Origin of the sequence: Phocaeicola coprocola DSM 17136 (assembly GCF_000154845.1) — a bacterium.
Lineage (GTDB): Bacteria > Bacteroidota > Bacteroidia > Bacteroidales > Bacteroidaceae > Phocaeicola > Phocaeicola coprocola.
On sequence record NZ_DS981485.1, the window covers coordinates 1 to 57,671 of the forward strand.

Here is a 57,671-nt window from a genome sequence, read left to right on the forward strand (position 1 = left end):
CAGGTACGTTACCGGAAGGAGGTTATTGCTGCCGGTACCGTTACCATCGGTCTATATCATCATCACCTTTCTGCCAGAACCGTCGTACTCGGACTTCTCCATTGCAGACTGTCAATGTTACGGTTGTTCAGCAGCCTTCTTGCTCTGAGGTACGGCCGAAACGGTGTTTCCTGCTGTCCTCAAGTTGAAGCCTGAGATTGGATATCTCATTTGCAAGCATCATGTTCACCTCGTCTTTTGTCTCAAGCTGCTTTCTCATAAGTTCCATTTCCTTTCGATTATTCTCGACTGTTGTGGACAACTCATTGATTGTATCAACCAGAGCCTTGGAGTTCTCTTTGTTTGATTCTTCAATAGCCTTAAGCCTCGCAATCAGTTCGTTTACCTGTTTGCGAAGCCCCGCCTTTTCCTCATTCGCCAGACCCAGTTGGCAGCAAAGTAACTCGTATGCCCTTTCATCAATCATGATATAAAGGTACGAAAAATCAGGCAGTTACGCAAACTTTTTATCGTTTATTCTTATATTATTTTTATTGATAATCAATGTATTAATATTAATCTTTCGGACTGACGTACATCTTGTCAACTACTATACTTTCCGTAAGATAGGCCATGTCCGACCATTGTATCCGGTAGCATTTGGAGACTTCATCAAACACAGGTTTCTTGAATCTCCCCATGACAGGACGTTTCTCGTAAAGCACATAAAATCCGCGTTCATAATGAAGTATTTTCACAACTTTTCGGTTCCTGGACATGAACATATATACATTGGATGCATCGCTCGGGTCAAGTGACATCTCTTCCCTTATACTCTCACACAGGCGGAAGATTCCTTTCCGCAAATCCACATTACCGTTGAACAGGTAATAGTTCAGGTTAGCGCTAAGTCCAAGCATATCATCCTATCATTTTATTAAGCAACAGACTCAAATCAAGAACTGTGGTATTTCTTAGGAACAATGTGGCACCTGATGTCAATTGCAGTTTTACCCACTTAATCGGAGATTCACCTTCAGGTTGTTTCACCTCCAACTTTACGGTTGGACTGTTGCAAGGCTTGCCGGTTATCCGGACTTTGGCAACCTTGGGCTGCTCAACCTGGACTGTCTTGCCTAACTTTTCGCTCCATAGCTGATGACGCTGCCAGTTCATGAACTTGTCGTAATTTACTCCATAATCCGCACAGAACTCACGAAGATCCTTGGTCTCACTGCATAACTGATAGAGGTCATATACCTCCTGGTAGTTTACTTTTTCTTTTGCCATAATCATTGTTGTTTAAGGGTTACGGCGCAAAGGTAGGTTTAGGGAACATGCGTGTCAAGGCGGAAAATAGAATGGTTACTTTATGTTCAGTTTTTATACCCGAGGGATGTCATTTATAGACATGGCTTATCTAAAGAAAAGTAATTTGCAAAACGGTTTTTTATCATATCGCAGAAAAAAGACCAACCAACAGCTAGTAATCAAATGGGAAAAGCCCATGCAAGAAATCATAGATAAATACGATACCATAGGTTCTTCTTATCTATTGCCGATCATTCTCGACGCAAAAACGGATGAACGGAAACAATACAAGAATGCAGCCCAGCTGGTGAATTCAAAACTAAAGAAATTGGGAAAACAAATCGGCCTTCCTATTCCGCTGACGAGTTATGTGGCACGTCACGCCTGGGCTTCTATCGCCAGAAGCAAAAACATTCCGTTGGCTACCATCAGCGAAGCTATGGGACATGATTCAGAAAGCACTACACGGATTTATCTTGCATCGTTAGACACCTCCGTAGTGGATAAAGCGAACAGTATTATTTTAAATACACTTTAATTCACATTATAAAACAGTTTACGCCATAGGTTTCAGCATACGTGCCCAATCGGCCCGCTGTTATTCTATGGCAATTATTATTTTTATTTATCTGACAAAAAATAAGTTGGAATTATGTTATACAAATTGAAGTTTTCTTTCTGAGAGAAAGATTTGTAAATGCAAAAGTACAAAAGATAACACAAAAAACACTAAAAATCAGAAGAAAAATATTAGTCATACCATAAAAAATAAGAGGTATGATTAGAAAAAACTGATTATTTGTTGAGCAAATTGATTATACCAATCTTATAAATATTTGATATACATCAAAATACCAATCACCCCATTTCTCTCAGAAAGAGAAACACCGAAAATAGGAGAAATTTCCTATACGAATGCCATAGGAATATAATGAACAAGTATATACCCTATACTTTCAGTTGTATGACAAGATGGATTCAGAAAGGAAAAAGCCCCGTGAAAGTACAAAATTCTTGCTTGAAAAAGATTGAATAAATGACGGTTTTCTCCATAAGAGAAATGTTTTGAATATGCAAAAATACATAAATTATTGAACATAATAGCATAAAACAAAGAAAAACCTTAATAGCCACCTCGTTAAATGTCGTGGTTACATAACAAATGTTGAGTAAACTAGATTGTATTTACAGCGAATAATCCCTGTAAATCAATTATATATGTTAAATATTTATGTCCTCTATTTCTCTTATGGAGAAAAATAGGAATGCGGCAAGATAAAAGACGGCATGAATGGTTGATATGACAGCCAAAAAAGACATAAATTACTATAATACAGACCAATACATAAGTTGGGATGAACTATGGGTATATCTTGACCTGCCGTAATAACTAAAAAACACACGACGAATGAGTACTCCCATAACCACAAGGGAAGATCTAACTAGAATCCAATGGTTCGCCATGAGCGCTTATAAAAACGAGAAAAAGGCGGAAGAGATGCTCAAAGGCAAGGATGGTCTAGAGTATTTCATACCGAAACACTATGCCGTAAGGGTCTATCACGGAGTGAAATCCAAAAGGCTTGTACCAGTCATCCCGAATCTCGTCTTCGTGCATGCTTCCCGAAAACAGATCACGGATTTCAAAAAAAAATATAATTTCTTACAATTCATGATGTGGGAGAAAAGCACGGGACTGAAATATATCGTGGTGCCGGATAAGCAAATGGAGAGCTTTATCAAGATTGCCTCGCAGTATGAAGAAAACACTATTTATTATAAACCGGAAGAGATTGACATACGGAAAGGTACCCACATATGTATTTACGGTGGCAAGTTCAATGGAGTAAAGGGCGTATTCATGCGGGTGAAAGGAAAACGTCGCCGCCGGGTGGTTGTGATGCTTGAAGGGATTATGGGTATATCGGTAGAAGTTCATCCCGATTTGATTGAAGTCATCAATGATTCCGATTGTGACAAATTTTGAGAGATGACACAAAAAGGAGATGATGAAGTTCCCCTTCCTCGTGGCCTTACACAAATAAAATAATATTTGAATATATGTATTTTTGGATTGTAAATTGTTCACTGGCATTTTTGCTTTGTGTTCTCTGTGCGGGTATCGTCATTCCCCAGATTCTGCTAATCGCTTTCCGTAAGAAATTGTTCGACTTTCCCGATGAGCGGAAGGTACATCATTGTGCGGTGCCCCGATTGGGTGGTATCGCATTCAAGCCGGTAGTGTTTTTCACCATAGCCCTGTTGCTAGGAATCAATATGGTGCTGGGACATTCGGAGATATTGTCCGAAATCGGGAACGACGTGTGCTCTTTGGCTTTTGCTTTCTGCTCCATCATGGTACTATATCTGGTTGGCATGGCCGATGACCTGATCGGTATCCGTTATCGTGCCAAGTTTGTCATCCAGATTCTGTGCGGCGTGATGCTTATTGCCGGTGGGGTATATATCAACAACCTATACGGTGTTCTGGGCATCCATGCGGTGCCGTTATGGTTAGGATATCCCCTGACCATCCTGATCGTGGTCTTCATCATCAATGCCATCAACCTGATTGACGGCATTGACGGGCTGGCTTCCGGGCTATGCAGTATCGCCTGCCTATTTTATGGACTGACTTTCTTTATGCTCCATCAGTATGTTTATGCCATGCTGGCGTTTGCCACATTGGGAGTGTTGGTACCATTCTTCTATTACAATGTTTTCGGGAACGCCAAACACGGAAGGAAGATCTTCATGGGCGACACAGGCAGTTTGACCATCGGCATGATGCTCTGTTTCCTCAGTCTCAAACTGACCATGTGCGGACTAGACGATAATACAGGAAATGTACATCCGATGGTGCTGGCCTTCTCACCCTTGCTGGTTCCATGCTGTGACGTGGTCAGGGTTTACCTGCATCGGGTACGCAACGGAAAGAACCCGTTCCTGCCGGACAAGAACCATATCCACCATAAGCTGCTTGCTCTCGGAATAAAGCAGCGCAATACCATGATCATCATTGTTTCCGTGTCAACTATATTCATACTGCTCAATATTCTTCTGTCCCTTTATCTCAATGTGAACTGGATCGTTTTGGGTGATATATTGATATGGACTCTCGCCAACATCAGGCTGACAAAATCTATCGCACAACTTCAATCGGAACAGAAAACCAACAAATAAAAATCAATAAATATGAAAATCAGATACATTTTATCCTTATTAACCGTGGCCTTTCTATTGGGATCATGTGCCACACCGAAAGTCGCTTATTTCACGGACCTGAAACGGGGTACCGCAGAGCAAGTCTTGAACCCGCTGGAAATCCGGATACGTCCAGAAGACAAGATTTCCATACAGGTCAACAGCAAAGACCCCTTATTAATGAACCTTTTCAACCTTCCGATCATATCCCGACAGATTGGTACGACATCAGGTACATCCAATAGTCAGGGAATATCAGGATATACAATAAATAAGGATGGGGATATTGATTTTCCTGTGCTGGGACATATCCATGTGGCAGGAATGACACGCGCGGAGATCGCCTCGTATATAAAAGAGGAATTGGTTTCAAAGAATCTCGTGAAAGACCCCGTTGTTACAGTGGAGTTTATGAACCTGACCGTTTCAGTGTTGGGCGAGGTTGCCACCCCCGGACGTTTCAATATCGAAAAGGACAAGCTGACACTTTTGGAGGCCTTAAGCATGGCCGGGGACCTTACCGTCTATGGGAAACGGGAAAACGTGCTGGTACAACGGGAGGAAAACGGGAAAAAAACCCTGTATCAGGTCAACCTGAATTCGGGATATGACCTTTATGCCTCTCCTGTGTATTATTTGCAGCAGAACGATATCGTTTATGTGGAACCCAACTCAATGAAAGCACGGCAGGCGACCGTCAACGGCAATAACGTCCGCTCAGCCTCTTTCTGGATGTCATTGGCCTCGTTGCTGACGACCATTACCGTGTTGATTGTAAAATAATATAGAATCAGATATGATGACCGTAAATCAAAAGAATATAAAACCGGGGCAGCAGGATGATTTCCTGCGAATACAGGACCTGTTATACCTGTGCCTCGCAAGATGGAAGTGGTTCGTCTTGTCTTTAGCGGTAACGATCGGTGCCGCTACTGCCTATCTGTTACGCACTCCTGCCGTATATACACGTACCGCTTCGGTATTGATCAAAGAGGATTCCAAAGGCAAGTCGGTCTCCTCGGATTTGGAATCCTTCTCGGAGTTCGGGCTGTTTCAATCCGGTACAAATGTGAATAACGAACTCATCACCTTTCGATCACCGTCTTTAATGACCGAAGTGGTTAAACGGTTGCGTCTGGATATGAATTACTTCGTTCGGGGAAAATTCCACCGTCAGGTAGCCTATGGACTGACATTACCGGTGGATGTAACGATAAATGACTTGCCTGAGAATGAATCAGCCGGTTTTACGTTGGAAATACAGCCGGACGGTACGTTATACCTATCCGACTTTATACGTAACGGGACAGATCTTGAAGAAAAGGACGTAAAGGGAAGCTTGCTCGACTCCATCACTACGCCATTGGGAAAAATCATTATCCATACAACACCCAATTACGTGAAAGGCGAGGCATATACATTATATGTAGGCAAATCCAGTCTGTATAACGCCGTCAACTCCTGCTCGTCCAATCTGTCCGTTTCATTGAACAGCGAGAAAGCGTCAGTCATAGACTTGTCATTCAAGGATAACTCCACACAGCGGGCAGAAGATGTATTGAGCATGTTGATTTCCGTTTATAACGAGAATTGGGTGAAGGACAAAAACCAGATCGCTGTCAGCACCTCAATGTTCATCAACGAGCGTCTGGGCGTAATCGAACGGGAACTGGGAAATGTGGACGAGGATATCTCCTCTTACAAGTCAGAACATCTGTTGCCCGACGTGCAGGCGGCATCGAGTATGTATATGGCTCAAAGCAGTGCGGCCAACGCGCAGATCCTGTCCCTGAACAACCAGCTTTATATGACCCGTTACATCCGGAACTATTTAGCCAACGATGCCAACCGTACCCAACTGCTTCCGGCCAACTCCGGCATTGAAAGCGCCAATATTGAATCGCAGATTGCCGAATACAACAAGCAACTGTTGCAGCGCAACAGTCTGGTTGCGAACAGCAGCACGGAAAATCCGCTGGTCGTGGATATGGATCAGGCTCTGGCATCCATGCGTGGGGCGATAATCAGATCTATCGACAATCAGATAGTGACCTTGAATTCGCAGATAAAAAGTTTGCGGCAGACGGAGCAACAGACGACATCACGTATAGCGGCCAACCCAACACAGGCCAAGTACCTGCTTTCGGTGGAGCGCCAACAGAAGGTAAAGGAAGCTCTTTACCTATTCCTGTTGCAAAAGCGTGAAGAGAACGAACTCTCACAGGCGTTCACGGCTTATAATACCCGCATTGTTACCCCGCCACACGGCAGCATGTTGCCGACATCCCCTGTGCATAAAAATATCTTTATGGTCGCATTCGCTCTGGGGCTGCTCATTCCGATAGTCATTATCTTCATGCGCGAGAATATGAATACCCGTGTACGGGGAAGGAAAGACCTGGAAAACCTGACTATACCGTTCATCGGTGAAATTCCGCTGTTCACAAGAAAGAAAAAAGGGATATTAGGAAAGAAACCGCAGGAAGTCAAGGCCGTTATCGTCAAGGAGGGCAACCGTGACATCATCAACGAGGCATTCCGCGTATTGCGTACCAACCTGGAATTTATGACCGGCAAGGACAAGACTTCGAATGTCATCATCATGACCTCATTCAATCCGGGCAGCGGCAAATCGTTTCTGACCATGAACATCGCCGTGAGCCTTGCCATCAAAGGAAAAAAAGTGCTGGTAATCGACGGAGACCTGCGCCACGCCTCTGCATCATCCTATATCGACTCTCCTGACAAGGGATTGAGCGACTATCTGGGAGGTCGTATCGATAATCTGGATGAGATCATCGTACCCGATCCGAAACATAAATCTATGGATATACTACCCGTGGGAACGATTCCTCCTAACCCAACGGAATTATTGTTCGACGAGCGGTTAAAGCAGACAATCGATACTGTAAGGGAGCAATATGACTATGTGCTGATCGACTGTCCGCCCGTTGAACTGGTGGCCGACACGCAAATTATTGAGAAACTGGCCGACCGTACCGTTTTCGTAGTTCGTGCAGGATTACTTGAACGGAGTATGCTTGCTGAATTGGAGAAAATCTACGAGGAGAAAAAATACAAGAACATGTCCCTGATCTTGAACGGGACCGAGGGAAGTGGCGGTCGCTATGGATACCGTTATGGCTATCGATATGGTTATCACTACGGTTACGGCTCAGGATACCACTAAGGTTCCGACGGAAAACAGGGTGGGGATAAATGGATGATTATTAATTAAAAAAAATAAAATGTTTTATATAAAAATACTCGTATCATTGTGTGGCCATTCAGGAAACGTATATCGCTGAAAGATAGCGGTATATTCAAGAATTTTACCGACTGTCACTCGCACATTCTGCCGGGTGTGGACGACGGTGTGCAGACGATGGAAGAAGCATTGGAAATACTGCGCCTGTATGAAGAGTTGGGCATAAAATCCGTATGGCTTACACCGCATATCATGGAAGATATGCCCAACACCACACTGCACCTCCGGGAGCGTTACGCTGAACTTCAAGCCACCTATAGCGGTCCGATAAAACTGCATCTGGCCTCAGAGAACATGCTTGACAACCTCTTCGAGGAACGGTTGGAAAAGAACGATCTGCTGCCCTTGGGTGAAAGCGGTGACCATCTACTGGTGGAAACCTCCTACTTTAACCCTCCGATGGGATTGAACAACATTCTGCTCCGCATCAAGGCTAAAGGCTATTATCCCATTCTTGCCCATCCGGAACGGTATGTTTATATGGGTGAGTCGGATTATCAACAATTAAAAGACATGGGAGTGAAGTTTCAGTTCAATCTTCCGTCAATAGCGGGTATGTATGGCAACCGGATTAAGAAAAAAGCCATGCTGCTATTAAAAGAAAAGGCTATTACTCATATAGGAACGGACATTCACAATTACAATATATTTCAAAAGTTCATTTGTACGAGTATTACAAAAAATATACAAAACTGTTTAATTGATAGTCAGACTGTTATAGTTTAAATAGATTATAATTATCGGTTATTAAGACCTGTAGATTCTGTTTAACTTTTTCTCTCTAGGTGGATTTGCATAAAATACATACAAAAAAATCCAACAGGCTGGAATTCAATGGAAATTGTAACAATCGACTTGGAGCAGATACACACAATCTCTCTTTTATCCAAACCAGTCTTAAAATAAATCATTACACCCCTATCAAGCAATAGGCTTGCAACTTCAACATAAAACAACAATCCATATGTCATTAACAAAAGTTTTAGTTACTGGTGGAGCGGGATTCATCGGCTCCAATTTATGTGAGTATTTATTGGCTCACGACTATGATGTAATCTGTTTGGATAATTTTTCCACAGGTAAACCTGAAAACATTTTTCCATTTCTACAACGATATCCGAATAAGTTTAAACTTATCGTAGGAGATATACGGAATCTGAACGATTGTAAGAAAGCTGTAGAAAATGTAGATTACGTTATGCATGAAGGAGCATTAGGCTCAGTTCCACGTTCTATCAAAGATCCTATAACTACAAATGAAACTAATATATCGGGATTCTTAAATATGCTGACAGCCGCTCGCGATGCCAATGTAAAGCGTTTTATATATGCAGCAAGTTCTTCTACATATGGAGACAGTCAGTCTCTTCCCAAAGTAGAAGATGTGATTGGTAAACCGCTTTCGCCTTATGCCATAACAAAGTATGTAAACGAGCTTTACGCCGATGTGTTTGCCAAAACCTATGGAATGGAATGTATCGGCTTACGATATTTCAATGTTTTCGGTCGTCGTCAAGATCCATTCGGGGCATATGCTGCGGTGATTCCTTTGTTCGTTAAGAAATTCATGGCTCATGAGAGTCCTGTCATTAACGGAGATGGTGAATATAGCCGCGATTTTACTTATATAGACAATGTGATTCAAATGAACATGCTGGCTATGACCACGACAAATCCGAATGCAACCAACCAAGTATACAATACTGCTTTCGGAGAACGCACCACATTAAACCAGTTGGTCGGTTACTTGAAAGAATTTTTGAGTGAATTTGACCCCGAAATTGCCAACGTGAAAATAATTCATGGTCCCAACCGCTTGGGGGATATTCCCCATTCCTTGGCATGTATTGATAAAGCAAAATCCCTTTTAGGTTACAATCCTCAATACAGTATGCGTGACGGTTTGAAAGAGGCTGTCAAATGGTATTGGAAGAATATTTAAAGTAATAATAACAGATGAAATTATGAATGAAACTAAAATTTGCGTAATTGGTCTTGGTTACGTAGGGCTCCCTTTGGCTCGTCTTTTCTCGACAAAGTATAAAACGATAGGTTTTGACATGAACCAAGCTCGTGTGACTGCTTTGATGGCAGGTCATGATGCGACACTCGAAGTGTCAGATGAACTACTCCAATCTGCCCTTGCCAATGGTTTTAAGTGTACTGCCAATATAGAGGAAATCCGTGATTACAATTTTTATGTAGTTGCCGTTCCCACTCCGGTAGACAAAAACAACAATCCGGATTTGACTCCGCTTTACGGTGCCAGCACAACTGTTGGTAAGGTAATCTCCAAAGGGGATATTGTGGTGTATGAATCTACTGTTTATCCAGGTGTTACAGAAGACGAATGTATCCCGGTTGTGGAAAAAGTGTCCGGATTGAAATTTAATGAAGATTTCTTTGCTGGCTATAGCCCTGAACGTATAAATCCGGGAGATAAACTTCATACAGTAGAAAAAATCAAAAAGGTTACTTCCGGTTCTACGCCTGAAATAGGTAAGAAAGTAAATGAGGTATATGCTTCTGTAATTACCGCCGGTACACATCTCGCTCCTACGATGAAAGTAGCGGAAGCAGCCAAAGTAATAGAAAACTCACAGCGTGATATCAATATCGCATTTGTGAATGAGCTATCCAAGATATTTACTAAAATGGGCATTGATACACAGGATGTACTGGAAGCAGCTTCTACCAAATGGAATTTCCTGCCATTTAAGCCTGGGCTGGTTGGAGGCCATTGCATTGGAGTTGATCCGTATTATTTGGCTCAATGTGCACAACGTCACGGTTATAATCCTGAGATAATCTTAGCCGGTCGCCGAATGAACGACGGTATGGGGGAATATGTGGCCAACCAAGTTGCGAAATTGATGCTGAAGAAAGGAATACAGGTGCTCAACTCTCATATCCTCATATTAGGGTTTACTTTTAAAGAAAACTGTCCTGATGTGCGGAACACAAAGGTTATAGATATTTACAATGCTTTGCGAGAGTATAACGTACATATCACCGTATATGATCCTTGGGCCAATCCTGATATAGTTATGCGAGAATATGGAATCTCGGTAACGAACCAACATCCTTTGGATAAGAAATTCGATGCGGCAATTATAGCTGTAGCACACGAACAGTTTATAGGCTTTGATGTAAAAACGTTACTAAATGCTCAACACGTCATATTCGATGTTAAAGCTATCTTTGAAAAAAACGTTGTAGATGGTAGACTCTAATCGGATTGTCTCCTTTGACATATTGAAAGGGGGAGGAATTTTATTGGTCATCCTTGGTCATATACAAATCCCTTACATGTTGAAAACCGTTATTTACAGTTTTCACATGCCCCTTTTTTTTTTTGTGTCAGGCTGTTTCTTTCGTCCAATCAGTTTGAGAGAGTTTTTTGCAAAAAAGACCAGACAATTACTGATTCCTTGGGCCTTTTTTGCCTTTTTGTTGTTCGCATATTTGTTCGTTTTGAAACTTAACGAAACTCATAATTGGGCAAAAGCGATCTCGCTCCCTGTAACGAGTATGTTTGATGGTTTTCTCGGTGATGAAAACTCTTTTATTTTATTTCATGTAATTTGGTTTTTAATTTGTTTGTTCGAGGTTTCATTCGTTTATTTATTGATACATAAAATCACCCCTACAATAAAGCATTAACAATCAGCGCATTATGTATATTATTATATGGAGTAGGATATTGGTTAAATGCTAATAACATTGATTTGCCATATTTTATTGACACAACAATGTCTACCTTGATTTATTACCATCTTGGTTTTTGCTTCATGCGGAACAAATGGTACGGCATGAAGGTTTCACCGATATACTCATTATTCTTGCTTATTATCGCCATTGTTTTCATCGTTCTATTTCCCTCTTACGTTGACTTAAAATCAAACAATTTTCCATTGCATCTATTGTTGCTTTCAATGGTTTTTATTATGAATTTTTATTGGTTTATCAATTCATATTTTAATTCGAGAAAGCTGAAACTTATTCCATTGGATAAAATATTGATTTGGTGTGGAATTAACAGTTTGGCATTATTGGGGCTACATATATTATTTGTAGATACATTCTGGATCGTGCGCAATAAGTTACATCTTGTAAACTACAGTTGGACCATATTGGAATTTGCACTCATTGTTGCAATATGCTATTTTGCGACAACCTTAATAAAAAGATACATTCCGTCTGTATTAGGAAGATCATAAGCTTGCTATGAATAAGACATCGTCCGTAAATAATAAAAAAATATTCAAGAATACAGTGGCACTTTATGCACGTATGTTGCTGTCCATGATTGTATCACTATATACATCACGGATCGTGTTAAATGCACTTGGTGTAGATGATTATGGCATTTATGGACTTGTCGGCGGTATTGTTGTCCTATTTAGCTTTTTGAATGTAACGATGAGTGGAGCGACTTCACGCTTTCTTACAGTCGAACTTGCCAAAAATGACCCTCGACAACTCCAACAAACATTCAATACAGCCTTTATATTACATATAGGAATTGCAATTATAGTCTTGTTTTTGGCTGAAACGGTCGGACTTTGGCTGTTATTCGAAAAATTGAACATTCCAGATGAGAGAATGAGTGCAGCTGTTTGGGTGTATCAATTTTCAATAATTTCCTCAATGGTCAGCATCACTCAAGTTCCATACAATGCGACTCTTATTTCGCACGAAAAAATGGACGTGTATGCTATTGTGGAAATTGTTGGATCACTGTTGAAGTTGCTGATCGCTACACTTCTACTTATTACAGTATGTGATAAGCTCATTTTATATGGAGGACTTATGCTCTTATCTTCATTCTTGATTGCAATGACATATCGCATTTATTGCATTAGGCATTATGACGAATGCCGGATTAATTGGGAATGGAATAAGGTTATCGGCCGTTCTCTGTTTAGCTTTTCAGGATGGAATCTTTATTCCAATATTTGCTTTACTACTCGTCAACAGGGAACAAATATGTTGCTTAATATATTTGGCAGTACAGCTGTTAATGCCGCAGCCGGATTGGCAACAACTGTGCAACTGATGATTGAACAAGTATCAACCAATTTGGTAATGGCTTCGAGGCCGCAAATTATAAAGCAATACGCATTGACCGATTTCAATGCCATGATACAATTACTAAAGCAAACTACTTGTTTGGCAAATGTGTTATATCTGTTGGTTGCTATTCCTTTTATCTCTGAAATACATTATGTAATGAATTTATGGCTCGTGGAAGTTCCTCCATATACAATTGAATTCTGTATTTTATTGATAGTCTCAAGCTTCATATCATTGAATAATAATATTATATATATTGGAATACAAGCTGTCGGACGTTTGAAATTTTATTCATTTATGGCGGGGACAGTATCATTATCAGTCATTCCGATACTTTGGTTATTGTTTAGTAAAGGTATCGGCTTGACTTGGGCTTTTGGATTGCCTATAGTGAGCACATTATTGATTTATATCGTTTGCTCATATACACTCCATCATTATGTTGAAGATTTCAAACCGATACGTTTTTTCTTCACAACGATGGTAGTGAATCTTTTCATAAGTATTCCTTCTTTTACCGCAATCCTACTCATACAACATATCTTGGTTGAGTCCTTTACAAGAGTGATTATCGTGGCTCTTAGTTCTTCAATAATATTGGTTGTTCTGTCCTATTATGTGCTATTAGACAAAGAAAATAAGAAAAAAGTAAAAGCATTGATTTTAAACAAATTAAAACGATGAATAAAAACATACTTATAATTACTCCTTTTTTTCCGCCACAGACTCATGCTGCGGTATTTAGGGCATTTAAACTTGTAAAATATCTTAAACGTACAGGTTGGAATCCGATAGTACTGACGGTTAATCGTAATTATCTATATTTAGAAGATCCTGATTTGTTGGACGAAGTCCAAGACGTGCCTATTTATCAAGCCAATTATATAGAACCGACATTGCGCGGCCTTAGAATGTTGCTTGGAGGAGAAGATACTTCACTCAAAGCCATTACAGCCAAAGCAAAAACTATTGGTGCACAGTCAAAAAGCACGGATACAGTCACCTCTAACAAGCAATCTTTATTCGGTAAGTTTTATAAATATATACTAGACCGATGGATTCAAGTTCCCGACCGCTTTAGATTCTGGGAAAGAAGTGCCGTGAGGATGGGACGAAAAATAATTAAAGAACATGATATATCTATCATATATACCACTTGCCTGCCTTTTACCTCAAATAGAATCGGTATGCGACTTAAACATCTAACCGGAGTAAAATGGGTTGCTGATTTCAGGGATCCTACCACATACGCTAAGCGAATGTATTCTGATTATTTTCCTGTTTTTGCCAAGCAAAAGAAAATTGAACAAGATACTTTTAAATACGCTGATGCTATTACTGGTCTGTCGGGAGCATACCTGAATATATTTAATGATTTATATGAGGGACGATACTCAAATAAATCATATTTTATTCCAACTGGAGTAGATGATGATTATTTGCCTTCTTTTCAAAATAGAGAAAAAGAGAATTATATAATATTCGTGGGTGAATACCTCCATGAATATAAAGATAATTTCTTGAAAATATTTGCCGAAGCTGTCAATTCTAAGGAATTAAAAGGCAAGGGTTGCACCCTTAAAATTGTGGGTAATAAGAATATCAATCAAAAACAAACGGAAGAATTTGTCAATGATTTGGGAATCTGTAACAACGTGGAATATATCAATCATGTACCGCAGCGTAAATTGTATGAATTGATAGTTAATGCAAAAGCAGCAGTACTTATTCCCGGACACACGGCTTTATGGTGGACTAATTTCGCAAAAATGGTCGATTATATCGCATTACAAGTGCCTGTATTAGCAATGGTGCCCATGACTAGCGAAGCACGAACCGAATTGATAAAAGCAGGCATAGGTATTTTTATAGATACTCCTCAGCAAGGTGTTACTGTCATCAAACAAGTATTTAGCGAAAAATTTCCAATGACGGCAAACAAAGAATATTGCCGCCGTTACTTGGCATCGCAACAAACAAAATCTTTCATTGATATTTTCCAAAAAATACAATAGAGATGCATATAGCGTTTTTAACTACAGAATATCCGATATTGGGTATGAAATGTGGCGGAATCGGAATTTTTATCAAACATTTGTCTCATCTTATCGTTAAGAGTGAGACTGGTGTGAAGGTATCAGTTGTGTATTGGGGCAATAAGTTTACAGAAACTGTGTGGGACGATGGTATATCTGTGATACCTATAAACCAGCCTCATAAGTCTCCATTTTCTTCTTTTATCAATAGAAGGTATCTAAATAAAAAGTTAAATCTATTAGTGGCAAAGATTGGCATCGACCTCGTTGAATCTATCGACTGGGAGGGACCTTTGGCTTTTTGTAGTTTATCTGTACCAGTAGTTACAAGATTACATGGTTCAAATGTGTATTTCGATCATTTGTCTGGAAACAAAACTCCATGGAACGTACGGCTTATGGAATATAATGCTTTGCGTAATTCTGATGCCTATATAGGAGTTAGCCGACAGGCTCTCGACCTGACGGATAAATTATTCAGTCTGTCTTCGAATAAGAGAAAATGTGTAATATATAATCCTGTGGATATAAACATGCCCCCTCTTTCATCTAGTGACATGAACAAAAATACAATAACGATACTTTATTGGGGGACAATTGTTGAGAAAAAGGGGGTACTTGATTTGCCTCTTATTTTCAACAGGATATGCGAGCAAAACGACAATGTCAAACTCATTCTCATCGGACAGGATGCAGTAGTGAATGGTTCTTCGACATGGGAAAAATGCAAATCTCTCTTTTCAAAGCAATCGATCGGTTGTGTATCGTATTTAGGTCGCTTACCTTATGACAAGACTATGTCATACGCTAACAGTGCCGATATTTGCATATTTCCAAGCCATGCAGAAACTTTCGGTTTGGTCTTACTGGAGGCAATGTTACTGCGGAAGGCAATTGTTTGTTCCGATATCGATTGTTTTCAAGAGATTATAGGAGACAGTAACTGTGTTTGCAAATGCAGGGTGAAACGTATCGATGAATTTGCAGAGGCTTTGCAACGGCTAATCTCGAATCCCATTTATAGGTGTGAACAAGCCGACAGGGCTTATCTAAATGCAACTGCTAGATTCAACACCAACGAGATAGTGGCACAAAACATCGAATTTTACAATCGAGTTATAAGAGATAGCTCCAAACATCATGTAGAAGAATCCTAACTCAACTGCTTTATTAGAAAATTTAAACGGACTTTTTATTTATAAAATCACATATTCATACGAAGGGGAGTTAAGGCTTTTTTTGTATTGCCATCTTGAAGAAAGTCAAACATTTCAGTACAACTACGTAAAATATAGAAATGCTTCATTATAGTGAAATTTCTGATAGAGTATAATTCCTAAACGAAGTGATTAATTTCTTAACTCTTGATTCATATTATTCATAAACGCCTTATGCAAAAAGGGATAAGCATTATTTTGCCCACACTTAATCGGGCTGATTATCTGGCAAGTACAGTTGATTGCTTAATAGAGCAAGATTTTGGGGAGCCGTATGAAATAATTATTGTAGACCAATCGGCAGCCATTGACAGTACTATGTATAGTCGTGCAAAAGATAGTGATACATTGATTAAGTACTATCATGTGACTGAATTTAGAGGGCTACCTGAAGCTCGTAATTTCGGTGTGCAACACACACAATACGCCTACATCCTATTTCTAGATGATGATATCGAGTGTGACTGCAACCTGCTCAAAGAGCATTACAAGTTCTTGTCACAACCTGATATCGCAGTAGTGGCAGGGGGAATTACAGAAAAATATAAGAATAATCCCAAATCGAAAAATGTAGGCAAGTTCCATTTCTATACGGCAACTCCAGAACGGGGATTCCACATTAATCATAAAGAATATGTAGATCATGGCGGAGGTGGAAATTATAGCATAAAAAAAGACATATTTTTAGAAGTTGGTGGTGTTGATGAATATTTGAATTATGGAGCTGCTCTATATGAAGAAACCGAAATATGTTTACGAGTAAAGGAACTTGGATACAAAGTTTTTTTTAATTATGATGCTCATGTATGGCACTTGGCTGCTGATACAGGCGGTTGCAGGGTTCTGGATATCAATCGCTATATTGCTTCATTAGTACATAACCGGGCTTTATTGATTAGCCGTCATCTCAAATGGTATCATAGGCCGACTGCTTACATCTATTTGTTGCGTCTTGTTGCATCATACGCTTTTACTTACCGCAATCCCGGACTGTTTAGACTTTTTGCAAAAACTTATAAAGAAGGTTATAAAAAAGGAAAACTAACTCCTAAATATACTCATTATGCAAACATCTAACAAACACATTTTTATTGTAACCTATGATTATCCACCAAGTAATGGTGGTATTGCAAGGCTTTGTTTTGAACTGAAAAAATATTTAGAGAAAAAAGGACTGAATGTTACAGTCATTTGTCCCCAAAGTACTTCTACCGATGCAGAGGAGGATAATAATGTGGTGAGATTGCATGGAAGAAGAGGAATATTGGAGTTGCGTACATTGAAGTATTTACGCAAAAAAACTGTTCCCGGTGATATTGTAATTACCGGGAATTATCATCCAGAGGGAATGCTGTCTCTATTGTCAAACAGAGAAACCTATATATTGGCACATGGAGCCGAATATCTTGCCGGAAAGAGTTTTTTCCGACGCTGTATTTGGCCTACTTATCGACGTTTTATACTAAGAAACGCCTCTTGCGTGATTGCTAACAGTCATTATACAGAGACATTAGTAAAACATTGTTCTCCAAATGCTAAAACAATCGCTATTCCGTTAGCGGTTGATGCAATTCATTTTCGCCCTACTTGTGAAAAATATAAGGATGGCTTGCTACACCTCTGTTCTATTTCTCGATTGGAAAAATTTAAAGGACATGATTTTATTATCCGGACGATAGCTTCTTTACCGGCAAAGTATAAGCAACAAGTGCGATTGCATCTCGGAGGTAAAGGAAAATATAAGAGTGCACTTGAGCGGATGGTTACCGATTTAGGATTGTCAGATATTGTATCATTTGAAGGTTTCATTGATGATAATAAACTTTGCGATTTCTATTCAGCCTCGCATATATTCATTCTCTGTACACGTGAAGAAGCGGATAATAGGAATGTAGAAGGATACGGGCTTGTTTTTGCCGAAGCGCAAGCTTGTGGAACCGCCGTTATAGGTACTCGTACAGGTGGCATTCCCGATGCTGTCGAGGAGAATAATGGCGGTTGGTTGATACATCAGGACGCCCACGAAGAATTGGAGAATTTACTCATTAAGTTAATCGACGATAAATCTCTTGCTATAAATGAAGGTCGTAATGCACGTCGGCGCATAGAAGCTAAAATTACGTGGGAACATTATGTGGACCAAATTTGTGATGTCATTTTATGAGTATTAGTCTATATATAGCCTTATATTACAACTTGTTGCTGCTATTAGTTGTTTACATCGCTATTCAACCGGTCAGGGCAGAAACAGTAAGACAGCCTTATATCAACAACCAGATATTTAGCCTTGCTTTACTCTTGATTGTATATGTTCATGTAACTTTCCGACCGACCGATTATCACTACTTTGGAGATACTTCAGCTTATGCCATGGCTTTCCAAAAGAAAGCCTTCTATGGTACGGTTGCTATAAGAGATAGAGATATTGGTTTTGAGTATCTTACCTATTGGCTTTCACAACTCGTCAATTTAAAAGGGTATTGGTTTGTTCTTTGCTCATTATATATATTGCCTGTTTTCTTTGCTTTAAAGAAACGATTCAAACAACAATATGCTGTAGCACTAGTGTTGTTCGTTTGTTCTTTGAGTTTTTGGGGATACGGAGTAAATGGACTGCGTAACGGAATAGCTACATCGTTAGTTATCTTCTCTTTTCTTGTTCCAAACAACGATATTAAACGAATTCCTGTTTGGATTATAGCATGTCTTTTCCATCAATCCGTCATGTTGCCAATTGGCTGTTTCTTGCTGACCCGACTTTCAAATAATCCCAAACACTACTTATACTTATGGGGAACGTTTTTCCTGCTTATGCTTGTTGCACGTGATTCTTTCTCCACTTTGTTGACAAACATTCCTTGGTTTGAACAGGATAAAAGGATGTCTGAATATTTGAATATGTCTTATAAAGGCATGGAGCAAATGTTCTCTAATATTGGATTTCGCTGGGACTTCATTATTTATAGTTTGATACCCATTATCGCAGGAGTGAAATATATCTATACATATTGCTACGAAGACAAATTGTTTATCCGTTTATTTAATACTTATATAGCAAGTAATGCGTTCTGGCTATTGACCATTCATGTACCGTATAATAACAGATTTGCTTATCTATCTTGGTTTCTTTATCCTATAGTATTGATATATCCCTTGCTAAAAGATAACTTAATAAATAACCAGGGAGAACGAATAAAATGGATTATTCTATGTTATTATATGTTCACTTATGTAATGTGGATAAAATAAAATACAAAACAAATAGAAAAAGATTTTTATGAAAGATTTAGTTACTGTATTTACACCGGTATATAATAGGAAGAATTTAATTGGAAATCTATATCAGAGTTTGTTGTCTCAAACCTATAAAAATTTTGAATGGATTATTGTTGACGATGGGAGCACTGATGATATTGATGAAATTATAAAATCTTATCAAAATGAAGATCGTATATTAATTCGTTTCATCAAACAAGAGAATGGTGGAAAACATAGAGCAATCAACAATGGCGTATTACATGCAAAAGGAGAATTATTTTATATTGTAGATAGTGATGACTATTTAACAAAAGACTCTATAGAACGAATAGTTTTTCATTATCAATATATAAAGAATAATGATAAATTTGCTGGAGTTTGTGGTATGAAATGCTTTCCAGATGGTTCTCGTATAGGGAAAGAGGTTACATGGAAAATTTTAAAAGATTCTTGGATTAACTATTGGATTATAAAAAATATAAAAGGGGATGTTGCGTTTGTTTTTAAAACATCAGTCCTGAGAAATTATTTATTTGACGATATACCCGGAGAAAAATTTTGTGCAGAAAGTTTGGTTCTAAACCGTATTGGAAAAAATTACCTTATGTTATTTTTTAATGAAAAAATATACATCGCAGAGTATTTATCAGACGGTTTATCTGTTTCATCAATCAAAAACAGAATGAATTCACCTAATTATGCCATGAGAATTTATTCAGAAATGGCATCACTAGATATTCCATATTTAAAAAAAATAAAAGCTCATATAAATTACTGGCGTTTTGCTCCTTGCTCTAAATTGAAAATGAAAAATAAAATAAAACAAATAGGAATTTCTAGTTATATTATTTTTATGCCTATTGGCTATTTGTTTCATATGAAAGATAAAAAAAACAATTATATAGATATTAGACATGTCGGATCTAAGCGGTAGAACTTTATTTAAACGGATTAAACCATTAATTAAGGTATTCGTTATAGTAGATTCATATCTTCCTAGGAAACTTAATAATTTTTTATTTGTAAGTTTAAGAGGTATTGGAGGAAAAGTTGGTATTGTGATTAGATACATATTGGTGAAAAATCTAGCAAAAAAATGCGGTGATAATGTTGTAATTAAAGAAAATGTATATATATCTAACATAGAGAAACTAGAACTGGGAGATAATATCAGTATTCATCCGATGTGTTATTTTGAATGTAGCGGAGGATTGATGATCGGAAATAATGTGTCTATTGCCCATTCAAGTTCAATACTAACAAGTACTCACACTTATTCTGATTTTAATTTACCTATTAAATATAATGAAATCCTAAAAAAAACGGTAGTTATCCATGATGATGTATGGATTGGTTGTGGAGTGAGGATTTTATGTGGAGTTCACATTGATACAAGATGTATAATAGGCGCAAATAGTTTGGTTAATAAAAGTGTTGACTCATTCTCTATTTATGGGGGAGTTCCTGCAAAAAAAATAAAATCTTTTCAATGAAAAAAAAGAAATTATTCAAAATAACAAATTCAGCTTATTTTCAAGTCCGGCAACTTCAAGGTCAATTGAATTATTTTTCCGCATATTTCGATGTCATTGCCGTTGCCCCTAAAGGAGAAGGTTGGGAGGAATTACAGAAGCAACAGGCACGTTGTATTCCGGTAAAAATGTCAAGAGCCATAAATCCGATTTTCGATTTAATAACTCTTTTCCAATTGGTAAAACTTTTTATCAAAGAGAAGCCGACTATTGTTCACTCGCACACCCCCAAAGCTGGTCTTTTGGGTATGTTAGCAGCATGGATAGCACGTGTGCCGATCCGTATGCACACGGTAACAGGCTTCCCATTGACGACGGCTACGGGCATAAAAAAACAAATTCTTCGTTTTACGGAACGGTTAACTTACGCTTGTGCCACAAATGTATATCCCAATTCACAAAAGATGTGTGATATTATTTGTTCAATGGGGATCGGCAATCCTAAAAAAATGCTTGTTATCGGTAATGGTGGTTCAAATGGAATTGATACGGCATTCTATTCGCGAAATGCTACACAAGATATTAAGATTTCAACTTTCGATTTCACGTTTGGTTTTGTAGGTCGTATATTTTATGAGAAAGGAATCAATGAATTAGTAGCTTCTTTTATTCGATTACAGAAAGATTATCCTAACATAGGATTACGTTTAATCGGCTTTATGGAAGAAAACCTTTATCCGGTTGATGATTGGGTAAAACAAGAGATTAGCACAAATTCTCACATTGAGTTTGTCGGCTTTCAACAAGATGTTCGTCCCTATCTAATGGGGTGTGAGGCTTTTGTTTTTCCCTCCTATCGTGAAGGTTTCCCTAATGTTGTCATGCAAGCTGGGGCCTTGGAATTACCACAAATCGTTACAGATATCAATGGTTGTAATGAAATAATTGTTCAAAACAAAAATGGAATAATTGTTCCACCACAAGACGAACACGCATTGTATAAAGCCATGAAATATTTTTTGGATAATCCTAATGAGGTAAAAAGAATGGCAAAGAATGCAAGGGCAATGATTACATCACGTTACGAACGCAATAAATTTTGGAAATTGATGCTTGAAGAATACTATCGGCAAATTAAAAATCGAATTAAATAACATCTATGCAAATCATACTGTTATCCGGCGGTTCTGGTAAACGCCTATGGCCGCTTTCCAATAATACACGGTCAAAACAATTTATCAAACTGTTGACTGCGCCCGATGGCTCGAAAGAGTCGATGGTGCAGCGGGTGGTACGGCAATTACGAGAAACCGGCATCTGTGATTCGATTACTGTGGCAACAAGCCAGTCACAACGGGATATCATCATCAACCAGCTTGGAGAAGAGATTCCTGTAGTTACGGAACCGGAGCGTCGCGATACATTCCCGGCTATCGCTCTCGCAAGCTCGTATTTGGCCTACAAACGAAAATGTTCCACCGATGAGATTATAATCGTCATGCCTTGCGACCCTTATACCGAAACAGGTTATTTTGAAACGATTCGCAGGATAGCGGATGCAGTGAAAAACAATGTAGCCGAACTAGTATTGATGGGAATTAACCCCACATATCCGTCAGCAAAATACGGATATGTAGTGCCAGTCAATGATGTACAGAACAAAGGAATATTTCAAGTATCACGCTTTACGGAAAAGCCAGATATGATAACTGCCGAGAAACTTATTTCAGAGGGTGCTTTCTGGAACGGAGGCGTATTCGCTTTTCGGTTGGGGTATATGACAGATATTGTAACCCGACACATCAAAACCGACACTTTTTCAGAAATTCGTTCTCGCTATGGGGAATTTCCGAAAATCAGTTTTGACTACGAAGTCGCTGAAAAAGCGCAGTCGGTAGCCGTCGTACCTTTTGCCGGAGAGTGGAAAGACCTTGGTACATGGAATACGTTGACTGATGAACTATCGGAACACACCATGGGCAATGTTGTCATGGATGAAGAATCCGAAAATACCCACGTCATCAACGAACTTGGACTGCCAATCATGTGCATTGGCACACGGAATCTAGTTATCGCAGCATCAAATGATGGAATCCTAATTTCGGACAAAGATAAAAGCGAGAACATCAAAACTTACGCTGACTGCCTACAACATCGGCCAATGTTCGAAGAACGTCGCTGGGGTGAATACAAAGTTGTCGATACCGCCGAGTTTTCCGACGGTTACAAATCACTTACCAAGCAACTGAAAATCAAATCCGGTAAGAGTATCAGCTATCAGGTACACCGCCATCGCGATGAAGTCTGGACGTTTATCGACGGCGAGGGAGAACTGGTACTCGATGATATCAGGTCGGTTATCAGCAGAGGCGATACGATTACAATCAAGAAAGGTGTTAAACATGCAGTCAGGGCTATCTCTGAATTGACGTTCATCGAGGTGCAGTCCGGAAATCTACTTGCAGAAGAAGACATTGAACAATTTGACTATAAATGGTAAAATCCTTCGTTAAAACCTCTGACAAAAGAATGAAGTTGGTTTACAAGAAAGTTATCGAACCTCAATTAGGCAACCTGATATCCATATTGAAAAAGAAATGATAATCTATAGCATTGATTATTATCAACAAGATCAAGATTGTACTCAATGTGGAAAACATTCGGAATGTATTTGCCGGTAAAATGATAAAATATCACTATCCATATGTAAGTAAGTATATATACCGGACACAGGATCTTGCGAAAGTAGCTTCGTTTTCAGATTCTAAACCGCAGAAACAGCATTACGCAAAAATTAATGGGTTGGAAAAACTTATTATAAATACTGGTAATGAACCTTTTCATTGATTTTTCTAATGAAAAAGACCATCCTTCAATACATGACCGATATCTATCAGGAAGATATTCCCAAACATATCCTTCAAGAAAACAAGATACGCCTGAATTCTTTTTTCCTGGAACAGGAATCCGTACAGAAGAAAGGGACTCAGTTTATATTCAGATATGCATTCTACTCCGTTGAGAAACCCCGAAAGATCACGAAGCAGCATCTATTGAAAGAATATGCAGGGGTGCCTTTGGAAAAAAGGAGCGTACAACCGGAACAAATACCCGATATGAAGCAATATAGTGATATAATACTGTATGGAGATGCCAGCTCTCCTGAAGCACAGCAACAGCTGGCGGAATACCTCCAACAACATAATTCATTAAAAGTCCAGTTGTCTTTTTTTGACAAGAGAAATGATTCCACTAGCAAGGATGAACAAGCCATCGCATATGCGGAACTACAGAAGGCGCTATTTTTTTGCCAAAGAAAAAAGATACCTCTCCTGTTCGTTTCCTTAAAAGGGATGATAGACGACATCCGTTTTCTCAATCTGCTGGAGGAGAGCCATGTCGATTTCAGATGTATCGATTTTCCATGGTTCTGCAAGGAGAATCTGCCTCTGATAAAGGCAGTTGTGCTATATGAAAAGTTGGAAATAAGAATAAATGTATAAGATATCAAGCTTACAGATTGGACTTCAATGTTGCAGCATTGAGGTTTATGAGAAACAATTCTAAATATATTTCTGTTTGGCGAAATCTTATTCTAAAAGGAACTCTAAATAAAAGAATCCACCTTCAGATATCTTTCTTCACTTATCCTCAAAGTATATAATCCAAACATAAATATCAGACCTATTTTCCCTATAACTGAGTAATAAAAAGATTATTCCCCAACACCGTAAACAAAGAAATAACAGAAGCACTTTAAAATGGTGTATCTAACTCACTTTTTTAAGGATAATATCCCTGTTACAGTTATCTGTAGCAGGTGATCCTTTCAAATTGGGCATTAGATGCACCCTTTTCCTTATTCCAACAAATGCGCCTCTTGTAACCTCACCAATTCCCAATACATCTTCAAAAACATCTCCAGATACACCTTCAGACTCGGGAAATAGACGAAAGACTTCCAGCAAAAGAAAGGCACATGAATGGCCGTTCATTCGGAACCTCCATTTCTGGATAGCGTTTCTTTGTCCATCCAAAATAATCTCTATCGGGACAGAACAATAAACAAAAGCATAAATATCAGGCAAAATTGTCCCGATAAAAGAATTATAACATGACTATTGAAGATGAAATCCTCCAATACCTGCACTATCATCCTCTATCAAACAGGGTTGAGATAACGCTTGGGATAACCAATCCTCCCAGTGGCAGGATTGTAAAAAGACTACTGGCCGATGCCGTAACCAAAGGAATGATAGAAGTACTCTAACAATAGTAGTGCCACTATTTTATAAGCAGCACTGCAATTGTTCCTTACCCCAGCAAATGCACCTCCTGTAACCTCACCAACCCCAAATACATCTTCAAGAACACCTCCTGATACACCTTCAGATCCGGGAAATAGACGAAAGACTTCCGGGCAAAAGAGAGGCACGTGAATGGCCGTTCATTCGGAACCTCCATTTCCGGATAGCGTTTCTTCGCCTGGTCAACCGCCATCTTGTTCAGTGAAGCCACGAAGTTAGCCTGGCGTATCGGATTCCATTTCGGGGTTTCAAGAATCACCATCCCATCTTTCCGCTCAGGAATAACCAAATATTCATCCTGCACGTTACGGACGTAATAGCACACAAAAGACAAGGCCTCATAGACATTATCCCCTACATGAATACCGATAACCCGTTCTTCAACCGGTGTACCGGCAAAGCATTCCGCAATCTGTTTCATGGCATACCCATGCAACAAGGCAGCATCAGAAGCCAACAGATAAGCCGGTGCGGTACGCTCTCCTCCCTTATCGATGGCAGCAAAGACAGAAGGACTCCAACAGAGATGGATGAGCTTTCCTTTTTCTTTCTCACGAAGGGAAGCGACACATAAACGGTTATCAAAGACCAAACGGGCTTCTTTCGTTTCCGGATGGAACTGGAACACGTTCCGTACCCTGTCCGGCTTATGGATATCCATCATCAGATAGCCCTGCCAACCGGACACGTGCTTTGTCTTCAAGACGGTTTCGCTTTCCTCCACATCGAAAAGATAAGACAAGAGCTTTTCTCGCTTACAACATACGAAGAGAGAAAGCTCGTCCTGTTCTTTCATCTGCTGCATATCCAAGGAAAGAACAAAAGCCAATTGCCAAGGAGTAAGCTCGGAAAAGCCATGTAATTCAATACAAGACAACGCATCCTTCTCCGGTGAGTAAACGACATATCCCCGGCCACCTATCTCATATCTCAACATGAAATCCCCCTGTTCAGTGGGATGATAATTCTGTAAAACGGTCTGATAATTCATAAAGCAAATATATTAAGTTAGTATTCATCATAATGAGAAATCGGGACCACTCTTGCGTTTCCGTTTCTTTTTGGACGGTATGAGATCATCCTCTTGCGACTTCTTCCCGCTGCCGGTAATGTCAAGTTCCGGAATGGCCATAACTCCCCCACCCTGCATATAGAAAGCCTCACGATCCACCCGCTCACGGAACTCCCCTACCCTATCGATATGTGGCGAGAGACCGACAGCCACACCATCGAAATGCTTCTGGATATTCTGATAAGTGAGCTTACGGGAAAGATCCGCACCTTTAAAGACATGAGCATTTTCCACGTTTTCCATATAAAAGGAAATCCCGTATGCGCCTTTGCTGTTTACATGTTCCGTCACACGGATCGATTCTTCCGCCAACCTTTTCTTAAAATCCTCATAGCCTAAAGAAGCGTTCAATGCCTTAAACACATGGTCATAGAGATAATGCTTCTGTTCATCGGCGCTCATGCCCCGGCCATCAAAACGAATATTACCAAAACGATATTTCTGAGGAAGTGAAACGTCCTTCAGGTAAAAGCCTGAATCCTTGATGCCATAGACATAATAGGATTTGTCCTTCTTGGTGACCAGACGCATATACAATCCTTCTTGTTCCAGGTTCCTTCGGAAATCGGATGTACTTTCGGAAAAAGAGTAGATGCGGTCAAGCTGTTGTAACAGTTCATCCTTGAACAAGGGGTTGAAAAAACCTCCTTTTTCCAGCAATGCGAAAAGGTTGTCATAGCTTTCATCCCCCAATAGGACACGCCATTCTTCATTGGCCAATTTTATTTCTTGCAAGGGTTTATTCAAAGACCGGTATGTATCGGATTGTTCCAGGACAGCCGATACCTTATCCTTGTAATTATAACTACGCATGGCTTTCTTCAAGGCCGCATCGAAATAATAGTTACGGTATTGCGCCTCTCCCAACGTGGTTCTCTTGCCTCCTTCCCTTTCCAAAGGCAACAGACCGTACTTCTGCTCCAGTTCCCTTGAGATCTTTTCGGAACGGCTGTAATTATTTCCGGAAGGAATGCTTTTGCCTTCTTCATCAATTGTGGTCAGCAGCACATGCACATGGCTGTGTGCCTTGTCGGTATTTAGGACAACGGCATAACAGGACTTTCCGTACCCCATCCTCTCGATATATTCCCCGGCAAGAGAAAGCCACTGTTCATCGGAAAGGCTTTCTCCCGGATAGAGGCTCAGAATAAATTCCGCATAAGGTAGTTTCACCCGGTCATTCAACTGGGAGATAAGTTTCATGTAGGCTGGCATGGCGGCCAGTTCGTCACCAGTGGAGGTGTAAAGCACTTTTCCGTTTCCTTCCTTGACCTTGGAAAGCTGGTATTCAATTTTCCGGCTCATGGACAGGTGGGATGAGAAAGAAGGTTGTATCTCGGCTATCATAACAATTTCCGGTTAATGGTTTCTACATCCGAAAGGTATTGGTTAATCCGATCCAATGAATACAATATATTTTCATCGGACGGAAGCGTATTGATATGTTTGGCAAGCTGGTTGATATTGGCTCCTATTTTACGAAGTTCATATATCATTTGCACATCGGTTTTCGATATGCTTCTGCCTTTCAAGGCAGACTCTCTGATAAAGGAAGAAAGGGATTTTCCCTCTTCCTTTGAACGTTGAAGAAGCTGTTCTTTCTCGGCTTCCGTCAAGCGGATCTTTATACTTATATCTCGATTCTCTTTCATATATACAGAGTATGTGAGTGTAACGAACATTGGTCGGCAGCTCGGCTGTCGCAAGGTTTTTTGTACCCACAAAAACATACCTTGCATTAGCAAAGATATACAATAATACTCAGCTGTGAAACAAAACCAGACAAAAGTCTTGATTTCTTAATCCAGATTAACCGCTCACTTTGTTACAAAGTAACTACGCACATTGTAACAGGCGAACGGAAAGCCATTAGTTACAAAATACATAATTACTAATTATATTATTACAAAGTATGAACATACATACTTAATTATAAGATTAAGTATGTACATATTTATATTTATATTTATATATGTAATTACTTATACAATTAAGTAAAAAAGTGTATAATAAATTAATTATAAAAGTATGCAATTATTTAATTTATTATTTATATATTTGCGCACATACTTAAAAACGTACATTATGGGACAAATATTACCAGGAGTAGTCGTAGCTTTTGAGAATCCCAAGGGCGGGGTAGGGAAGTCTACGCTGACAGCTTTGTTTGCAGGTTATATTCATTCGCAGTCAAACGAAGAGGGGGGCTTATCCATTGCCGTGGTGGATATCGACGACATGCAGAACACTATCGGAAAATTACGTGAGGACGAAGCCGAGGACGGAATCATGAAAAAGGAAGAAGAATATGAGGTTATCAATATCTCTTCCTCAGAGTTCATCAACCAACTGGATTTCCTTCAGGACAATTACGACATTATACTTGTCGATTTTCCGGGTAACCTGAAACAAAACGGTGTAGTTGAAACGCTGCACTTCGTTGACGTGATCATCATTCCCTTCGAACCGAACCAGACCGATTTAAGACCTACATTGACCTTTTACTATAACATCTATGAAGGGATTATCGAAAGCCGTCGAAAGATTGGTAAAAAGACTACCGTGCGTGGTGTTATGAACCGTGTTCTTCCGAATGTGCTGGAGTTCAAAGAAATTTTGAAAAATAAAAAAACCTTGCCTTTCGAGTTGATGCAAAACTACATCAAGGATTCAAGGGTTGACTATCAACGCAATTTAAGTACGCTGAGTAAAGCGTACCATCATCCCTGTGATGCTTTCTGTGAAGAGGTATTGGAATTAATCTGTAACCATATAGGAGAATAAAGCTATGGCAACCAACAAAGAAAGGACATCATCAGCCGCCATGAGAAAACTCTTGCTGCAAAGCGCCAGTAAGAAAGAGCAGGAAATCCAGCAGATCGGAAGTGTTGCGGAAAGCACTATCCCCCAACCTGCGATTGAGCACCCCATCCATGAAGAGGTGAAAGAATCGGCTCCAGTCAAAGAAACCGTCCAAGAACCTCAGCCGGAACAAATGGAAAAGCCGGAATCCAAACCTTCCGTGCAGTCTTCTCCAAAAACAGAAGAAAGCAAAGTCTGCGGAAAAAAATTCTCGGAATATCTGGAAGAGCGAAAATTAAAGAACACCGAAGTAATCCGGATATCCAGCGAAACCCACAGAAAGCTGAAGCAGATTGCTATGGCCACTGGATTAGGAATGCACAACATCGCAAACAACATTCTTGAAGACATATTGACCAGCCATAACAAGGAGATTCAAGCGATACTGAAGAAGTATATGAGCATCTGATTCTACTTTCGGAAAAATATATACGCCTGTTCGACTGCATCCGTCGGGCAGGCGTTATTTTTGCACACCGTTTTAGTGAAGGCCGGCATTGAACCGGGACACTTTTACACAACTGCGGAAAAATCCCTTTGCCTATTATCCTGGACAATATGTTAAAGAATTCAAACCTCTACTTGTTTCCACCTCAAAATTTTTTCCGAAAGTAAGAATACGGTAACAAAATCATTTCTTCGTTTTATTTAGGTTTTTAGGGATTTAAGTATTTGTGGGACACTTTTACACAACTAATAAGGGAGGTTTTCCGTATAATCAACTATATTATTGCAAGTTAGCACTTACTGGCATCTTCTCGTAACCGGGACACTTCTGCACAACTAACCGACTATTCGGGACACTTCTGCACAACTGAACAGGAAAGTCGGGATACTTTTACACAACTAGAATCTGCATTCGGGACACTTTTACACAACTAAATCAGGAATCCGGGACACTTCTGCACAACTAAACCGGCCATTCGGGACACTTTTACACAACTGGGGGATCGGAAACAGCCGTAGTCGGGACACTTTTACACAACTAAATCAAGAAACAGCACGAAAAAAATGCTTTGGAATCTTCATTTATAGGGAGTTAGATTCACTATCTCCGTAAAAAAACGTATCTTTGCATCAGTAAACAACAAGTGTCCGCCTATGAAGGAAAGTAATACACAAAAAGAGTTGAGCAGAGTCCCCAGGACTCTCAGCGAGTCTTCCAACACGAAAGTATTGGAAGTTCTATTTGATGCAGGCGGCACTGTCATGTCTGACATTATCATTTACGTGGCATCTTCACAAATGAAAGATCTGTTCGGCGACTGCTGGTTCTCCATCAACGATTTTTGTGAGGTCATGGGGTATGAACGAACCAAGTTGCAACGAAAACTGACCGAGAAGCAGCTTGATTTCCTGTTCAGCAACCAACGTCCGGTATATATCACCGAACAGAACGGCCAAAAGATAGAGCATCCGATAGAGAACACCTTTGAAGCGGCGTTATACCGTTTAGGGACATCCAACCTCAGTGTAGCATACGCCATGAACGGCAAGACGCAATATAAGTTCATTCAAATACTGGACCGCTTTGAGATAAAGGATAACTTCGGCACGAAAAAGCGCACCAAGCGGAATTACAACGTGCATCTGAGCAAAGATCTGATGAATACTTTGCTTACCGAATACAATCTGCTGGAACTGAAAGACTACCGTAACCTGCCCAACCGCAAAGGCTACCGCAAGTTTTATCTGAACCTGGCGAAAATGATTTACCTGATCAAGTATAAGATTGACCAAGGACAAGCACCTTATTTCACCGTTACGGTTGACCAACTTGCCAAGGAATTTGATGTAACGGTAAAGGACAACCATGACCGGAAGAAGAAGGTGACCAGCATCTTAAACGGTATCAACAAAAAGCTGGAGAGAACCAAATTCCAATACCAGTACATCAAAGGAAAAGGGGAGAAGTGGCCCTACACCGTACAGTTTTTCTTTGACCAGGAAACATTGGAATATTTCGACGAAAAGATAAAGGCGATACTGACCTCGCAATATCACGATGCGCTTAAATCATGCTTCTTGTTAAACAAGAAAGGCATTCCCGTGAGCAGACATTATCAATATAAGGATTTCTTTAAATTGGGAACCGGCGAATATTATCATGAATTTACCGCATGGCTTTATTCTGAAGAGGACAAGGAGATTAAGGAGAACATCTACCGGGATATCTATATAAAGGTAGTAGGCATTCGTCCAGAAGACCTTGCCGTCAACTTAAATCCCTAAAAGTTGGAACAAAAACCATAAAATAGTATCTTTGCAGCGGATTGTCAGAAAATTGGCAGCCCGCTTTTTACATACGTCCGTCTGTCTAACAAAAGAGTGGCATCTATCGTTAAGGAATTAACAACAACAGGCGCATGCCTGTACCAGTATGAAACTGGTACGGGGCGTGCCTTTGTTGTTGGAACGCCACGTCCATGTTAGAGGGTACGTTTCCGTACCCTTATATAAACATAAAACAAATTCAGGGTCAGTAGAAATTTCGTGGGGATTATTTTTTATACTCGTAAAGTATTGCTTACTTCGCATTATGAAAAACGATTATTTGAACATGCTAGCCAGCCTCGTGTTGCCGGCTCAGATATTAGATTACTTTCTTATCTCTGGAGTTGAACAAACCTCTCAAGAGATTCATATTAGTCTGGATGAAAAGATGAATTCCAAGTTAAGCAATGACGAACATTTTGAATCCAAAGGTTTTATGGAAGCTGTTAATGTGACAGACTTTCCCATACGGGACCATAAGGTAATCCTCAAGATCAGACGTCGTCGTTGGACGGACTTGCGCACAGGTAAAAGTTTCAGTATTCCCATCGACCTCGATGTTGTAGCCAAGGGAACCAGATACTCCAAAGAATTTGGGGCTTTTTTAAAAGAAACGTATGGAGACATCCCCAGTGACCTGCCGTACGCTTGAGGAATTCTATCATATAGATGGTCATACATTTGAAAAACAGTACAAGGAGGTTCTCAGCGGATATCGTAATTGGGAACAGTTATCCCATGCCGGTGAATGGATGCTGTTTCCGGAAAATATGGGACCGTATCTGGCGATTGACGAGACCTCACTCTCCAACGGTGAACTTTACACCTTTGTAACCAACCGTGATGCCTGTACGAGAGAGTGCTCCCTGGTAGCTGTCGTGGCAGGAACTAAATCAGAGGATGTAATAGCTGTGCTGCAACGAATTGACGAGGAAAGCCGTTATGCCGTTAAAGAAGTGACACTTGACCTTTCAGACTCCATGCGCAAGATTGTACGGACTGCATTTCCTGAAGCCAGCCGTGTGATAGACCGTTTTCACATTCAGAGATTAGCTTGTGATGCTGTGCAGGAATTACGCATCAAACACCGTTGGGATGCCATACAGCAGGCCAATGAGGAAATGGAAGAAGCTAAGCGGAAGAACGAAGATTATGTCCCATACCGATATTCCAATGGCGATACCCGTAGGGAATTACTTATACGCTCCCGGTATCTGCTTTTCAAGTCAGCTGATAAATGGACAGAAAAACAGAAGCAAAGGGCAGCAATCCTATTTGAGGAATACCCTGACATCAAAAAGGCATACGGTTTGTGCCATTCCCTGCGGATGATTTTCTCTAAGAACACCATAAAGGACGCTGCACGTCTGGCTATGGCACGATGGTATAATAAAGTAGAAGAAGCAGGGATGCATTCTTTTAATGTCATTGCTGCTACTTTCTATGAGCACTATGATGAAATACTGAATTTCTACAACCATCGTTCTTCAAATGCGATGGCAGAATCGTTCAATGCAAAAATTAAACTGTTCAGAGCAAATCTAAGAGGAGTAGCTGATAAGAAGTTCTTTTTATTCCGCATTGCGAAGCTATATGCGTATCCCCACTAAATTTCTACTGACCCCAAATTCAATGGTTCAAACAATTGCCACCCTGATAGATGAGACGCTCATGGTAATGGGCGCCCATCTTCACGTGCGGATGACAGACGAAGAAAAGGCGTATCTTGATGCTCATTTCGAGCTTATCCATATCAAAAAGGGAGAACACCTCGTCACCAGGGGCGAGGAAGTATGCTACCTCTATTATCTGGAATCCGGCATCGTCCGGTTATGGTTTCCGGACAAAGAGAATAGAGAGATTTCAGCACGGTTTATCCAAGCCAAAGAGTTCATCAATTTTTTCCTTTCACATGAAGAACACCATGCCCACTACAATATCAAGGCATTGGAGCCATGCAAGATCTGGAGATTGCCCAAAAAAGATCTTCATCAGCTATATGAGTTATCCATCAATTTCAACAAGCTGGCCAGAATACATTTGGTAAGATCCATCAACCGCAAAATAATAAGGGAAGAGGAGTTTTACACACTGGATGCCGAAGCGCGTTACAAAGCGCTTTTGGCCAATGAAAAATGGCTGTTACGTTCAATACCCTTAAAAGACATAGCAAGTTATATCGGCATCACGCCACAAGCATTGAGCAACATCCGAAAGCGCATATAAACCAAACCCTATAAGCCGGGCAGGACAGTTTTACACAACTAATCCTATCCGGCTTTTTTCTGTAGAATTATTCCACACCTGCCGGTTTACGGCACATGTATTTTTTAATGCACATTAAATAAACACGAAAGGCCCTTTAAAAGCCCTTCATAAAATTTGTCCTCCCGTATATAATCTATATGTTTGGAGCGAAAACAACGCGATAAGCACCTTGATTCGGTTCTGCCGACAGGAATCCGCGTAAATTGGAAACACCGTATGAGACAAATAGAAAAATATATAACATTAATAACCTAAAGAGTAATTCCCATGGAACACATCAGACTGACTGCTATCAGCCTTAGCCTGCTGTTATGCACCGTAAGCGCTTTTGCGCAACGCCATTATGAGAACATCCCGGCACTTGAATTGAACTACGGCACTAACCTGTTCGGCAATGCAGGCAACTATTACAACCTGTCCTTTTCCAGATACATCAACCGGACAAGCTATTGGAAAGCCGGGTTTAGCTATTTTGAGAAACCTTACGAATATACAGCCAACCTACCGCAAGTCTCTACCTTGAACCCGGAAGAAACGATTCCCGAAACGATACATGACAAGGGTAAGGACTTTTTTGTGGACGGCGGTTATTACAGAACCCTGGCCTGCAACCTGAAATCCGTTTACTGGGGCATCGGCCTGGGAGGATTCATCGGTACAGAATACGTCCGCCACCCCGATAAGGAATACAACTTCATCATCGGCCCGAAACTGGAAACGGAACTGGAAGTATTCATCCTGCCCCGAACGGCATTGCTTGCCCGCATACAACAACATTGGAATCCCCTATCCATTGACAAGTGGAACACTGTCTGGAACGTAGGAATAAAGATACTGCTCTACTAACCGACAAATCATATCACCATGCTTATTATCATATTGTTAGCCGATACAAATGTATCCGGCCTGATCTCCTTATACCGTGAAATAGGCGCCATGCTGATAGGGGTAGGCTTTCTATGTGCCGGACTAGCGGTACTTAAAAAGCTGATAAGCAACCACGAGCGCACCAAAGAGGCCATCATCACCTATATCACGGCATTGGTCACTTGGCTCATTATCTGGCAACTCTTATGAACGTAGTGGATTTGATACTGGTTGCCATACTCGCCTGTGTCACGCTTCACTTTTACTTTCGGAAAAAGAAGAAAGCACTTTCTTCCGGAAAGGAGAAAGAGAAGCCGATAAGGGAGGCGGTGCGCAAGGAAGGGCAGGAGAGAGCCTGTCCGGTCATCTGCGTGGTATTTCAGCCTGAGCTGGAAGAAGAGGAATTGGCTGCCGAGATAGCCGATATGTACCTGCATGGAAGAGCCTACTACTACTCAGGCAAACCACTGCCGGAACAGCCGAAAGAAGAGCCCATATCCATCAAGTATAAGGATGTGCAATGGGAGAGACTGAAAACGATTCATGTTTAATTAAAAAATAGGAACAAAATGAAAGCAATCGAAAATGTAAGAGAAAAAGCGAACCAAGTCATTAACCGCTATGGAAAGGTTATCTTCACCTTTCTCATATTCTTCACGCTGTTGGGAACGGCACAAGTGGCGGAGGCACAAAGCGGCCTGAAGATTAACAGCCTATCCGAAGTGACAGACAAAGCCAAAGAGGGTGCGGACACCATTCTGGACGTAGCCAAATACATTTTGGCGGCGGTACTCGGCATCGCTCTGGTCTTTGTCATCTATTCGCTTGCCACGAACAATCCCCATGCCAAGGAATACCTGCTCGGCTGGATCATCGCCGTGGTAGTCATCATGGTAGCCTTCCTGATTATCTAAAAACGAAGAGCCATGAGAACCATGCGTAAAATCAACAAGCCGATCAAGTTCTTCGGTCTGTCATCGGGACAGTTCGCCATCTTCATGCTGCTGACGGCCATCATCATCATCGTGAGCATATTCAAGCAGCTGCACCCGATACTCATCATCGGAATCATTTCCGCCATTCTGTTTCTATCCGGTCTGCTGTTCCAAACCTTGAAAAAGGAACACAAGGCCGGTAACCCGGACTACCTGACCGGCCTCCGGATCAAGAACGCCACCCCCCGGCAGATAACGGACAAACGGCAGATTTTCAAATTCATCCTAAAACAGCAACCATGATAGGAATCATCATACTCATATCCCTGCTAATCTGTGCGCTGTGCCTGCTGATTGCTCTGCTGTATATCCGGCAGACAGAGATAGAGGTGAAGGACAAATCCGTGGATCTGGAAAGTGTCTTGCCTATCCAGACCATCACGGAGAACGCCGTCATCAACGGGAACGGTGACATCACCGTCGGCTACCGGCTGCTTCTGCCCGAAGTGTTCACCTTGTCGGAAAGCGAGGCGCAATACATCCATGAGCGGTTGGAGGCTCTTTTGAAGCTGCTTCCGGCAGGCACGGTCATCCATCAGCAGAATTTCTACTATACGGGGCGATACCATCATGCAGAATACTCTTCCAATGCCCTGATAGCGGAGAACAACCGTCATTTCAACGGCAAGGAGATACTGAACAGTTACACCAACCTGTATGTGACGTTCACGAACGGCAGCCGAAACGGTAAGATACGCAAAAGCGCATCGGGCACCTCGCTGATGCGAAAGCTGCACTACCCGTTCAAGCAACCTTATAAGGAATATCAGCAACGGCTGACAGAAATGGAAGCCTTTCTGATGAACTTTGAGAACGGTTTGTCGTCCATCCAGCAGTTTGAGATACGCAAGATGGATGATACGGAACTGAACAACGCCATCTACGACTACGTCAACCTCTCTTACGAGACACCGGAAAACGATGCCACGCAGAAGAGCGTCAACCCTATGGCTGTCAGTGAAAGCGGAAGCATGAAAATAGGGCAGCAGCACGTTTCCATCCTTTCGCTGACCAACGAAGGCGAGCATCTTCAGGAACTGGCCGTGCCGCACACCGGCAAGTCGAAGGCATACGGGGGAAACATAGAGATACCGGACAGCATACGGAGCAAATGCTCGATGCTGTACCCCGTAGGACTTGGCCTGCCGTTCAACCACATCGTAAACATCGTGATAGAGATAACCGATCCAGATGCCACCGTAACGGCCATCGGTGCGGAGAAAGACGCGCTGAACTACATCACCAACTTCTACCCTCCGGCGGCAGAGAAGCAACGCGAGCAGGCAGCCTTCTGCGATGAGATTACCCAGTTCGACTACCAGACCGCCTATACCGCCTTCAATGTCGTGCTGAACGATACAGACCGCACCTCGCTCATGCGGAAAACCGCACTGGTACAGCAAGGCTTCAGCTTTATGAACCAAAGTTCGTGCTATGTGGAGAACGCCGAGCTGTGCAACCTGTTCTTCTGCAACATACCCGGCAATGCCAGGGCCAATTACCGGGGCTTCGTCAACACGACCAAGCAGGCCATCTGCTATCTGCAAAAAGAGGGGATGTACCTTTCGGACGAGAAAGGGCATATCTACCATGACCGTTTCGGTACTCCCGCCAAGATAAACCTCTGGGATTATCCGGCGCTGAACAACAAGAACCGCATCGTTATCGGCCCGTCCGGTTCCGGTAAATCTTTCTGGCTGAACAATTACATCCTGCAAAGCTATGAGCTGGGCCGGGATGTGATGATCATTGACATCGGCGGCTCTTACCGCTCGATGATAGCCTTGAACCGGGGCAAATACTTCGACTCTACCGAGCAGAAGAAATTTGCGTTCAACCCCTTCTTGTGTGACCGTGACAAGAACGGCAAATACCTGTACATCGACACCACGGATGCCGAGTCTGCCGATGACCAGATAAAGACCATCGTCGCCATTATCAGCTACATTTGGAAGGTACGTGAACCCATGCTGCCTGCCGAAAACGCCATTCTCAGGAAATCCGTCATCGGATTTTACGACTATGTGAACAATTCTTCAATAGGAGAGAAGCATGAGCGTATCTTCCCGACGCTGATAACTTACCGGGCTTATCTGAAGGAAGTGTTCAGCAAACGGATGACCGAGTTTGAGAAACAGAAATTCGAGATAGAGGAGCTGTTGCTTTTACTGGAACCCTATACGGACGGAGAGCTGTCATTCCTGCTGAACGCTACCGAGAACGTGGATATCGTGCATGACCGGCTGATAGCCTTCGATATGGAAGATGCCTCTAAGAAAGAGTACTTTCCACTCGTTGCCATCATCACCCTGCAAATGATCGTGGATAAAATCAAGAAACGCCAGGGGTTTGCCAAAGAGCTAATCATCGACGAAGCACTCGACTTCCTGCAAGACGAGAAATTCGGAGACTTCATCGCCTACCTGTACCGAACCTTCCGTAAAAAGGAGGGAAGCATCACGCTGGCCGCACAGAACATCCTGTTTTTGAAAAACATGCCGTCCAGTATCAAGGACTCCATCATCATCAACTGCGCGACCAAGATTATCCTCGACCATTCAGAACACCGGCAGAACCTGCCGGAAGTGAAAGCCGTGCTTTCCATCACGGACGAAGAGGCCTATATGATCGAGTCGTTGCAGCGCACGGAACGCTGGAGAGAGTTTTTCATCAAGATGTCGAACGATGCCTTCATCTTCCGCAACGAGGTGTCCGACTTCGCCGCCGTAGCCTTCGATTCGCGCCAGGCGACAGTAGTACGACTGAAGCAGTTGTTCAACGAAAGCGGCTCGACCTATACGGCCATCAACCGCTATCTGGAGGAAAGGAGGAAAAAGTATGGATGACGCCACCCAAGGGCTGACCGCCCTTCTAGGCTGGTCAACCGACTTCAACGGCAGCGCATACAATCTTGCCGGAAGCATTGCCGCCGCACTTTTGGGCGTTGCGCTCATTTTCGTGGTATGGGCACTCGCCACGAAAAAGGAAAATGCCAAGAGCTATCTGACAGCCTGGCTGGTATGTGTCATATTCACCCTATTATTCATCACCAACAAATAACCGTCATGAAAAGAATCATTCTCATACTCGGACTTGCCGCCTCGATAGGGCTGATGGGAACCGGCAGTGTTCATGCCCAGTTCGTCGTGCATGATCCCGGCCACACCCTGCTGAACTCAACGGAATGGATCGCCAATGTCAAGAAATGGGTTACACAAATCAATGAAATGATCGATGCCCAGGAACTGCGGCTCGGCCTGCAAAAGATCGACCAGTTGAAGGAACTCAAATCATTGAAAGAGCTTGCCGACCTGCTGGACGACGTAGCCTGCCTGAGCAGCGACTACAGCTTTTACCTGAACGTAGGATCGAATTACCACTGCCTGAAATTTCTCAACTTTCAGCGTGTGACCGTCAATCTGAGCCTGAGTACCGACCTGCTGTTCAAGGTGGCCACCGTGACCAGTTACTTCTCGATGAACTCGGAAGGGCGCATGTCCTTTATCGAGCAGGTGAAGGAATCGGTGGAAAAAGCCGCCGAAGAGATGCGTGAGTTTAACGAATCCGTGCGTTCCACGGTCATTTACAAATCCATGAAGGGGCATAACCGGAAGACCTATTACCAGGGACGGTTGGCCGCTTTCACACGACACACCAATTAAAGCGTTATGAATCAAGATAATTTTCTCTGGGGACTTCAGATCACGGACGGTCTGACGATGGAACTCGTTTCGCAAATGACAGTCATCGCCTTCGGTGTTGGTGTCATCTGCTTTATCTGCAACCTAGCATACAACTATCTCTATCACGGAGCCAGCCAGCTGTTAAGCCCGAATGAGGACAAATTTCCCGACATGATGGAAATCGCCCGTTGCCTGGTACTGTTCTTCTGCCTAAGCATATACACCCCCATCGCCCAAACCATCGTAGGCACGATGGAAGTAATCAACGAAGCCACCTCGCTGACCTCCGAGCGTGCGCAGGAATTTGCCCAGTTCATGGCACAATCAGCCATCGAACAAGGAGAGATGATTGCCGAATACGACAAACACAGCCTCCAGTCGGAGGTAGCAGCCGGAGAAGACAGCACCGGCGCCATGCAGCACGAACTGGATAAAAAGATGGAAGAGGACGAAATGACCGGTGTACGCTCCAGCGTGGAGAAGATTGTGCAGCTGCTCAACCCCGCCAACCTCGCCACCCTTGTGCTTCATGGCATTTCCGCCCTATTGGTAGGAATCATACAAGTAGTCATCTTGGGTATCGGCGTGGTCATTGTCAAGCTACTGGTCATTCTCGGCCCGTTTGTCTTTGCCGTAAGCATGTTGCCGGTCTTTCAGAAACAGTTGAGTATCTGGTTCGGTACGCTCTGCTCCGCCTGTATGGTATTCACCGTCATCAATATTCTGAACCAAATCATATGGCAGACCTTCAAGGCCATCTATACGGAAAGTGCCGACATGGTGGACGCAGCTACGCAGCAGATACAATATTTAGGAATGGATCTCGCCCTGATTGGTGCTTATTGCAGCTGTTTCTGGCTATCCTCCAAAATCGTAGGACACAGCGATGCCGGGAAAATCATTTCGAAAACCGTGTCAATCGTCACCACGGCGGCCACCATCGCCCTGATGGGAGGCGCAGCGGCAGGCGGCAAGCTGACCAACGTAGGCGGTGCCGCCTCTATCGGGGCAAGTTTCATAAACGACAACAATAAAAAATAGAACTATGAATCTGATGAAATTCAAAGGAGCAGATGATGCGGTCAAGCTGACTATCCGGCTTTCAGCCGGGTACTGCATCATTCTGACTATCGCTTTTGCCAGCAGTATCATCTTCCTTATCAACAAAATAGAAAAAGCATACGGCCAGGCTCTCGTCATCGACAGGCAGGGAGAAGTCTATGAGGCAAGCAGCCTGTCTGCCAGCGATATGCGGCAATACGAATACATGAACCATGTAAAGACCTTCGTAACCCACTGGTATGCCTTTGACGAGAGCAGCTACGAGAAGAACATTTCGCTTGCGCTCAACCTCATAGGCAACAAGGGGAAGGAGCTGTTGAACGAGTACAACGATGTGAATATGCTGAACTCACTCATACAAAAGAATATCCGTTACGGGGTACGCATCAAGGATGTAGAGATTAACACACAAACGATACCCGTTTCCGGAAAGATAATCTTCACGCAGACCGGGTACCGGGCACGGGGAAGCATCTCACGTAATATCGAAGCGGAGTTCACCATCTATGATATGCTGTCCCGCAGCGAGGAAAATGCGCACGGAGCCAAGATAGAAGATTGGATTGTCCGCTATTCCGAACCCGTGGAAAGCAACGGCACCAACACATCGCAGGCAGCTTCTCCGGGCAAGAATGAAAACCAGTCAGAAACCTCTAAACCAACCGACCATGGAACCGAATAAACTTATCAAAGACAAGAACAAGCTGTTGATGGCCATCCCGGTAATCCTGGGCATCCTCTTCCTTTATGTATTCTTCATCCGTGAGGACGGGAACGTGCCGTCAGGGAGTGACAGACAGGCCGCCTCGCAAGCCTTTTTGGAACCACAGTCGGAAATGGCCGACAAGGTGAACGACAAGATGGAAGCCTATAAGCAGGACAAACTGGAAGAGCAGGAGAAGGCACGCATCCTGAAAGAGTCTCAGGTCAAAGGATCTGATTTTTACTTCGAGCTGCAAAACCAGCAGGAGCGGTATGACCGTGCCACACTGGAGCGCATCCGCCGTATGCAGAACGATCCGTACAGCGAAGTCATGGCAGAATACGGAGGTGGCCGGAACGGACGCTTCTCTCATCAGCTGGAAAGCCAACTGGACGGACTGGAGGACGAGCAGGCGCTCAACGAGATTATCCGGGAAGCCAAGAAGAACTCACGCATCCGCAAGGAACTGGAAGAATCCGACAAATACCGCAAGCGCATGTATGAACGGATTGTCAATTATGACCAAGAGGGAAAAACGGAGAAAGCCGCTGCCAACCCTTCCGGCCATCCATCCGCCGACAGCCTGATGCAAAAAGGCCCGATCTACCATGCCGAAAACGGCAAGCGGGTACGCCGCCAACCGACCTCCGCACCGGGAAACAGCAACCTCTTCAGGGCTTGCATCCACGGCGACCAGACCGTAGTCACGGGCAGTACGGTACGGATGCGGTTGCTTCAGGACGTAACCCTATCCGGCATGAAGATACCGGCCAACACGCTGTTTTACGGTATCGCCACTTTGGGAGCCAACCGCCTCGATGTGGTAGTCAGCAACCTGAAGGTAGGAGACAACCTCAATCCCGTATCGGTGGTTGTCTTCGACAATGATGCCATGGAAGGTTTGAACCTGCCCAATAACCTGAAAGCCAGTGCAGCCAAGCGTATGGAACAAGGTCTTGTACAGAACATTGACATGCCGCTCTCTTCCATCGGCACGATGGCCAGCGAAGTGACCAGCGTAGTCAACGCCACCACCCAGGTAGCCAAGCAAATCTTGAACATGAGCCTCTCACAAGTGAAGGTACATCTCAAGTCCAACTACGAAATGTATATCCAAGAAGAGAGTCAGGAATCGAAGTTGCGTAGGCAAGCCGTGCAAGCGGAGTTACAGAAGCTCTATGAGCAAATGGAACAAGAGAAAACGAACAAGAAAAATCATCCCCTTCAAACATTGATAGACAAATTATGATAGACATTCTCAATTACCTGCTTGCGCTGTCAGCGGTCTTTTTCGGCTATCGGATCTACGTATCACGCCGGAACGGACGAGCCTTTAAAGAAATCCGTCCGCTGACCGTTTCTTTCGGCATTACCCTGCTTCTTCTATGGGGCATTACCGTATTCACCGCCTTTTTTTCAAGAACCGTTTAACATATCGACAACATGAAGAAATATATTTATCTACTGTTTTACTGCTTTGTGTGCAGTCTGCCGCTCTTCGCTCAGGAAAACGGCACTCCCCGGAAACAAGCCATCAGCCAAAAAGACATCTTTATCTCTTTCGACTGTGTGAAACACCTGGTATTTCCTGTGCAAGTATCTGATATCGCCATCGGCGAACAGGAGCTTGTCATGGCCAGCCGGGTAGAAGAGGCGCCCCATATCGTCAGGCTCTCGGCGCAAGCGGAAGGATTCACCGAAGAGACCAACCTGACCGTAGTCTGCATCGACGGAAGCGTTTACACCTATCACATCCGCTACCTTCCCGAAGGCGGCACGGATTCGTACCCGAACATTTACGAGGACAACGGGAAATGGCAGCACCATGACTATCAGGCAGAAGTCAGCGACCTCCATCTGGCCGAGTTCTTCTTTCCGGAGGACATCGCTTACGGAACGCCCGGCAACGAGGTGTCCTTCACTCTGGCCGCCTACAACAACCAGTTGAAAGTATCAACCGCCAAAGATGCCGTGGCATATTCCAACCTGTTTGTGGTGGATAAGGCCATGAACACTTACCACATCACCATCAAACGGGGCAATACCTCCGTATTCACCTACAATTTTGATGACCAGCGCAAATATACCGCCCATGTGGATGTGAACAGCGAGGAAATGGAAAGATGCATCCAAGAGCTGCGCACCAAGAAGCGCAACATCTACAGCCTGGGGGTCATCGAGAACAAGTTTGAGTTGTCAATGGCCAATCTGTATGTGCATGAGGACTTCATGTTTTTCATCTTTGACCTGAAAAACAAATCATACATCGACTACGACATCGAGTTTGTCAAATGTTTCCAGCGTGACCAAAAGAAGAGCAAGAACGCCATCCAGCAAGAAACGACCATCGAACCTATCTATCAGAAAGATTTTGATACGAAAATCAAGGGCAAGAGCCGGAACCGGCTGATACTTGGTTTCGACAAATTCACGATACCCGATGATAAGGTATTCGAGATCGAGATTTACGAGCGAAACGGCGGGCGGCACATCAAGCTGGCCGTGTTGAACGAATACATCCTTTCCGCAGAACCCTTATACAAGCCACAGCCATGAAACTGAGAGAAGCATTAGACACCTATATGTTCGACAACGTGGGACAGTTCGGCGGCATCGCCGAATCACTGGGCTATCAGACCGAATACCGGGACGGATATTTCCGGTTCCGCAAAGACGGGGAAGAGCTGAGCATGAGCGTAAGCGAAATCAGGGAAAAAGCCGGAGCAAAGTACGATGAAAGCCTTCGTGACCAATCAAAAGAACGTGTATCCGCCCTTTTTGACAAGGAACGTGCCAATGATCCTAAATATGTCGCCGAGCTGGAGAAGGATGGCATCAGCATCAAGCGGTGGGAGAACCTGAAGGGACATGACAAGGACGGCTTTACCGTCATCGACCATCGCCTGAAGGTATGCTACACCGGACAGTCGCTCTATGAATACGCCTACAAGCAAGGGAACATCCTCGACGGGAAAGGCACCAAGCTGGAAAAGGGTGTCATGTCTGATTTGATGGAGATACACGGCAAACCGGGGAAGCTCCGTTTCAACGATGACGGAATCTCCGTATTCTACCGCAAAGAGGCGTTGGTTATCCCGGACAAGGTGCTGGGAAAGAAGTTGGGCAAGAAAGAGAAAGAACAGCTGCTTGCCGGTGACATCGTACCCATCACCGTAAATAAGAAGGACATCCTGCTGCAAGTTGACCGGGATCTGAACTCCGTCATCCTGCGCACCAACCAGGAAATCAAGATTCCCGACATCATCGGGCAGACCAGCGAATATGGCGGCTACAAGTTAACCAAAGCCGACAAATACCTGCTCGCCAACGGCCATGCACTGGAGAACAAGCTGCTGCACAGTCCGGAAGGCTACTTCATTGCCGACATCCAACTGACGGATGACAGGAAAGGAGTCATGATACAGAACATACAGAGTATCACTCCCGGCAAGGCACAAGAGCTGATCAAGGCCATGACCCCCAAACTGGAAGCCCATGCGGCCAACATAGAAGCTGCAAAAGAGCAAAAACACGAAGAGGGGCGCAATATGGAAGCCGAGTTTAAGGAAGCGGTGGGCAAACATGACTTTGAAAAAATCGGGAAGCTCAAAGAGGAAGGATATAAACCCAGTGAAGAGTTTATCAAAGGAATCGGTAAGGAACACGGTCTGGATGAAAGGCAAACCCATGAAGTCATCCAGCTGTTCGGCACCAAGCCGGAAGAACAGGGCGAACATGAAAGGCAGGCCGCACGTCTGTTGGATGCCGCACAGACCGACAACTTTCATGTCATCCAAGAGATACAGAAAGAAGGGTACCGGCTCACTCAAGAAGACCTTACCCGGATGCGTGAAACGGGTGTGCAAGCCAACACACTGATAGCCGTACAAAAGATTTTCGGGATGGAAGGCAGCACAAAGACACTGGGAGATGTCAAACTGGCCAGCACACCCAAACCCGACAACAGCAAGGAAATGGCCCGTCCGATAGCCAGCACCATCAACCGGGCTTTCAATGACTTATAACCTAAAAAATCAGGAATTATGGATTACGATGAATTAGTACAGAAAAACATTGCAGGAGAAATCAGTGACTTAGAGTTTCTACTTGCACAGGAAGAGCTTGCACAAGCCTATCAAGAAGAGATGGCTGCCAAGCAGCAAGAGACAAACAACCAAACGGCCAGAGAATGGCTGCTTGATTACGAGAACAGAAATCTATACCAATAAATCATGGATACAGCAAGTGATAAAGCATTACAGCGTTTCGCCGAACTGATGATCGAAAAGATAAAGCAGGTGGAAGACAACTGGCAAAAGCCTTGGTTCGGGATAAAGGGTGGGGGACTTCCGCAAAATATCGAGGGAAGAACCTACAACGGAGTAAATTCCTTCATGTTGTTTCTACTTTCGGAAAAAGAGCAGTACAGCCTGCCGGTCTATATGACCTTCATGCAAGCCAAAGACAACGGCCTTAACATACTGAAAGGAGAAAAGTCATTCCCAGTCATTTACTGGAATTTCTCAGTAAGAGACAAGAACGGAAAGAAAATACCTTTCGACGTATATAAGAACCTGGATAAAAACGAGCAGCAGGAATATAAGGTCACGCCGTTTCTGAAGACATACAATGTGTTCAACGTACAGCAGACCAATCTTCAGGAAACGAAACCGGAGAAATGGGAAGCATTGAAGGAGCAATTCAAGATACCGGCCATCAAGGACGAGCAAGGGATGCTCACCGTGCCTCTGATTGATGCGATGGTACGGGAACAGCAATGGATCTGCCCCATTTATTCCAAGGAAGGAAATAGTGCTTACCATGCAAGGGGAGAAGATAACCATATCGTCGTACCCCTGAAGGGGCAGTTTAAGGACGGAGAGAATTTCTACTCCACACTACTGCATGAGATGGCGCACTCGACTGGAGAACCTGAGCATCTGAACCGGGAAAAAGGCGTGATTTTCGGAGACAAGCAATATGCCAAAGAGGAACTGGTTGCCGAACTCACCTCCGCTACCGTCGGGCAAAGCCTGGGAATATCCACCCATATCCGGGAAGAAAATGCCATGTATCTAAAAAACTGGCTGGGAGCCTTGAAAGAAGATCCCAAATTCATCTACAACATCCTTGCCGATGTAGGAAAAGCCAGCAATATGATTCAGGAACATACCGCACGGATGGAACAGTACCTCACACCGGAGGAACGGTTCACGCAGGCCGTCCTGCAAGACAACCGTCCGGTATTGGAGCAGATGAAAAACGAAGGTTTTACCCCTTCATCACGGTTATTGGAAAGTGTTGCGGCAAACCATCCTACAGCCGACAACCTTGAAACGCTACACAGCACTTTCGGCATTTCGCTGCCTTCCATGGAAGCGGAGCCAGCCATGAAAAATATGAATGAGCCACAGCTCGGATTATAAACTTTTAAAAACCATCATTATGTTTACAGGACAAATTATCGGTTATGTCGGTGCGGATGCCCGGCAGAACAAGAACGGAAAAGGATTCAACTTCCATGTATCCACCAAGTACAAGAACGTGAACAACGAGGAACAGACCCTATGGGTATGCTGTTTCGTGAATTACGAGAGTAAAGTCTTTGAGTATCTGAAAAAAGGGACACAGGTATATGTCTGCGGCGATGTGTATGCCGATGTATTCCAGAAGGATGACGGTAGCCACATCCCATCCGTCAGCCTGACCGTCTCACGCATTGAGTTACTGGGAAAGGCAGAGAAAAAAGAGAGCGGTGACGGAACGGCATCCGGACAACCCCAATAACAGCAACGGCCATGGAAAGAGAGAAGAAAGACCTGTCATTCATCCTGATCCTGCTATCCACGCTCATCGGGACAGCCGTACTGTTTCAGTGGGCTATCGTTACGGGATTATACGCTCCACTACGTAATCCGGCCATGTGGGAAAGGCTGATGGAGAAGGATATCCTATTCCGGTTTCTCTACGTTATCCTGATCGGAGGCCTCGCTTTTCTCTTTCCGGTTGGCAAAGTGAAAGACGAAAACAAGAAATGGGTTTACACCAGTATGACACTGGTTACGGCATCCATGCTGGTTGTCGGATTCAGCCGGTTATCAGCGTGGTATAACCTATTTGTATTTCCCATTCTATTCGTAGCGTACACGCTGCTTGTCATCAAGACTCTGCCTTATTTCATCCGGCGTCATGCCCAATCCGATGATAGCATTTTCGGGTTAAGCCGGGAAGAATCGGCTTTCTACTTCCGCTTTGAAACCGCCTCCGGGCCGCTGGTCATCCATAAGCCGCAGCAGAATGTCTATATCGACGGCGGTCCGGGAAGCGGTAAATCAGAGAGCTGGATCAAGGGAATCATCTACCAGTGCGCCGAGCGCAACTATGCCGGATTCGTGTACGATTGGGAGGGTGATCCCACCAAGGACAAGTCACCCATCCTCTCACGTATCGCATACGGAAGCATCGAACATTTCCGGAACAAGGGGATGGAAACACCCCGTTTCGCCTATATCAACTTTGTGGATATGTCACGCACGGTCAGGGTGAACGTACTTTCTCCGCAATACATGTCAAAGGGAAACGAATCGCTATTCATCCGCAATATCATCATGACACTGATGAAGAATCTGGAAGCAAGCTGGAAGGAAAAGACCGACTTTTGGGCCAACAATGCCATCAACTACGTCTATTCAATCGCCTATAAATGTTTCAAGGAAAGGAAGCTTGGTATCTGTACGCTGCCCCATGTGATAGCCCTTGCCCTTTCTGACAGCAACCTAGTATTCCACTGGCTGTCGGAAGATCCTGAAATCGCATTGAACATGTCCTCCATGCTGACCGCCTGGAAACTGGGTGCACAACAGCAGACAGCCGGAGCCGTATCATCCGCACAGACTCCGTTGGTACTCCTGAACAACAAATACATCTTCTGGGTGTTGTCGCCACTTCCCGAAGAAGAGTTCTCTTTGGATATAACCAACAAGGAACACCCAACGCTGTTATGCGTAGGCAATGCGCCCACCATCAAGGAAGCCGTTTCCCCTGCTATTTCCTGCATCGGCAGCGTCTTGATGTCACAGATGAACAATCCCGGCAAAGCGACCAGCATATTCATGGTAGATGAATTTCCGACCATCCTGTTGCAAGGCATTGACACTTTCATCGGAACCGCCCGGAAGCACAATGTCGCTACCATTCTCGCCGTTCAGGACTTCAACCAAGCGGTCAGGGACTATGGAGAGAAAAGTGCCAACATCCTGAAAGCCTCCTGCGGAACGCAGGCTTACGGTATGACCGGAAATGAGAAGACCGCCAAAGACATCGAGAACTTGCTTGGGGAGAAGAAAGAAGCGCAAGAATCTTATTCACACCAAGCCGGTGGCAATAACAGTGTCACGGAGAGCCTGCAAAAAGAAAAAGTCTTAAAGGCAAGGGACATTGCCGGACAAGCAGCCGGACACTTCATTGGCAAGATTGCCGGAGGCAAGCCGCCATTCTTCAGCGTGCAGATGGATATGTGCCGTTTTGAAGAGAAGGAGATACCCCGTTTCTCCTTACCGGTCAAACTGGGCAACGGCAAAGAAGAGATGGAACTGGAAATCCTGGAAGAGATTATCCAGCAGAACTACATCAAAATCATTGAAGATGTCAACGCCATCCTCAAAAAGATAGAGGACAAATTAAAAGAAAAGTCAGCAGTTCCGCCAACCGGGACACACAAGACAGAACAAAAAATCATCCGATAACATTCAACAAAAGAATCCTACCATGAGAAAAATTCATTCATTATTAGCGGCAGCCTGCTTATTGGCCGCTTCATGCAACAAAGAGGAAATCCAATCGGAAACAGACAAAGCCGGCATGTATCACATCACCGTAGCCGTAACCGGTTCCTCACCCAAAGGCAGTGTGCATATATATAATCTTGACGGCGTGAGATTCAGGAACGAACGCACCGGTACCTCCGCAGCTTCCGTAGATGAGAGTTTCACCGATAAAGCGGAATACAGCACGGAAAAGCCTGTCAGCCAAATTACCGTGCAAGGCATTCTCTATTCAAAAGAGAGTGCTATCATCACCATGCAGATAAAAAAAGACGGGGAAAGCGTATTCAACCAGAGCAAACAGTTGGAGGCCGTTCCCGGTATAGACACTACTGTTGATTTGGTTTACAGTACCTTGAAATAAAAATGCAGACGAATCAAAAAACATATACTTTCTCTTCCATATTTAGATGATATTTCTTATCTTTATGAAAGATAATCTTTCTCATTTATAATCTAAGCTCAGATAAAATGAGATTCAACTAATCCAGTCAACGTTATGAAAGTCGATTTCAATCAGATAAAAACAACCATTTCTCTGCCCGATTTCCTGCTGGAACTAGGATGGAAAATCGTGGAAGGCTCTTCCAACTCCTGTCCCAAAATGAGCAACGGAACGCATACCATCGTCATCAAGCGGAACTCGCAGAACCAATACACCTATTGGGACGTGCATAGTGACAGCGTGCGTGGCCGCAGTATCATGGATCTGATGCAGGAACATCTATTTGAAACAACCGGAAAAATGCCGTCCTTGCGCGAGGTGGGGGAGATCCTTCAGAACTACATCAACACCAACCGCATCACGACACCCGAAAAAAGCCGGTATGAAGTAGGTAACACAAGCATGAGAGCGGACGAACTTCAATTCTACTTGAGCCAGCTACAACCCTACAAGGGCAATTATCTCCAGAAAAGAGGTATCCTGAAAGAAAGCATTGAAAGCCGGTTCTTCAAAGACACTTTCTTTATCCGGGAGGTAAAGAACAAAGGGAGTGTTTACCGCAACGTGTGCATCAAGATGTACAATGAAAACGGTGTGCAAGCCATTTCTCAACGAAATGAAACATTCAAAGGGATTATCGGTGGCAAGTTCGACTGTCTGGCGACCAGCAACCATGACAAAAGCCGCCCGATAGACATTCTCTACATTGGGGAGTCATTTATAGACTGTATCTCCCACTATCAATTACGCCATTCCGGAAACGACCTCAATCTTGTATATGTATCTACGGAAGGGACATTCACGGAAGGACAAATGAGGCTATTACGCCTGATTCTTGACAAGAACCAGGTAAAGGAGCTCCGGAGCATCTTTGACAACGACAAACAAGGGCACAAGTACACTCTATGGCTGCATCGTTACTTTCATGGCGATACGACTGATGTCGAGAGCCTGAGTAACGATGAACTCCGCAACAAGGTACGGAAACTGAAGAACGTCGAACTTTCGGAAAACAAGGATTGGAACGATGATCTGAAAATCTCGTGTGGCATCTGTTCCTCCACGGAGGACGGCCAGTAACCTCATAGATTTGCTCCATCACATAATACGACAACCTATAAAATCAGATCAATATGAATATCAAGCATTTATTTTTTTGTATGCTGCTCATTGCCTTTTCCTCATGCAGCAAACCCGGCTATGAGAAGGCCATTGCGGAATGGGTTCAGACAGATTCTCACGGCACCTGGACGGATTTAAAGTTCGAACTACTGGAAGTGTTGGAAACAGAAGACGTCACCGTATCGGACAGCCTGTGCTACCTGAACAACAAAAGCGCACAATTATCCGCTGTCATACAGAAAGCGGAAAGTCCCCGTGCCTTATTCAAACCGTCCTTTTCCGCCTATATGGAAGCCGAAAAAAGCCTGAAAGCAACGGATGCCATGAAAGCCATGTACCTGCACCGTGACAGTACGGAAGTTATCGGCAAGATATTAAAATGCAGGTATGCCATCGTCCAGCCACACTCAGGGGTGCAGCAGAAAAAGACGGCTTCTTTCCTATTGTCCCCCGACATGGAAAAATGTATCGGCAAACTAAAGCCGACAAGCAAATAATCCGAGCGTAACGATGTGTAGCGACAACGTTTTTTGGGGTTCTTTTTTGGGCGTCTTCCAAAAAAGAACTCCCACACATTTAGATGTGTGGGCTATTCATTACACTACCATCCTTTCCCTTATCAACGGTATATTATCCCGTACCAAATTCAGAATCCGGTCATGATAGGCTGATAATTGGTTAGACTTTCCACGACACTGGCACACCTCCATCCTGCTAAGTGAAAACTCCACCGTTTCCATGCGCCTTCCATCCACCGTTGCCGACATTATCAACGAATCTTCTCTCTTATAATAGGCGTTGCTGAATACACAATGATGCAGCAACTTTCCCTCTTTGTAAAAGTCCGAAAGGCTTTCCAATACCCGAACCATAATATTTCCATCCGCAAACGAAAGATTAAAGAAACGTGATTTGGCAGCAATATAGTCTTTTTCATCCTTTTCAGAATATTTTTTCTTACATTTCCCCATCACCCAATCATGCGCTTCTTCTACATTCAACGGACACAAATAATGAGGATTTCTCGCATCCAATTTATTTTCTATCAGCATATCCACATAGTCCAGCCACAAGTCCGCATCATGTATCACATAGTCATGTCTTAAACAGATTTTTACATACGTCCAATACTTATCTATACCGTATTTTCTCTCTAAAAATCTCAAGAACAAATTCATTTGCCCTGCCTTATATAATATCTCCATCCGATTATCAGTTAATAATGTCATAAAGAAGGAACTCGGACAAATATCATAAAAGGCACCCTTAAATCCATTCCTCGTAAGTTCGGGTATCACTTTCATTCTCGGATAGATAACTGCCGGGCAAATATCATAAATACGGTCATGATGCACATTCCGCTTACGCAATTCCAAAGAACTTCCATATATCCATGCATCGTAATAAAATATAGACATGCCCCGCAGCAAAGACAGCGTTTCTGTCTTGCCCTCTTTATTCATCCAACACTGTACCGCCTCAATTATAAAGTAATTAGCCGGAGACCCTTTTTTCAGCCGGCAGTCCACCATAAAAAAACGGATAACTTGATATTGCTTGTATGTAGTAATCACACAAAAATATTCTTTATATACAGCCGTCCTTTTCCTGCTATTCTCCAATTTCAGGTTCATACCGCAATGAGGACATTTACAGTTTTTCTTATCTTCCTTATCCCGCCATGTATGCCCACAATCCAAACAAAAGCAATTCCCCTTTGCATCACGCTTGAAATAATGCACAAAGCAATGTTTATAGGCATAACGCTTTTGAGCCTCTGAAACGGGAGCTAACTTCCTGCTCCCATTCACGATTTCCATTTGTAATTTTGTCTTGGGTTTCATATCAAAAAAGAGTTAACTGGGTTTGTACTTCGGTGTTGTTCTCACGTTTAGCTTGTTGACGCTTCTTCAACTTTGCCAATTCTTCCTCCTGCAATTTTTTGATAGCAGCCTCACGAGCCGCTTTCTTTTCTTCCTCTGACAATTCAACATGATGATTTACGACTACATTACATTTCAATGGGCTACCCACCTCAATATTATCTTCCTGATAATAGTGCAACGCCATACCAAAAATTTCATCATCACTAAAACCACAGCAACCGCTTTTCTTCACTTGGTTTAAAATATAGGTAATGCAATTATCTATATTCTTTGTAGGTTTTTGATAGACTGGAGCAAACAGACTATCCACCGCTGCCATATTATCAAGGTATGCCTTGATGGTACTTTTAAATTGTTCTGACACTTTCATAGTATATCATTTTTAGATTTCATTTCACAATAAGCCAATTTCACGAGAAACAAGGAGAATAGGCAAATAAGAGCCAACAACGTAACCGACACAACCTTTATCGGACTTGGCGTTATTACCGCTCCGACAAACATAGCCACTGCACAAAGAGCGATGATGACCGAAAAAACAAATTGAATGATTTGCATATACTTCTGCTACTTAGTTTGTTAAACTTCTAATTTTATGCTTCAGCTAGATTTAAAGACCTTTTTTTAAAACCCCTTTCCGGGATGGCCTTTTCTTTCTGCCGACTTTTTTTTTGAGCTTTCATGCCCCATCTGAGTTTATGAGCCTTTTTTTTACGGCACACAACAATAAGGAAGGAGGGATTAAGAAAAGTTTTGGACGACAAAAAATGTTGGGGACAGCGAAGCCGTCCGGCGTTATTTTTTTCGGGACAAAGGGGCGAAGACCGGAACTCTTTCGTATCCATCCACCGAAATAAATTTGCCGTTCAAAAACAAAGGATCTCAGATGGAGCTATGAAAAAAGCACATTAGGGGAGGCAGAAACAAGGAAAAGGGCAGTACGGAAAGTAAAACAAACCATACGGTTTTGCTTGCAAAACCGTATTCCTATCTCCCTGCCACAAGTGACAGGGGGGGAACGGGTTAGCAACGGACTGCCGGGACAAACGGTAAAAGGAAGGAACTGCAATACGGAAGAAGGAGGTTGTTTCGGCAATGCCGAAGCTCCGGATGATGACCATTGCAATCCCGCCCACGTTTGGAACTTCTCTTTTCTGGTTTGCCCATAATCAGCCGCATAGCGGATGACTACGGGCAAACCGGGAATGAGAACAGTCATTCCGATGAAGGGGAGGGTGGGGAAGAATACTGCGTGAACGCAAAAACACTCTCGGATATGTAGCAAAAAAAAGCGGCACTAGGCCGCTTCAATCATTTGCTTGCTTTTTTCTTTTTAGAGACAGCCTTCTGTTTAGGCTGATCCGGTTTTTCTTCTTCTTTTTCCGGAGCCGGATAAAACTTGGTGGCTACCATCACAATGCGGTTACGCTTCTCCCCACTTTTAGAATCCGTCCATTCTTCCGGCTTAAAGTAGCCTTCAACGGTTATCAGCTCACCTTTTTTCAATACATCGAAGGAATCCAGTGCTTCATTCTTTCTCCAGGCTTCAATCCCCATGAAAGCGGAAACATAAGAGGTTTCTTCACCTGTCTTGTCTGCACGGCTGACCGCGATAGAAAAGCGTGCTACGCTTGCTGTTTCAAAACTACGGATTTCTGCATCCTTACCGATAAAACCTGTTACTGCGAATGAATTTTCAATCTTTTTCATATCTCTGATTTTTTAGAAGTTAATTAATCAATTTTACAGTGCAATAACTGATTGTTGGCTTTGGGGGACACCATGAAAAAAGATATAAATACTCTTTTTATGCTGGCCGGAAAAAGGAAGATTTGTAACTTTTTTATTGGTGAAGATGGCAGCAAATAATTCGGGTTAAATACGCTTTTTATGCAAGGCAAAAAAAGGAAGATTTCAGACGAATAACAACGTGGTGTTTGTGAATCGTCCCCTTATCCCCGTAAAAGGGGTTAGCAACAATCTATATTTGCAACGGAAAATGATTTGACTTCCCTAAAAAATGATATGAAAAAGACAAAACTTGAAAATCAGCAACAGGTTTGGAAAGGATGCAAAAAACAACCGGTCAGACAGCAAGCATGGCACATTCCGAAAATATGGTCAGCCGCCTATCGACACACCGGAAGAAACCTCTGCAATTCCTTTTAAAAAAATGAAGCCGAAGAATGAAGCATACAATATTCCACGTATCGAAAAAAGTGACTGCACGATAAAATGAAAGGCTGCAACGGAAGAACAGACTTGCGGATTCTGCGGGGAGAACATAACCATACAGGCATACAGCCACTACAACTGTTTCCGGAAAAAGAAGATTATACAACCGGAAAAACAGAAAGGCATCCACTCGGAGAAAAGCAAGCAAACGATTGAAGCGGACTGCCGATTTAGCGGCGAAATATCCGACTACCTATATACAGCCCTAAAAGGCTGGGGCATATGGGTAAGCAACAGACTGCCGGGCAAATAAAAGGAGAGTGGCATAGCCGCCGGAAAGAGGTTGTCTCGATGTGGCCGAAGCTCCGAAAGCAGACCGGATATGCCTCTCTCCTTTGCCTTCCCCATTCCTGGATTTCACACAATCACGGAGCCTGCGAGTGACTATGAGAAATCCTGAAACGGGGACAGTCACTCCGCTGAAAGGGTGGGTGGGAAACATGTGACTTTCTCCAAAATAACAAATAGGGGTATAAAGATCTCAAAAGAAAAGAAAGCCGTTCCAGAAAAGACTGGAGCAACTATCACCATCTACTGTTCTTTAAGTTAATTGCAGCAAATCCAAATCATCAGTGACCAATCCATCCAATACATGTTGGATTTTATCAAATATAGCCTTATCTATGCCATACGTGGCGCATAACGATTGAAATTTGCTTACAGCATCGAACACCTGTAATATCTTCTTTTCGGGCTCCTCTACAAAATCCTCGGCAAAGTTGACGAAATCACTTGTAGTCAAGGCAGACCTTTTGCCCATCACGCCCATCGAATGAATGTGTGCTGAAGAATTTTCCCATGTATTTGCCGTGAACATTACATCATATGCAGGTGATAAACGCCATACCCCTGCCTTATCCATGATAAACGATATGTTCTTATTATGATCATCGGATATACCTGCGACATAATTAAATACCATTCTGATAAATATCTGATCTTTGTCTTCCTGGGGAAGTTTCAGAGTCTCTGCTATCCAACACAGCTTCATATAATCATCTGCACCCGGCATAATGGCCGCAAGGGTCTGACTAAAGAGCTTTTCTCCATTCTTACGATCAAATCTTTCCGTTACGAAATGATTTCTTCCATCAATTTCTTTCAGGAAGCATGGCATCATGTTGATTCCCGCCGCCTTTGCCATTTCGCTATATACCATTTCTATCTCTGTGGTAGGAGAGTCATCTGCTTCTTTAAATTTGATGATATACTGCTTAAAATTTTCAGGCAAATCCACCTGGCCGGAACGAAACTCTTCCGTTTCGAGATTATAGGCAATCACTGCCTTCGGGCGCATGCCACCGGCAGAAGTTCCAAGATATATCAACTTTTTCATCGTGAGGCTATCCTCCGGTGATATGACAGCAGCATCTCGATCATTATATATTTTAGAAGCCAAAGTTGCCAATGATGACATATTTACTGACTCATGGATGGCATCATCATTAAATTCCGGTTCAAATTCCAATGCTCCCATAGCCCTCTTGCCAATATAAGAGAGCTTCAATAGAGGCAATGATTCCGTAACCTTTATATTATTATCCGTGAGCCATTGGTCAAATAGGGAAGCCCCCCATTTGTCAGGAAGCGCATCTGCAAGAAATTCCGGAAGCCCTTGATATAATTTATCTTTATTCCCATAGAAAGACGCAAACAAAGGGGTTCTCTTAGGGTGTGTGGAAGGGCATATATCATAATCTTGTTTCCTATATTCATCCGTAAATTGGAATACAGAACAATGCTTTTCAAAGTCCCAATTCAATTTGCCAATGCAAGTCCCCCACAGATATACATTCACTATAATCGGCTCTTTCTTCATACCATCTTACGTTTACCGTTAATTCTTTGTATTCTTTTACCTGTTTTTTCATTGATTAGGAAAGGGGAGTCTGGAAGTTCCGGAACCAAACCGACAACGCCTTCAAGAGTTCCACTTATACGCAAAATCTTAAGCAATGTACTTAGGGCAATATCACTTACTTTACAAGATTCTATTCTCTTAATAGTAACGATAGATACTCCTGCCTTATCCGCAAATTCTTGCTGGGAAAAACAGCAGCTAAGTCTTATAGACTTAACTCTCTTGCAGATTTCCTTTACAATACATTCATCTGAAAATTCGTATATTGTATATGTATCATATAATCTTTTCATAGAAAAACATATTTAGGTATCATTTTTGATACAAAAATACCGATAAATCTGAAAATCACCAAATTAAGAAACACTTTTTTTATAATCTTCTGCCGCATTAGCAAACGATTGAAGCGACCTTGTGCCGCTTCAATCGTTTGATTGCTTTTTCTTTTTAGTCCGGGGGTTCTTATTTTTCCGGAGTCGGGTAGAACTTAGTAGCTACCATCACAATGCGGTTACGTTTCTCCCCACTTTTAGAATCCGTCCATTCTTCCGGCTTAAAGTAGCCTTCAACGGTAATCAGTACATCTTTTTGCAGTATCCAAAAAGCATAGCGGTCTTCCATCTTACTCCAGGCTTCAACTTTCATAACAGAGGAAACAAATGTTTTTTCTTCATTTATCTTGCCTATGCGACTGACCACAATAGAGAAGTGTGCAACCTTTACTATTTCGAATAAATGGATTTCTGCATCCCTACAAATCCTGCCTGTTACTGCGAATGAATTTTCAATCTTTTTCATATCTCTGATTTTTTAGAAGTTAATTAATCAATTTTACAGTGCAATAACTGATTGTTGGCTTTGGGGGACACCATGAAAAAAGATATAAATACTCTTTTTATGCTGGCCGGAAAAAGGAAGATTTGTAACTTTTTTATTGGTGAAGATGGCAACGAATAATTCGGGTTAAATACGCTTTTTGTGCAAGGCAAAAAAAGGAAGATTTCAGACGAATAACAACGTGGTGTTTGTGAATCGTCCCCTTATCCCCGTAAAAGGGGTTAGCAACAATCTATATTTGCAACGGAAAATGATTTGACTTCCCTAAAAAATGATATGAAAAAGACAAAACTTGAAAATCAGTAACAGGTTTGGAAAGGATGCAAAAAACAACCGGTTAGACAGCAAGCATGGCACATCCCGAAAAGATGGTCAGCCGCCTATCGACACACCGGAAGAAACATCTGCAATTCCTTTTAAAAAAATGAAGCCGAAGAATGAAGCATATCATATTCCACGTATCGAAAAAAGTGACTGCACGATAAAATGAAAAGCTGCAACGGAAGAACTGACTTGCGGATTCTGCGGGAGAACATAACCACACAGGC

Annotated in this window: 61 protein-coding genes and 2 pseudogenes; 51 read left to right on the top strand and 12 right to left on the bottom strand. The window is 42.7% G+C overall.

Annotated elements, in window-relative coordinates; genetic code table 11:
• Nucleotides 1-54: 54 nt before the first annotated feature.
• The 3 genes and pseudogenes from BACCOP_RS10850 to BACCOP_RS10860 form a co-directional block, all read right to left on the bottom strand.
• Nucleotides 55-466, bottom strand: a pseudogene (locus tag BACCOP_RS10850) (hypothetical protein); the annotation flags it as partial.
• An 88-nt stretch (nucleotides 467-554) separates the two neighbouring features.
• Nucleotides 555-899, bottom strand: a complete 345-nt coding sequence (gene tnpB, locus BACCOP_RS10855; protein ID WP_007567398.1) for an IS66 family insertion sequence element accessory protein TnpB — start codon at nucleotides 897-899, stop codon at nucleotides 555-557.
• 1 nt (nucleotide 900) lies between these two features.
• Nucleotides 901-1,269 (bottom strand): hypothetical protein, encoded by a 369-nt coding sequence (locus tag BACCOP_RS10860; protein WP_009131422.1) that lies wholly within the window; start codon nucleotides 1,267-1,269, stop codon nucleotides 901-903.
• A 79-nt stretch (nucleotides 1,270-1,348) separates the two neighbouring features.
• On the opposite strand from BACCOP_RS10860, the pseudogene BACCOP_RS10865 reads away from it, so the two are divergent.
• The 21 genes and pseudogenes from BACCOP_RS10865 to BACCOP_RS20670 form a co-directional block, all read left to right on the top strand.
• Nucleotides 1,349-1,828: pseudogene (locus BACCOP_RS10865) on the top strand (tyrosine-type recombinase/integrase); the annotation flags it as partial.
• Between the two features lie 870 nt (nucleotides 1,829-2,698).
• Nucleotides 2,699-3,277, top strand: coding sequence for a UpxY family transcription antiterminator (locus BACCOP_RS10870; protein ID WP_005868833.1), 579 nt, complete (start codon nucleotides 2,699-2,701; stop codon nucleotides 3,275-3,277).
• A gap of 74 nt (nucleotides 3,278-3,351) precedes the next feature.
• Nucleotides 3,352-4,473, top strand: coding sequence for an MraY family glycosyltransferase (locus tag BACCOP_RS10875; protein ID WP_005868835.1), 1,122 nt, complete (start codon nucleotides 3,352-3,354; stop codon nucleotides 4,471-4,473).
• Between the two features lie 12 nt (nucleotides 4,474-4,485).
• Complete coding sequence (locus BACCOP_RS10880) at nucleotides 4,486-5,277, top strand: polysaccharide biosynthesis/export family protein (RefSeq protein WP_005868837.1); 792 nt, start codon at nucleotides 4,486-4,488, stop codon at nucleotides 5,275-5,277.
• Nucleotides 5,278-5,293: 16 nt separating this feature from the next.
• Nucleotides 5,294-7,684 (top strand): GumC family protein, encoded by a 2,391-nt coding sequence (locus BACCOP_RS10885; RefSeq protein WP_008782414.1) that lies wholly within the window; start codon nucleotides 5,294-5,296, stop codon nucleotides 7,682-7,684.
• 87 nt (nucleotides 7,685-7,771) lie between these two features.
• Complete coding sequence (locus tag BACCOP_RS10890) at nucleotides 7,772-8,488, top strand: tyrosine-protein phosphatase (RefSeq protein WP_005868841.1); 717 nt, start codon at nucleotides 7,772-7,774, stop codon at nucleotides 8,486-8,488.
• Nucleotides 8,489-8,726: 238 nt separating this feature from the next.
• Nucleotides 8,727-9,704 carry an SDR family oxidoreductase gene (locus tag BACCOP_RS10900; RefSeq protein ID WP_005868843.1) on the top strand — a complete coding sequence of 326 codons (978 nt, stop codon included), beginning with the start codon at nucleotides 8,727-8,729 and terminating at the stop codon, nucleotides 9,702-9,704.
• A gap of 22 nt (nucleotides 9,705-9,726) precedes the next feature.
• Nucleotides 9,727-10,995 carry a nucleotide sugar dehydrogenase gene (locus BACCOP_RS10905; RefSeq protein WP_005868845.1) on the top strand — a complete coding sequence of 423 codons (1,269 nt, stop codon included), beginning with the start codon at nucleotides 9,727-9,729 and terminating at the stop codon, nucleotides 10,993-10,995.
• Nucleotides 10,982-11,425, top strand: a complete 444-nt coding sequence (locus tag BACCOP_RS10910; RefSeq protein WP_005868848.1) for an acyltransferase family protein — start codon at nucleotides 10,982-10,984, stop codon at nucleotides 11,423-11,425. Before BACCOP_RS10905 ends, BACCOP_RS10910 begins: the two co-directional genes overlap by 14 nt.
• A gap of 564 nt (nucleotides 11,426-11,989) precedes the next feature.
• A complete protein-coding gene (locus BACCOP_RS10915) occupies nucleotides 11,990-13,522 on the top strand; it encodes a lipopolysaccharide biosynthesis protein (RefSeq protein WP_005868853.1) in 1,533 nt (510 codons plus the stop codon).
• Nucleotides 13,519-14,853 carry a glycosyltransferase gene (locus BACCOP_RS10920; protein WP_005868855.1) on the top strand — a complete coding sequence of 445 codons (1,335 nt, stop codon included), beginning with the start codon at nucleotides 13,519-13,521 and terminating at the stop codon, nucleotides 14,851-14,853. Before BACCOP_RS10915 ends, BACCOP_RS10920 begins: the two co-directional genes overlap by 4 nt.
• A gap of 2 nt (nucleotides 14,854-14,855) precedes the next feature.
• Nucleotides 14,856-16,031, top strand: coding sequence for a glycosyltransferase family 4 protein (locus tag BACCOP_RS10925; protein ID WP_005868857.1), 1,176 nt, complete (start codon nucleotides 14,856-14,858; stop codon nucleotides 16,029-16,031).
• Nucleotides 16,032-16,265: 234 nt separating this feature from the next.
• Nucleotides 16,266-17,168: a glycosyltransferase family 2 protein gene (locus tag BACCOP_RS10930; RefSeq protein ID WP_005868858.1), complete on the top strand. Its 903-nt coding sequence runs from the start codon at nucleotides 16,266-16,268 to the stop codon at nucleotides 17,166-17,168.
• Entirely contained in the window at nucleotides 17,155-18,255 is a 1,101-nt protein-coding gene (locus tag BACCOP_RS10935) for a glycosyltransferase family 4 protein (RefSeq protein WP_005868860.1), read from the top strand. The genes BACCOP_RS10930 and BACCOP_RS10935 overlap by 14 nt, the downstream gene beginning before the upstream one ends.
• On the top strand, nucleotides 18,252-19,340 hold the full coding sequence (locus tag BACCOP_RS10940) for an EpsG family protein (RefSeq protein WP_005868861.1): 1,089 nt from the start codon (nucleotides 18,252-18,254) through the stop codon (nucleotides 19,338-19,340). The genes BACCOP_RS10935 and BACCOP_RS10940 overlap by 4 nt, the downstream gene beginning before the upstream one ends.
• A gap of 28 nt (nucleotides 19,341-19,368) precedes the next feature.
• A complete protein-coding gene (locus BACCOP_RS10945; protein ID WP_005868862.1) occupies nucleotides 19,369-20,283 on the top strand; it encodes a glycosyltransferase family 2 protein in 915 nt (304 codons plus the stop codon).
• Entirely contained in the window at nucleotides 20,264-20,842 is a 579-nt protein-coding gene (locus tag BACCOP_RS10950; protein WP_005868863.1) for an acyltransferase, read from the top strand. The genes BACCOP_RS10945 and BACCOP_RS10950 overlap by 20 nt, the downstream gene beginning before the upstream one ends.
• Nucleotides 20,839-21,975, top strand: a complete 1,137-nt coding sequence (locus BACCOP_RS10955; protein ID WP_005868864.1) for a glycosyltransferase family 4 protein — start codon at nucleotides 20,839-20,841, stop codon at nucleotides 21,973-21,975. The genes BACCOP_RS10950 and BACCOP_RS10955 overlap by 4 nt, the downstream gene beginning before the upstream one ends.
• Before the next feature lie 5 nt (nucleotides 21,976-21,980).
• Entirely contained in the window at nucleotides 21,981-23,321 is a 1,341-nt protein-coding gene (locus BACCOP_RS10960; RefSeq protein ID WP_005868865.1) for a sugar phosphate nucleotidyltransferase, read from the top strand.
• Between the two features lie 355 nt (nucleotides 23,322-23,676).
• Complete coding sequence (locus BACCOP_RS10970) at nucleotides 23,677-24,324, top strand: hypothetical protein (RefSeq protein WP_005868866.1); 648 nt, start codon at nucleotides 23,677-23,679, stop codon at nucleotides 24,322-24,324.
• A gap of 611 nt (nucleotides 24,325-24,935) precedes the next feature.
• The gene (locus BACCOP_RS20670; RefSeq protein ID WP_005868867.1) at nucleotides 24,936-25,091 is read left to right on the top strand and encodes a hypothetical protein; all 156 of its coding nucleotides are present in this window, start codon (nucleotides 24,936-24,938) and stop codon (nucleotides 25,089-25,091) included.
• Nucleotides 25,092-25,135: 44 nt separating this feature from the next.
• Here BACCOP_RS20670 and BACCOP_RS10980 read toward each other — a convergent pair whose 3' ends face one another.
• The 3 genes from BACCOP_RS10980 to BACCOP_RS10990 are packed head-to-tail and all read right to left on the bottom strand — an operon-like array spanning nucleotide 25,136 to nucleotide 27,882.
• On the bottom strand, nucleotides 25,136-26,119 hold the full coding sequence (locus BACCOP_RS10980; protein WP_005868869.1) for a hypothetical protein: 984 nt from the start codon (nucleotides 26,117-26,119) through the stop codon (nucleotides 25,136-25,138).
• 27 nt (nucleotides 26,120-26,146) lie between these two features.
• Nucleotides 26,147-27,547, bottom strand: a complete 1,401-nt coding sequence (locus BACCOP_RS10985; protein WP_005868870.1) for a relaxase/mobilization nuclease domain-containing protein — start codon at nucleotides 27,545-27,547, stop codon at nucleotides 26,147-26,149.
• Entirely contained in the window at nucleotides 27,544-27,882 is a 339-nt protein-coding gene (locus BACCOP_RS10990; RefSeq protein ID WP_008770294.1) for a plasmid mobilization protein, read from the bottom strand. Before BACCOP_RS10990 ends, BACCOP_RS10985 begins: the two co-directional genes overlap by 4 nt.
• A gap of 403 nt (nucleotides 27,883-28,285) precedes the next feature.
• Between BACCOP_RS10990 and BACCOP_RS10995 the strand changes: the two genes are divergently transcribed.
• From BACCOP_RS10995 to BACCOP_RS11125, 27 genes are all read left to right on the top strand, one after another.
• Nucleotides 28,286-28,984, top strand: coding sequence for a ParA family protein (locus BACCOP_RS10995; protein ID WP_005868872.1), 699 nt, complete (start codon nucleotides 28,286-28,288; stop codon nucleotides 28,982-28,984).
• A 4-nt stretch (nucleotides 28,985-28,988) separates the two neighbouring features.
• Nucleotides 28,989-29,471, top strand: coding sequence for a DUF3408 domain-containing protein (locus tag BACCOP_RS11000; RefSeq protein ID WP_005868873.1), 483 nt, complete (start codon nucleotides 28,989-28,991; stop codon nucleotides 29,469-29,471).
• 692 nt (nucleotides 29,472-30,163) lie between these two features.
• Complete coding sequence (locus BACCOP_RS11005; RefSeq protein WP_005868874.1) at nucleotides 30,164-31,294, top strand: hypothetical protein; 1,131 nt, start codon at nucleotides 30,164-30,166, stop codon at nucleotides 31,292-31,294.
• Between the two features lie 307 nt (nucleotides 31,295-31,601).
• A complete protein-coding gene (locus BACCOP_RS11010) occupies nucleotides 31,602-31,988 on the top strand; it encodes an ISAon1 family transposase N-terminal region protein (RefSeq protein ID WP_007565224.1) in 387 nt (128 codons plus the stop codon).
• A complete protein-coding gene (locus BACCOP_RS11015) occupies nucleotides 31,954-32,946 on the top strand; it encodes an ISAon1 family transposase (RefSeq protein WP_155162804.1) in 993 nt (330 codons plus the stop codon). The genes BACCOP_RS11010 and BACCOP_RS11015 overlap by 35 nt, the downstream gene beginning before the upstream one ends.
• A gap of 22 nt (nucleotides 32,947-32,968) precedes the next feature.
• Nucleotides 32,969-33,562 (top strand): Crp/Fnr family transcriptional regulator, encoded by a 594-nt coding sequence (locus BACCOP_RS11020; RefSeq protein ID WP_005868875.1) that lies wholly within the window; start codon nucleotides 32,969-32,971, stop codon nucleotides 33,560-33,562.
• Nucleotides 33,563-33,871: 309 nt separating this feature from the next.
• Nucleotides 33,872-34,450, top strand: a complete 579-nt coding sequence (locus BACCOP_RS11025) for a conjugal transfer protein TraO (RefSeq protein WP_005868877.1) — start codon at nucleotides 33,872-33,874, stop codon at nucleotides 34,448-34,450.
• Nucleotides 34,451-34,468: 18 nt separating this feature from the next.
• Entirely contained in the window at nucleotides 34,469-34,681 is a 213-nt protein-coding gene (locus BACCOP_RS11030) for a hypothetical protein (RefSeq protein ID WP_005868879.1), read from the top strand.
• Complete coding sequence (locus BACCOP_RS11035) at nucleotides 34,678-35,022, top strand: hypothetical protein (protein WP_005868881.1); 345 nt, start codon at nucleotides 34,678-34,680, stop codon at nucleotides 35,020-35,022. Before BACCOP_RS11030 ends, BACCOP_RS11035 begins: the two co-directional genes overlap by 4 nt.
• An 18-nt stretch (nucleotides 35,023-35,040) precedes the next feature.
• Nucleotides 35,041-35,385 carry a hypothetical protein gene (locus BACCOP_RS11040; RefSeq protein ID WP_005868883.1) on the top strand — a complete coding sequence of 115 codons (345 nt, stop codon included), beginning with the start codon at nucleotides 35,041-35,043 and terminating at the stop codon, nucleotides 35,383-35,385.
• Between the two features lie 12 nt (nucleotides 35,386-35,397).
• On the top strand, nucleotides 35,398-35,709 hold the full coding sequence (locus BACCOP_RS11045; protein ID WP_005868885.1) for a hypothetical protein: 312 nt from the start codon (nucleotides 35,398-35,400) through the stop codon (nucleotides 35,707-35,709).
• Nucleotides 35,706-38,312: a TraG family conjugative transposon ATPase gene (locus BACCOP_RS11050; RefSeq protein WP_005868887.1), complete on the top strand. Its 2,607-nt coding sequence runs from the start codon at nucleotides 35,706-35,708 to the stop codon at nucleotides 38,310-38,312. Before BACCOP_RS11045 ends, BACCOP_RS11050 begins: the two co-directional genes overlap by 4 nt.
• A complete protein-coding gene (locus BACCOP_RS11055) occupies nucleotides 38,305-38,526 on the top strand; it encodes a hypothetical protein (RefSeq protein ID WP_005868888.1) in 222 nt (73 codons plus the stop codon). Before BACCOP_RS11050 ends, BACCOP_RS11055 begins: the two co-directional genes overlap by 8 nt.
• Nucleotides 38,527-38,531: 5 nt before the next feature.
• Nucleotides 38,532-39,128 carry a TrbJ/VirB5 family protein gene (locus BACCOP_RS11060; RefSeq protein ID WP_005868889.1) on the top strand — a complete coding sequence of 199 codons (597 nt, stop codon included), beginning with the start codon at nucleotides 38,532-38,534 and terminating at the stop codon, nucleotides 39,126-39,128.
• A 6-nt stretch (nucleotides 39,129-39,134) separates the two neighbouring features.
• Complete coding sequence (locus BACCOP_RS11065; RefSeq protein ID WP_005868890.1) at nucleotides 39,135-40,190, top strand: hypothetical protein; 1,056 nt, start codon at nucleotides 39,135-39,137, stop codon at nucleotides 40,188-40,190.
• Between the two features lie 4 nt (nucleotides 40,191-40,194).
• The gene (locus tag BACCOP_RS11070; protein ID WP_005868891.1) at nucleotides 40,195-40,893 is read left to right on the top strand and encodes a hypothetical protein; all 699 of its coding nucleotides are present in this window, start codon (nucleotides 40,195-40,197) and stop codon (nucleotides 40,891-40,893) included.
• On the top strand, nucleotides 40,880-42,163 hold the full coding sequence (traM, locus tag BACCOP_RS11075) for a conjugative transposon protein TraM (protein ID WP_005868892.1): 1,284 nt from the start codon (nucleotides 40,880-40,882) through the stop codon (nucleotides 42,161-42,163). The genes BACCOP_RS11070 and traM overlap by 14 nt, the downstream gene beginning before the upstream one ends.
• Nucleotides 42,160-42,345: a hypothetical protein gene (locus BACCOP_RS11080; RefSeq protein ID WP_007564699.1), complete on the top strand. Its 186-nt coding sequence runs from the start codon at nucleotides 42,160-42,162 to the stop codon at nucleotides 42,343-42,345. The genes traM and BACCOP_RS11080 overlap by 4 nt, the downstream gene beginning before the upstream one ends.
• A 12-nt stretch (nucleotides 42,346-42,357) precedes the next feature.
• Nucleotides 42,358-43,470 carry a DUF4138 domain-containing protein gene (locus tag BACCOP_RS11085; protein WP_005868893.1) on the top strand — a complete coding sequence of 371 codons (1,113 nt, stop codon included), beginning with the start codon at nucleotides 42,358-42,360 and terminating at the stop codon, nucleotides 43,468-43,470.
• Complete coding sequence (locus tag BACCOP_RS11090) at nucleotides 43,467-44,939, top strand: DUF3945 domain-containing protein (protein ID WP_005868895.1); 1,473 nt, start codon at nucleotides 43,467-43,469, stop codon at nucleotides 44,937-44,939. Before BACCOP_RS11085 ends, BACCOP_RS11090 begins: the two co-directional genes overlap by 4 nt.
• 18 nt (nucleotides 44,940-44,957) lie before the next feature.
• Nucleotides 44,958-45,143 carry a hypothetical protein gene (locus BACCOP_RS11095; protein ID WP_005868897.1) on the top strand — a complete coding sequence of 62 codons (186 nt, stop codon included), beginning with the start codon at nucleotides 44,958-44,960 and terminating at the stop codon, nucleotides 45,141-45,143.
• Nucleotides 45,144-45,146: 3 nt separating this feature from the next.
• Nucleotides 45,147-46,340, top strand: coding sequence for an ArdC family protein (locus tag BACCOP_RS11100; RefSeq protein ID WP_005868899.1), 1,194 nt, complete (start codon nucleotides 45,147-45,149; stop codon nucleotides 46,338-46,340).
• On the top strand, nucleotides 46,318-46,701 hold the full coding sequence (locus tag BACCOP_RS11105) for a single-stranded DNA-binding protein (protein ID WP_007564694.1): 384 nt from the start codon (nucleotides 46,318-46,320) through the stop codon (nucleotides 46,699-46,701). The genes BACCOP_RS11100 and BACCOP_RS11105 overlap by 23 nt, the downstream gene beginning before the upstream one ends.
• A gap of 11 nt (nucleotides 46,702-46,712) precedes the next feature.
• A complete protein-coding gene (locus BACCOP_RS11110; protein ID WP_005868904.1) occupies nucleotides 46,713-48,659 on the top strand; it encodes a type IV secretory system conjugative DNA transfer family protein in 1,947 nt (648 codons plus the stop codon).
• Between the two features lie 22 nt (nucleotides 48,660-48,681).
• Nucleotides 48,682-49,101, top strand: a complete 420-nt coding sequence (locus tag BACCOP_RS11115) for a hypothetical protein (protein WP_005868906.1) — start codon at nucleotides 48,682-48,684, stop codon at nucleotides 49,099-49,101.
• 135 nt (nucleotides 49,102-49,236) lie between these two features.
• The gene (locus BACCOP_RS11120; protein ID WP_005868908.1) at nucleotides 49,237-50,262 is read left to right on the top strand and encodes a toprim domain-containing protein; all 1,026 of its coding nucleotides are present in this window, start codon (nucleotides 49,237-49,239) and stop codon (nucleotides 50,260-50,262) included.
• A gap of 53 nt (nucleotides 50,263-50,315) precedes the next feature.
• Nucleotides 50,316-50,801 carry a hypothetical protein gene (locus tag BACCOP_RS11125; RefSeq protein ID WP_005868909.1) on the top strand — a complete coding sequence of 162 codons (486 nt, stop codon included), beginning with the start codon at nucleotides 50,316-50,318 and terminating at the stop codon, nucleotides 50,799-50,801.
• Nucleotides 50,802-50,900: 99 nt separating this feature from the next.
• Here the strand turns inward: BACCOP_RS11125 and BACCOP_RS11130 are convergent, their stop codons facing one another.
• From BACCOP_RS11130 to BACCOP_RS11155, 3 genes are all read right to left on the bottom strand, one after another.
• Entirely contained in the window at nucleotides 50,901-52,148 is a 1,248-nt protein-coding gene (locus BACCOP_RS11130) for a PcfJ domain-containing protein (protein WP_005868910.1), read from the bottom strand.
• 1 nt (nucleotide 52,149) lies between these two features.
• On the bottom strand, nucleotides 52,150-52,560 hold the full coding sequence (locus BACCOP_RS11135) for a PcfK-like family protein (RefSeq protein ID WP_005868911.1): 411 nt from the start codon (nucleotides 52,558-52,560) through the stop codon (nucleotides 52,150-52,152).
• A 941-nt stretch (nucleotides 52,561-53,501) separates the two neighbouring features.
• Nucleotides 53,502-53,900 carry a single-stranded DNA-binding protein gene (locus tag BACCOP_RS11155; RefSeq protein ID WP_005868746.1) on the bottom strand — a complete coding sequence of 133 codons (399 nt, stop codon included), beginning with the start codon at nucleotides 53,898-53,900 and terminating at the stop codon, nucleotides 53,502-53,504.
• 331 nt (nucleotides 53,901-54,231) lie between these two features.
• On the opposite strand from BACCOP_RS11155, the gene BACCOP_RS11160 reads away from it, so the two are divergent.
• Both BACCOP_RS11160 and BACCOP_RS20675 read left to right on the top strand, forming a co-directional pair.
• Nucleotides 54,232-54,429 carry a hypothetical protein gene (locus tag BACCOP_RS11160; protein WP_007564676.1) on the top strand — a complete coding sequence of 66 codons (198 nt, stop codon included), beginning with the start codon at nucleotides 54,232-54,234 and terminating at the stop codon, nucleotides 54,427-54,429.
• The gene (locus tag BACCOP_RS20675; protein WP_007564673.1) at nucleotides 54,426-54,581 is read left to right on the top strand and encodes a hypothetical protein; all 156 of its coding nucleotides are present in this window, start codon (nucleotides 54,426-54,428) and stop codon (nucleotides 54,579-54,581) included. The genes BACCOP_RS11160 and BACCOP_RS20675 overlap by 4 nt, the downstream gene beginning before the upstream one ends.
• Before the next feature lie 385 nt (nucleotides 54,582-54,966).
• On the opposite strand, the gene BACCOP_RS11165 is transcribed toward BACCOP_RS20675, so the two are convergent.
• From BACCOP_RS11165 to BACCOP_RS11175, 3 genes are all read right to left on the bottom strand, one after another.
• The gene (locus BACCOP_RS11165; protein ID WP_005868749.1) at nucleotides 54,967-56,244 is read right to left on the bottom strand and encodes a type II toxin-antitoxin system HipA family toxin; all 1,278 of its coding nucleotides are present in this window, start codon (nucleotides 56,242-56,244) and stop codon (nucleotides 54,967-54,969) included.
• Complete coding sequence (locus tag BACCOP_RS11170; protein ID WP_005868750.1) at nucleotides 56,241-56,579, bottom strand: helix-turn-helix domain-containing protein; 339 nt, start codon at nucleotides 56,577-56,579, stop codon at nucleotides 56,241-56,243. Before BACCOP_RS11170 ends, BACCOP_RS11165 begins: the two co-directional genes overlap by 4 nt.
• Before the next feature lie 169 nt (nucleotides 56,580-56,748).
• A complete protein-coding gene (locus BACCOP_RS11175; protein WP_005868751.1) occupies nucleotides 56,749-57,084 on the bottom strand; it encodes a single-stranded DNA-binding protein in 336 nt (111 codons plus the stop codon).
• 331 nt (nucleotides 57,085-57,415) lie between these two features.
• Between BACCOP_RS11175 and BACCOP_RS11180 the strand changes: the two genes are divergently transcribed.
• Complete coding sequence (locus BACCOP_RS11180; protein WP_007564664.1) at nucleotides 57,416-57,613, top strand: hypothetical protein; 198 nt, start codon at nucleotides 57,416-57,418, stop codon at nucleotides 57,611-57,613.
• Nucleotides 57,614-57,671 lie beyond the last annotated feature (58 nt).

Bases quoted from the DNA above. Each gene is read 5' to 3' on its own strand.
- tnpB (WP_007567398.1), bottom strand. From the start codon at position 899: ATGCTTGGACTTAGCGCTAACCTGAACTATTACCTGTTCAACGGTAAT.
- BACCOP_RS10860 (WP_009131422.1), bottom strand. From the start codon at position 1,269: ATGGCAAAAGAAAAAGTAAACTACCAGGAGGTATATGACCTCTATCAG.
- BACCOP_RS10870 (WP_005868833.1), top strand. From the start codon at position 2,699: ATGAGTACTCCCATAACCACAAGGGAAGATCTAACTAGAATCCAATGG.
- BACCOP_RS10875 (WP_005868835.1), top strand. From the start codon at position 3,352: ATGTATTTTTGGATTGTAAATTGTTCACTGGCATTTTTGCTTTGTGTT.
- BACCOP_RS10880 (WP_005868837.1), top strand. From the start codon at position 4,486: ATGAAAATCAGATACATTTTATCCTTATTAACCGTGGCCTTTCTATTG.
- BACCOP_RS10885 (WP_008782414.1), top strand. From the start codon at position 5,294: ATGACCGTAAATCAAAAGAATATAAAACCGGGGCAGCAGGATGATTTC.
- BACCOP_RS10900 (WP_005868843.1), top strand. From the start codon at position 8,727: ATGTCATTAACAAAAGTTTTAGTTACTGGTGGAGCGGGATTCATCGGC.
- BACCOP_RS10905 (WP_005868845.1), top strand. From the start codon at position 9,727: ATGAATGAAACTAAAATTTGCGTAATTGGTCTTGGTTACGTAGGGCTC.
- BACCOP_RS10910 (WP_005868848.1), top strand. From the start codon at position 10,982: ATGGTAGACTCTAATCGGATTGTCTCCTTTGACATATTGAAAGGGGGA.
- BACCOP_RS10915 (WP_005868853.1), top strand. From the start codon at position 11,990: ATGAATAAGACATCGTCCGTAAATAATAAAAAAATATTCAAGAATACA.
- BACCOP_RS10920 (WP_005868855.1), top strand. From the start codon at position 13,519: ATGAATAAAAACATACTTATAATTACTCCTTTTTTTCCGCCACAGACT.
- BACCOP_RS10925 (WP_005868857.1), top strand. From the start codon at position 14,856: ATGCATATAGCGTTTTTAACTACAGAATATCCGATATTGGGTATGAAA.
- BACCOP_RS10930 (WP_005868858.1), top strand. From the start codon at position 16,266: ATGCAAAAAGGGATAAGCATTATTTTGCCCACACTTAATCGGGCTGAT.
- BACCOP_RS10935 (WP_005868860.1), top strand. From the start codon at position 17,155: ATGCAAACATCTAACAAACACATTTTTATTGTAACCTATGATTATCCA.
- BACCOP_RS10940 (WP_005868861.1), top strand. From the start codon at position 18,252: ATGAGTATTAGTCTATATATAGCCTTATATTACAACTTGTTGCTGCTA.
- BACCOP_RS10945 (WP_005868862.1), top strand. From the start codon at position 19,369: ATGAAAGATTTAGTTACTGTATTTACACCGGTATATAATAGGAAGAAT.
- BACCOP_RS10950 (WP_005868863.1), top strand. From the start codon at position 20,264: ATGTCGGATCTAAGCGGTAGAACTTTATTTAAACGGATTAAACCATTA.
- BACCOP_RS10955 (WP_005868864.1), top strand. From the start codon at position 20,839: ATGAAAAAAAAGAAATTATTCAAAATAACAAATTCAGCTTATTTTCAA.
- BACCOP_RS10960 (WP_005868865.1), top strand. From the start codon at position 21,981: ATGCAAATCATACTGTTATCCGGCGGTTCTGGTAAACGCCTATGGCCG.
- BACCOP_RS10970 (WP_005868866.1), top strand. From the start codon at position 23,677: ATGAAAAAGACCATCCTTCAATACATGACCGATATCTATCAGGAAGAT.
- BACCOP_RS20670 (WP_005868867.1), top strand. From the start codon at position 24,936: ATGACTATTGAAGATGAAATCCTCCAATACCTGCACTATCATCCTCTA.
- BACCOP_RS10980 (WP_005868869.1), bottom strand. From the start codon at position 26,119: ATGAATTATCAGACCGTTTTACAGAATTATCATCCCACTGAACAGGGG.
- BACCOP_RS10985 (WP_005868870.1), bottom strand. From the start codon at position 27,547: ATGATAGCCGAGATACAACCTTCTTTCTCATCCCACCTGTCCATGAGC.
- BACCOP_RS10990 (WP_008770294.1), bottom strand. From the start codon at position 27,882: ATGTTCGTTACACTCACATACTCTGTATATATGAAAGAGAATCGAGAT.
- BACCOP_RS10995 (WP_005868872.1), top strand. From the start codon at position 28,286: ATGGGACAAATATTACCAGGAGTAGTCGTAGCTTTTGAGAATCCCAAG.
- BACCOP_RS11000 (WP_005868873.1), top strand. From the start codon at position 28,989: ATGGCAACCAACAAAGAAAGGACATCATCAGCCGCCATGAGAAAACTC.
- BACCOP_RS11005 (WP_005868874.1), top strand. From the start codon at position 30,164: ATGAAGGAAAGTAATACACAAAAAGAGTTGAGCAGAGTCCCCAGGACT.
- BACCOP_RS11010 (WP_007565224.1), top strand. From the start codon at position 31,602: ATGAAAAACGATTATTTGAACATGCTAGCCAGCCTCGTGTTGCCGGCT.
- BACCOP_RS11015 (WP_155162804.1), top strand. From the start codon at position 31,954: ATGGAGACATCCCCAGTGACCTGCCGTACGCTTGAGGAATTCTATCAT.
- BACCOP_RS11020 (WP_005868875.1), top strand. From the start codon at position 32,969: ATGGTTCAAACAATTGCCACCCTGATAGATGAGACGCTCATGGTAATG.
- BACCOP_RS11025 (WP_005868877.1), top strand. From the start codon at position 33,872: ATGGAACACATCAGACTGACTGCTATCAGCCTTAGCCTGCTGTTATGC.
- BACCOP_RS11030 (WP_005868879.1), top strand. From the start codon at position 34,469: ATGCTTATTATCATATTGTTAGCCGATACAAATGTATCCGGCCTGATC.
- BACCOP_RS11035 (WP_005868881.1), top strand. From the start codon at position 34,678: ATGAACGTAGTGGATTTGATACTGGTTGCCATACTCGCCTGTGTCACG.
- BACCOP_RS11040 (WP_005868883.1), top strand. From the start codon at position 35,041: ATGAAAGCAATCGAAAATGTAAGAGAAAAAGCGAACCAAGTCATTAAC.
- BACCOP_RS11045 (WP_005868885.1), top strand. From the start codon at position 35,398: ATGAGAACCATGCGTAAAATCAACAAGCCGATCAAGTTCTTCGGTCTG.
- BACCOP_RS11050 (WP_005868887.1), top strand. From the start codon at position 35,706: ATGATAGGAATCATCATACTCATATCCCTGCTAATCTGTGCGCTGTGC.
- BACCOP_RS11055 (WP_005868888.1), top strand. From the start codon at position 38,305: ATGGATGACGCCACCCAAGGGCTGACCGCCCTTCTAGGCTGGTCAACC.
- BACCOP_RS11060 (WP_005868889.1), top strand. From the start codon at position 38,532: ATGAAAAGAATCATTCTCATACTCGGACTTGCCGCCTCGATAGGGCTG.
- BACCOP_RS11065 (WP_005868890.1), top strand. From the start codon at position 39,135: ATGAATCAAGATAATTTTCTCTGGGGACTTCAGATCACGGACGGTCTG.
- BACCOP_RS11070 (WP_005868891.1), top strand. From the start codon at position 40,195: ATGAATCTGATGAAATTCAAAGGAGCAGATGATGCGGTCAAGCTGACT.
- traM (WP_005868892.1), top strand. From the start codon at position 40,880: ATGGAACCGAATAAACTTATCAAAGACAAGAACAAGCTGTTGATGGCC.
- BACCOP_RS11080 (WP_007564699.1), top strand. From the start codon at position 42,160: ATGATAGACATTCTCAATTACCTGCTTGCGCTGTCAGCGGTCTTTTTC.
- BACCOP_RS11085 (WP_005868893.1), top strand. From the start codon at position 42,358: ATGAAGAAATATATTTATCTACTGTTTTACTGCTTTGTGTGCAGTCTG.
- BACCOP_RS11090 (WP_005868895.1), top strand. From the start codon at position 43,467: ATGAAACTGAGAGAAGCATTAGACACCTATATGTTCGACAACGTGGGA.
- BACCOP_RS11095 (WP_005868897.1), top strand. From the start codon at position 44,958: ATGGATTACGATGAATTAGTACAGAAAAACATTGCAGGAGAAATCAGT.
- BACCOP_RS11100 (WP_005868899.1), top strand. From the start codon at position 45,147: ATGGATACAGCAAGTGATAAAGCATTACAGCGTTTCGCCGAACTGATG.
- BACCOP_RS11105 (WP_007564694.1), top strand. From the start codon at position 46,318: ATGAGCCACAGCTCGGATTATAAACTTTTAAAAACCATCATTATGTTT.
- BACCOP_RS11110 (WP_005868904.1), top strand. From the start codon at position 46,713: ATGGAAAGAGAGAAGAAAGACCTGTCATTCATCCTGATCCTGCTATCC.
- BACCOP_RS11115 (WP_005868906.1), top strand. From the start codon at position 48,682: ATGAGAAAAATTCATTCATTATTAGCGGCAGCCTGCTTATTGGCCGCT.
- BACCOP_RS11120 (WP_005868908.1), top strand. From the start codon at position 49,237: ATGAAAGTCGATTTCAATCAGATAAAAACAACCATTTCTCTGCCCGAT.
- BACCOP_RS11125 (WP_005868909.1), top strand. From the start codon at position 50,316: ATGAATATCAAGCATTTATTTTTTTGTATGCTGCTCATTGCCTTTTCC.
- BACCOP_RS11130 (WP_005868910.1), bottom strand. From the start codon at position 52,148: ATGAAACCCAAGACAAAATTACAAATGGAAATCGTGAATGGGAGCAGG.
- BACCOP_RS11135 (WP_005868911.1), bottom strand. From the start codon at position 52,560: ATGAAAGTGTCAGAACAATTTAAAAGTACCATCAAGGCATACCTTGAT.
- BACCOP_RS11155 (WP_005868746.1), bottom strand. From the start codon at position 53,900: ATGAAAAAGATTGAAAATTCATTCGCAGTAACAGGTTTTATCGGTAAG.
- BACCOP_RS20675 (WP_007564673.1), top strand. From the start codon at position 54,426: ATGAAAGGCTGCAACGGAAGAACAGACTTGCGGATTCTGCGGGGAGAA.
- BACCOP_RS11165 (WP_005868749.1), bottom strand. From the start codon at position 56,244: ATGAAGAAAGAGCCGATTATAGTGAATGTATATCTGTGGGGGACTTGC.
- BACCOP_RS11170 (WP_005868750.1), bottom strand. From the start codon at position 56,579: ATGAAAAGATTATATGATACATATACAATATACGAATTTTCAGATGAA.
- BACCOP_RS11175 (WP_005868751.1), bottom strand. From the start codon at position 57,084: ATGAAAAAGATTGAAAATTCATTCGCAGTAACAGGCAGGATTTGTAGG.